Annotated in this window: 50 protein-coding genes (1 of these 50 cut by a window edge); 29 read left to right on the forward strand and 21 right to left on the reverse strand. The window is 43.2% G+C overall.

Annotation, left to right across the window (positions count from 1 at the left end; translation table 11 throughout):
- The 8 genes from ACINWC323_RS11585 to ACINWC323_RS11550 form a co-directional block, all read right to left on the reverse strand.
- A protein-coding gene (locus ACINWC323_RS11585) for a hypothetical protein (protein ID WP_009511157.1) crosses the window boundary here: on the reverse strand, positions 1-264 show its beginning. Its footprint begins 1,584 nt before the window's first position; 264 of the gene's 1,848 nt are visible here — the first part of the coding sequence; its start codon is at positions 262-264; the stop codon falls past the left edge of the window.
- The gene (locus ACINWC323_RS11580; RefSeq protein WP_005231784.1) at positions 265-1,515 is read right to left on the reverse strand and encodes a glycosyltransferase family 2 protein; all 1,251 of its coding nucleotides are present in this window, start codon (positions 1,513-1,515) and stop codon (positions 265-267) included.
- A complete protein-coding gene (locus tag ACINWC323_RS11575) occupies positions 1,502-2,407 on the reverse strand; it encodes a hypothetical protein (RefSeq protein ID WP_009510844.1) in 906 nt (301 codons plus the stop codon). Before ACINWC323_RS11575 ends, ACINWC323_RS11580 begins: the two co-directional genes overlap by 14 nt.
- Entirely contained in the window at positions 2,407-3,156 is a 750-nt protein-coding gene (locus ACINWC323_RS11570) for a hypothetical protein (RefSeq protein WP_005231782.1), read from the reverse strand. Before ACINWC323_RS11570 ends, ACINWC323_RS11575 begins: the two co-directional genes overlap by 1 nt.
- A gap of 179 nt (positions 3,157-3,335) precedes the next feature.
- The gene (gene phrB / locus ACINWC323_RS11565; protein WP_009510984.1) at positions 3,336-4,778 is read right to left on the reverse strand and encodes a deoxyribodipyrimidine photo-lyase; all 1,443 of its coding nucleotides are present in this window, start codon (positions 4,776-4,778) and stop codon (positions 3,336-3,338) included.
- Positions 4,779-4,897: 119 nt separating this feature from the next.
- Entirely contained in the window at positions 4,898-5,380 is a 483-nt protein-coding gene (locus ACINWC323_RS11560) for an FKBP-type peptidyl-prolyl cis-trans isomerase (RefSeq protein ID WP_004770302.1), read from the reverse strand.
- Positions 5,381-5,505: 125 nt separating this feature from the next.
- Positions 5,506-6,792, reverse strand: coding sequence for an NAD(P)/FAD-dependent oxidoreductase (locus ACINWC323_RS11555; RefSeq protein WP_009511282.1), 1,287 nt, complete (start codon positions 6,790-6,792; stop codon positions 5,506-5,508).
- Positions 6,793-6,885: 93 nt separating this feature from the next.
- Positions 6,886-8,205, reverse strand: coding sequence for a D-alanyl-D-alanine carboxypeptidase PBP6B (locus ACINWC323_RS11550; RefSeq protein WP_032881343.1), 1,320 nt, complete (start codon positions 8,203-8,205; stop codon positions 6,886-6,888).
- A gap of 437 nt (positions 8,206-8,642) precedes the next feature.
- On the opposite strand from ACINWC323_RS11550, the gene ACINWC323_RS11545 reads away from it, so the two are divergent.
- The gene (locus ACINWC323_RS11545; protein WP_009511286.1) at positions 8,643-10,346 is read left to right on the forward strand and encodes a M61 family metallopeptidase; all 1,704 of its coding nucleotides are present in this window, start codon (positions 8,643-8,645) and stop codon (positions 10,344-10,346) included.
- Positions 10,347-10,382: 36 nt separating this feature from the next.
- Here ACINWC323_RS11545 and uraH read toward each other — a convergent pair whose 3' ends face one another.
- Both uraH and ACINWC323_RS11535 read right to left on the reverse strand, forming a co-directional pair.
- Positions 10,383-10,784 (reverse strand): hydroxyisourate hydrolase, encoded by a 402-nt coding sequence (gene uraH / locus ACINWC323_RS11540; RefSeq protein ID WP_009511163.1) that lies wholly within the window; start codon positions 10,782-10,784, stop codon positions 10,383-10,385.
- A gap of 116 nt (positions 10,785-10,900) precedes the next feature.
- The gene (locus ACINWC323_RS11535) at positions 10,901-11,593 is read right to left on the reverse strand and encodes an outer membrane protein (protein WP_009510687.1); all 693 of its coding nucleotides are present in this window, start codon (positions 11,591-11,593) and stop codon (positions 10,901-10,903) included.
- A gap of 150 nt (positions 11,594-11,743) precedes the next feature.
- On the opposite strand from ACINWC323_RS11535, the gene ACINWC323_RS11530 reads away from it, so the two are divergent.
- The 4 genes from ACINWC323_RS11530 (at position 11,744) to ACINWC323_RS11515 (ending at position 17,252) form a co-directional block, all read left to right on the forward strand.
- Entirely contained in the window at positions 11,744-12,430 is a 687-nt protein-coding gene (locus ACINWC323_RS11530; protein WP_005288198.1) for a heavy metal response regulator transcription factor, read from the forward strand.
- Complete coding sequence (locus ACINWC323_RS11525; protein ID WP_032881379.1) at positions 12,423-13,790, forward strand: heavy metal sensor histidine kinase; 1,368 nt, start codon at positions 12,423-12,425, stop codon at positions 13,788-13,790. Before ACINWC323_RS11530 ends, ACINWC323_RS11525 begins: the two co-directional genes overlap by 8 nt.
- Before the next feature lie 327 nt (positions 13,791-14,117).
- Complete coding sequence (locus ACINWC323_RS11520; RefSeq protein WP_009511343.1) at positions 14,118-16,349, forward strand: NADP-dependent isocitrate dehydrogenase; 2,232 nt, start codon at positions 14,118-14,120, stop codon at positions 16,347-16,349.
- A 162-nt stretch (positions 16,350-16,511) separates the two neighbouring features.
- Positions 16,512-17,252 (forward strand): PilN family protein, encoded by a 741-nt coding sequence (locus ACINWC323_RS11515; RefSeq protein ID WP_009511304.1) that lies wholly within the window; start codon positions 16,512-16,514, stop codon positions 17,250-17,252.
- Between the two features lie 54 nt (positions 17,253-17,306).
- On the opposite strand, the gene ACINWC323_RS11510 is transcribed toward ACINWC323_RS11515, so the two are convergent.
- Positions 17,307-18,110 (reverse strand): pseudouridine synthase, encoded by an 804-nt coding sequence (locus tag ACINWC323_RS11510; RefSeq protein WP_009511275.1) that lies wholly within the window; start codon positions 18,108-18,110, stop codon positions 17,307-17,309.
- 193 nt (positions 18,111-18,303) lie between these two features.
- On the opposite strand from ACINWC323_RS11510, the gene icd reads away from it, so the two are divergent.
- Together icd and ACINWC323_RS11500 are read left to right on the forward strand one after the other, a co-directional pair.
- Positions 18,304-19,560 (forward strand): NADP-dependent isocitrate dehydrogenase, encoded by a 1,257-nt coding sequence (gene icd / locus ACINWC323_RS11505; RefSeq protein WP_009510897.1) that lies wholly within the window; start codon positions 18,304-18,306, stop codon positions 19,558-19,560.
- 140 nt (positions 19,561-19,700) lie between these two features.
- On the forward strand, positions 19,701-20,321 hold the full coding sequence (locus ACINWC323_RS11500; RefSeq protein WP_009510817.1) for a pentapeptide repeat-containing protein: 621 nt from the start codon (positions 19,701-19,703) through the stop codon (positions 20,319-20,321).
- A gap of 167 nt (positions 20,322-20,488) precedes the next feature.
- Here ACINWC323_RS11500 and ACINWC323_RS11495 read toward each other — a convergent pair whose 3' ends face one another.
- Positions 20,489-21,100: a DJ-1/PfpI family protein gene (locus ACINWC323_RS11495; RefSeq protein WP_009511318.1), complete on the reverse strand. Its 612-nt coding sequence runs from the start codon at positions 21,098-21,100 to the stop codon at positions 20,489-20,491.
- Positions 21,101-21,373: 273 nt separating this feature from the next.
- Here ACINWC323_RS11495 and ACINWC323_RS11490 point away from each other — a divergent pair, with 273 nt between their 5' ends.
- Both ACINWC323_RS11490 and ACINWC323_RS11485 read left to right on the forward strand, forming a co-directional pair.
- Positions 21,374-22,192, forward strand: a complete 819-nt coding sequence (locus ACINWC323_RS11490; protein WP_009511388.1) for a PhzF family phenazine biosynthesis protein — start codon at positions 21,374-21,376, stop codon at positions 22,190-22,192.
- Between the two features lie 144 nt (positions 22,193-22,336).
- Positions 22,337-25,105, forward strand: a complete 2,769-nt coding sequence (locus ACINWC323_RS11485) for a M16 family metallopeptidase (RefSeq protein ID WP_005231766.1) — start codon at positions 22,337-22,339, stop codon at positions 25,103-25,105.
- A 52-nt stretch (positions 25,106-25,157) separates the two neighbouring features.
- Here the strand turns inward: ACINWC323_RS11485 and ACINWC323_RS11480 are convergent, their stop codons facing one another.
- Positions 25,158-25,541 carry a DUF3144 domain-containing protein gene (locus ACINWC323_RS11480; RefSeq protein ID WP_004770279.1) on the reverse strand — a complete coding sequence of 128 codons (384 nt, stop codon included), beginning with the start codon at positions 25,539-25,541 and terminating at the stop codon, positions 25,158-25,160.
- Positions 25,542-25,647: 106 nt separating this feature from the next.
- Here ACINWC323_RS11480 and ACINWC323_RS11475 point away from each other — a divergent pair, with 106 nt between their 5' ends.
- Positions 25,648-26,280, forward strand: coding sequence for a hypothetical protein (locus tag ACINWC323_RS11475; RefSeq protein ID WP_009511219.1), 633 nt, complete (start codon positions 25,648-25,650; stop codon positions 26,278-26,280).
- Between the two features lie 254 nt (positions 26,281-26,534).
- Here the strand turns inward: ACINWC323_RS11475 and ACINWC323_RS11470 are convergent, their stop codons facing one another.
- The gene (locus tag ACINWC323_RS11470) at positions 26,535-27,983 is read right to left on the reverse strand and encodes a CYTH and CHAD domain-containing protein (RefSeq protein ID WP_009510889.1); all 1,449 of its coding nucleotides are present in this window, start codon (positions 27,981-27,983) and stop codon (positions 26,535-26,537) included.
- Positions 27,984-28,160: 177 nt separating this feature from the next.
- On the opposite strand from ACINWC323_RS11470, the gene ACINWC323_RS11465 reads away from it, so the two are divergent.
- The 6 genes from ACINWC323_RS11465 (at position 28,161) to rapA (ending at position 35,214) form a co-directional block, all read left to right on the forward strand.
- A complete protein-coding gene (locus tag ACINWC323_RS11465) occupies positions 28,161-28,532 on the forward strand; it encodes an Mpo1-like protein (protein WP_005231759.1) in 372 nt (123 codons plus the stop codon).
- 154 nt (positions 28,533-28,686) lie between these two features.
- Entirely contained in the window at positions 28,687-29,298 is a 612-nt protein-coding gene (gene thiE / locus ACINWC323_RS11460; protein ID WP_009511191.1) for a thiamine phosphate synthase, read from the forward strand.
- 82 nt (positions 29,299-29,380) lie between these two features.
- Positions 29,381-30,679 (forward strand): glutamate-1-semialdehyde 2,1-aminomutase, encoded by a 1,299-nt coding sequence (gene hemL / locus ACINWC323_RS11455; protein WP_009511035.1) that lies wholly within the window; start codon positions 29,381-29,383, stop codon positions 30,677-30,679.
- 349 nt (positions 30,680-31,028) lie between these two features.
- Positions 31,029-31,445: a GlcG/HbpS family heme-binding protein gene (locus ACINWC323_RS11450; protein ID WP_005231756.1), complete on the forward strand. Its 417-nt coding sequence runs from the start codon at positions 31,029-31,031 to the stop codon at positions 31,443-31,445.
- Between the two features lie 142 nt (positions 31,446-31,587).
- On the forward strand, positions 31,588-32,232 hold the full coding sequence (locus tag ACINWC323_RS11445; protein ID WP_009511412.1) for an RluA family pseudouridine synthase: 645 nt from the start codon (positions 31,588-31,590) through the stop codon (positions 32,230-32,232).
- A 144-nt stretch (positions 32,233-32,376) separates the two neighbouring features.
- The gene (gene rapA / locus ACINWC323_RS11440) at positions 32,377-35,214 is read left to right on the forward strand and encodes an RNA polymerase-associated protein RapA (RefSeq protein ID WP_009510900.1); all 2,838 of its coding nucleotides are present in this window, start codon (positions 32,377-32,379) and stop codon (positions 35,212-35,214) included.
- Between the two features lie 57 nt (positions 35,215-35,271).
- Here rapA and dps read toward each other — a convergent pair whose 3' ends face one another.
- The 3 genes from dps to fabR all read right to left on the reverse strand — a co-directional run bounded on the left by dps (position 35,272) and on the right by fabR (position 37,782).
- A complete protein-coding gene (dps, locus tag ACINWC323_RS11435) occupies positions 35,272-35,769 on the reverse strand; it encodes a DNA starvation/stationary phase protection protein Dps (RefSeq protein ID WP_005231753.1) in 498 nt (165 codons plus the stop codon).
- Between the two features lie 215 nt (positions 35,770-35,984).
- Positions 35,985-37,001 carry an AI-2E family transporter gene (locus tag ACINWC323_RS11430; protein ID WP_005231752.1) on the reverse strand — a complete coding sequence of 339 codons (1,017 nt, stop codon included), beginning with the start codon at positions 36,999-37,001 and terminating at the stop codon, positions 35,985-35,987.
- Positions 37,002-37,086: 85 nt separating this feature from the next.
- Positions 37,087-37,782, reverse strand: coding sequence for an HTH-type transcriptional repressor FabR (fabR, locus tag ACINWC323_RS11425; RefSeq protein ID WP_005231751.1), 696 nt, complete (start codon positions 37,780-37,782; stop codon positions 37,087-37,089).
- Between the two features lie 140 nt (positions 37,783-37,922).
- On the opposite strand from fabR, the gene ACINWC323_RS11420 reads away from it, so the two are divergent.
- Positions 37,923-38,990 (forward strand): ferredoxin reductase, encoded by a 1,068-nt coding sequence (locus ACINWC323_RS11420; RefSeq protein ID WP_032881346.1) that lies wholly within the window; start codon positions 37,923-37,925, stop codon positions 38,988-38,990.
- Between the two features lie 14 nt (positions 38,991-39,004).
- The gene (locus tag ACINWC323_RS11415; protein WP_009510936.1) at positions 39,005-40,099 is read left to right on the forward strand and encodes a fatty acid desaturase family protein; all 1,095 of its coding nucleotides are present in this window, start codon (positions 39,005-39,007) and stop codon (positions 40,097-40,099) included.
- A 55-nt stretch (positions 40,100-40,154) separates the two neighbouring features.
- Here the strand turns inward: ACINWC323_RS11415 and ACINWC323_RS11410 are convergent, their stop codons facing one another.
- Positions 40,155-40,622 (reverse strand): hotdog fold domain-containing protein, encoded by a 468-nt coding sequence (locus ACINWC323_RS11410; RefSeq protein ID WP_009511001.1) that lies wholly within the window; start codon positions 40,620-40,622, stop codon positions 40,155-40,157.
- Between the two features lie 111 nt (positions 40,623-40,733).
- On the opposite strand from ACINWC323_RS11410, the gene ACINWC323_RS11405 reads away from it, so the two are divergent.
- Together ACINWC323_RS11405 and ACINWC323_RS11400 are read left to right on the forward strand one after the other, a co-directional pair.
- A complete protein-coding gene (locus ACINWC323_RS11405) occupies positions 40,734-41,366 on the forward strand; it encodes a TetR/AcrR family transcriptional regulator (protein ID WP_009511079.1) in 633 nt (210 codons plus the stop codon).
- A gap of 34 nt (positions 41,367-41,400) precedes the next feature.
- On the forward strand, positions 41,401-41,862 hold the full coding sequence (locus ACINWC323_RS11400) for a GFA family protein (RefSeq protein ID WP_009511288.1): 462 nt from the start codon (positions 41,401-41,403) through the stop codon (positions 41,860-41,862).
- A gap of 48 nt (positions 41,863-41,910) precedes the next feature.
- On the opposite strand, the gene ACINWC323_RS11395 is transcribed toward ACINWC323_RS11400, so the two are convergent.
- A complete protein-coding gene (locus tag ACINWC323_RS11395; RefSeq protein ID WP_009510793.1) occupies positions 41,911-42,612 on the reverse strand; it encodes an SIMPL domain-containing protein in 702 nt (233 codons plus the stop codon).
- A 466-nt stretch (positions 42,613-43,078) separates the two neighbouring features.
- On the opposite strand from ACINWC323_RS11395, the gene ACINWC323_RS11390 reads away from it, so the two are divergent.
- The 3 genes from ACINWC323_RS11390 to ACINWC323_RS11380 all read left to right on the forward strand — a co-directional run bounded on the left by ACINWC323_RS11390 (position 43,079) and on the right by ACINWC323_RS11380 (position 47,703).
- Entirely contained in the window at positions 43,079-44,449 is a 1,371-nt protein-coding gene (locus ACINWC323_RS11390) for a diaminobutyrate--2-oxoglutarate transaminase (protein ID WP_005231743.1), read from the forward strand.
- A gap of 3 nt (positions 44,450-44,452) precedes the next feature.
- Positions 44,453-45,985: a pyridoxal phosphate-dependent decarboxylase family protein gene (locus ACINWC323_RS11385; RefSeq protein ID WP_009511031.1), complete on the forward strand. Its 1,533-nt coding sequence runs from the start codon at positions 44,453-44,455 to the stop codon at positions 45,983-45,985.
- 287 nt (positions 45,986-46,272) lie between these two features.
- Positions 46,273-47,703 carry an aldehyde dehydrogenase family protein gene (locus ACINWC323_RS11380; protein WP_009510859.1) on the forward strand — a complete coding sequence of 477 codons (1,431 nt, stop codon included), beginning with the start codon at positions 46,273-46,275 and terminating at the stop codon, positions 47,701-47,703.
- A gap of 61 nt (positions 47,704-47,764) precedes the next feature.
- On the opposite strand, the gene ACINWC323_RS11375 is transcribed toward ACINWC323_RS11380, so the two are convergent.
- The gene (locus tag ACINWC323_RS11375) at positions 47,765-48,250 is read right to left on the reverse strand and encodes an Lrp/AsnC family transcriptional regulator (protein ID WP_009511442.1); all 486 of its coding nucleotides are present in this window, start codon (positions 48,248-48,250) and stop codon (positions 47,765-47,767) included.
- A gap of 135 nt (positions 48,251-48,385) precedes the next feature.
- Between ACINWC323_RS11375 and ACINWC323_RS11370 the strand changes: the two genes are divergently transcribed.
- Both ACINWC323_RS11370 and ACINWC323_RS11365 read left to right on the forward strand, forming a co-directional pair.
- On the forward strand, positions 48,386-50,107 hold the full coding sequence (locus ACINWC323_RS11370) for an alpha-keto acid decarboxylase family protein (protein WP_009511244.1): 1,722 nt from the start codon (positions 48,386-48,388) through the stop codon (positions 50,105-50,107).
- A gap of 138 nt (positions 50,108-50,245) precedes the next feature.
- A complete protein-coding gene (locus tag ACINWC323_RS11365) occupies positions 50,246-51,628 on the forward strand; it encodes an amino acid permease (RefSeq protein ID WP_005231736.1) in 1,383 nt (460 codons plus the stop codon).
- Between the two features lie 286 nt (positions 51,629-51,914).
- Here the strand turns inward: ACINWC323_RS11365 and ACINWC323_RS11360 are convergent, their stop codons facing one another.
- Positions 51,915-52,364: an SRPBCC family protein gene (locus ACINWC323_RS11360; protein WP_009510701.1), complete on the reverse strand. Its 450-nt coding sequence runs from the start codon at positions 52,362-52,364 to the stop codon at positions 51,915-51,917.
- A gap of 343 nt (positions 52,365-52,707) precedes the next feature.
- On the opposite strand from ACINWC323_RS11360, the gene ACINWC323_RS11355 reads away from it, so the two are divergent.
- From ACINWC323_RS11355 to pstB, 4 genes are all read left to right on the forward strand, one after another.
- Positions 52,708-53,739, forward strand: coding sequence for a substrate-binding domain-containing protein (locus ACINWC323_RS11355; RefSeq protein ID WP_009511265.1), 1,032 nt, complete (start codon positions 52,708-52,710; stop codon positions 53,737-53,739).
- Between the two features lie 99 nt (positions 53,740-53,838).
- Positions 53,839-55,218: a phosphate ABC transporter permease subunit PstC gene (gene pstC, locus ACINWC323_RS11350; RefSeq protein ID WP_009511463.1), complete on the forward strand. Its 1,380-nt coding sequence runs from the start codon at positions 53,839-53,841 to the stop codon at positions 55,216-55,218.
- The gene (gene pstA, locus ACINWC323_RS11345) at positions 55,215-56,612 is read left to right on the forward strand and encodes a phosphate ABC transporter permease PstA (RefSeq protein ID WP_009511397.1); all 1,398 of its coding nucleotides are present in this window, start codon (positions 55,215-55,217) and stop codon (positions 56,610-56,612) included. The genes pstC and pstA overlap by 4 nt, the downstream gene beginning before the upstream one ends.
- A gap of 14 nt (positions 56,613-56,626) precedes the next feature.
- Positions 56,627-57,541: a phosphate ABC transporter ATP-binding protein PstB gene (pstB, locus tag ACINWC323_RS11340; protein ID WP_005231731.1), complete on the forward strand. Its 915-nt coding sequence runs from the start codon at positions 56,627-56,629 to the stop codon at positions 57,539-57,541.
- Positions 57,542-57,671: the final 130 nt, after the last annotated feature.

Here is a 57,671-nt window from a genome sequence, read left to right on the forward strand (position 1 = left end):
GTTATAAATCAGCTTGTCATCATATTTCACCAGCAAAGTGGTGAAATGTTCGGTCGAATATTCACTACTAAACTGAATGTTCTGCCACTCCGAGCCTTTGCCCACATAAAAGAAATGCGGTTCAATGGTGTACTTGTTGGAGGTATTGATATTATCAAACGTCCAGGTGTTTATCGTGTCGGCGAAGCTTAACCCCGGCAAGGAGATCGCGGCACTTGCGACCAGTATTTTAAAAATTTGTTGATGTAATGGCTTCTTTTTCATTTATTTTTTCTCCTTGCTGCGCTCAGTTTTGTACCATTGTAGTGAGTTTCCCTGTATCTTATTTTTCAGCATGTCATAGGCCGCTTTGAACACGATAAACAGAAACACCTGTGAATAGGTGATATACGATAAAACCGAGAAGAAATAGAGTTGAGGTTGAGCTCTTTCCAGAGATAGGGTAAACCACATTTGTGCGACATACAGACAGAACGATAAGCCCCAAAGCAGGGTAAACGGGCCGGGAACGGTAATCCCGGCAATACCCAGTAAACCGAGGGTTAAAGTAATGTGACTCCAGATCAGGGCGGGCACAAACAGGACATAACACATAATATTGTTAAAAATTTCGATTCCGATCGGGAACGGTTTTCTTAGCGCAATCGGTAAATATTTGCTGGTGACATAGAAGTTTCCTTGGGTCCAACGCGAGCGTTGCTTGACAAAGACACTTAAGGATGGCGGATCTTGCTGCCAGCCGACGGCGTAGGGTACCCATTTAATCCGACGTTGACCCAAAAAAATCCGGAAACTCATTTCGGTATCATCGACCAGAGATTTTTCATCAAATCCACCCAGGGTTTCCAGCGCATCCCGCCAGATCACATAATTGGTTCCCATCAGGGTAGAAAGTTCGAAACGTTGCCAGCGTCCTCCCTGAAAAATCCATTGAAAGAAGATAAATTCAATGGCAATGAATCGGGTCAGGATACTGTCACGCCAGTTACGGGTACGTACTTTACCGTTGACGGCAACCAGTTTTTTATCTGCCAATAAGGTCTGTGCCAATAAACGTACACAGTCCGGCTCAGGGGTACTATCTGCATCATAGACCACGATTAATTCACCTTTGGCATGCGGCAGGCCATTATTCAAGGTGCGGGATTTGCCTTTACCGCCCATGCCTTTGGGGACATTGACGATTTTAATGCAGGGATAAATCGCTGCCATACGCTCGGCAATTTCTAAAGTATTGTCTTTAGAACCGTCATTGATCAGTAAGACTTCATAGGCATGCGCTGGATAATCCTGTTGTGCAATTGCATGTAAGGTATCTTCAATGACCACGCCTTCGTTATAGGCGGGAATTAATACGCTTAATACTGGCCAATGCTCCGGCACAGGCATGTTTTCCAGTTCTTTGGCAGCATTTTTAGAATATTTCCAGGCCTGATAACTGAGCCATGCCCAGAAGGCCTGAGGAATCCAGATGCCCAGAAAACCAAATAGAAAAAGAATATCAATTGCGGGCATTGATTCTTCTCCTGCGAATGATGGAAATGATCAGGATCAGCAGTAGTCCTCCGCCAAGCAGTAAGGAAATCCAGGAAATAGAGCTACCAAAGGTGCTGAGCAGGCTTGGATAATGCGCGGAATAGATATAATCCAGCGGAATCACGACCGTACTCAAGGCAATCAGTAAATAACCAAAAATATTGGTTTCTACACCGTCGATGGTACTGGTGTATTGAATATTGTTAATGTCCCAGGAGATGCCCAGATGCGGATATTCAATATTATCTACCGGCATGTCGGTTGGAGGATTGATCACCACCTGATAACCGGAAGCTTGTGAAGGATCCTTGATCACCTGATAAAAATAATGTTGATTCTGCTGAATTTTACGTGCAGGAATTCGAAGTTCATTGGGGCTATCGGATTGAATCAGATAACTGCCCGCGGGTTGCGAAATCAGGTTTTCATCCCAGCCTGTTTCAATCAGGGCAGCGAGAGGCCGCAGTCCAAGGGCCGTTGAAAAGGTGGCTTTGGCGGCAAAATACTTGGAATGTTGCATCTGATAGAAGGCGACCGGAATCGCGCCCTCATTAACAGCCTTTTTGATTTTATAATATTTAACAGCGCTAAAATATTCATTGGGCAGGATGATGCCCGGTTTGATCCCTTTCTCCATCAGTTGTTTAAAACTTTCCGATTCCACCTGATCGGAGGTAAACACTGGCCACCAGGTCGAGGGTTGCGGGAAAAAACCTGCGATCGTTCTGGGAAGTTGGGTCTGAGGGTTGAGCTGATTTTGTGCAGGCTGGATCGAGCAGTGATAATACTGCTGATAAAACTGTTGCAAGGTGGTATCTGGATAATTTGCGGTGGTCACCAGCAAACCACAAATATTAAGCAATACGGACATTAAGGCACCTCTTGATCTTGAGGGCGCAGATATTCAGTGTGTTGTTCAATTTTAAGCTTCAATACCGACATGTCTTGAAGTTGCTGGATAAATACAGGATAGACCTGATTTTCCTCAATCACCGGTTCATGAATGACAATACTTTTGATCTGGCTCAGCTCTTCATTGATAAAATGATAGATAACGCTGTCTCTCTCGGTAGAAAGAATCGCCATGATCTTGTTCTGCGTTTCTTTCCAGATATCTTCACCCAGCATTTCCCGGATCAGCACCGTGTTATTGATCTGAGTGGTAATAACCTTGTAATGATCCTTCTGCGTAAGTTTAAGCAACTTCTTTAACTCGCCCTGAAAATGTTTCAAGGCCGTCAGTGGCAAGATATCGTGTTGATAATTACGATCATAACTTTGAATGGCTCGGAAGGTCTTGAGCGCATTCTGAATGTTGTGACGAATGGCACTTAAAAAAATCGGGGTAATCGGCAGCACAAACAGCAACAGCAGTTGACGTTCCACATAGGTTTGATTGGCCAGGTCAAGCAGGAAATAAACAGCGACGCCAATAAAGGTAATTAATCCCAGAATGATGGCCAGACCGACATTTACAAAGGCACCGGCGATCAACAGGATAAGCAGGAAAACCCAACTGCCACGATAACTTGCCGGTAACCACTCATACGCGACGATGCCCATAAAAACATGGGCTGAGATAATCCACAAGACGAGTGCTGAAGCCGGATTTTTCTGCATAATATTTTTAGTTTTAATAAATGTATTTTGTGATCAAGGTATCATTATTTTACGGCTATGACGATAAATTTTCTGTTAGGGATTGTGTAAAATAATTTTATAAACAGTAACATACAATATAGTCTATTCAAAGGAACGAAGAAAAGCTTTGTATTTCAAATAAAATTTATTTTATGTAACTAGGATAAATGCGCTTTGAATACCTCGATGGCACGGGCACGGCTGAGCTTTAAATCAACGATGGGATGGGGATAATCCAGCGCCAAAGAGTGCTTTTTTGCATAGGGTTCATGGATGGTTTTTTTATCAAGTTGGGCCAGCTCGGGCAGCCATTTCCGAATATACTCACCCTCAGGATCAAACTTCTGTGATTGGCTCACCGGGTTAAAGATACGGAAATAAGGGACGGAATCTGTACCGGTTGAAGCACACCATTGCCAACCACCGTTGTTGGCTGCCAGATCGCCATCCACCAGATGCTGCATAAACCATTGCTCACCTTTACGCCAGTCAATCAGCAGGTTTTTGCTCAGAAACATGGCACAAATCATCCGTACCCGATTATGCATCCAGCCAGTTGCCAACATTTGACGCATACCCGCATCAACGATCGGAATGCCAGTCTGACCTTGCTGCCATTGTTGTAAAGCGACGGGATCATCGCGCCATGGGATATTCTGCGTTGATTGCTTAAAGGGTAAATGCCGTGAGACACGCGGAAAATCAAACAGGATATGCTGATAAAATTCCCGCCATAACAGTTCATCCAGCCAGCTTTGCTGGGCATCGGATTGAATATCAAAATGGCCTTGCTGTGCTCTGAACAGGGCTTGCAGACACTGGCGTATCGAAATGATGCCGATATTTAAATAAGCCGAAAGCTGACTGGTACCCGCGCGTGCAGGGAAATCGCGTGCAATTTTGTAGTCACTGAGCTGTTCCTCAATAAACTGGTCGAGTTGTTGCAAGGCATAGGCTTCGCCGACCTGCCATTCGTGATCATGGGGGTGCTGGATGTGTTTTTGATATTCGAGTTGTAGTGACTTGATATCGGTTGATGAGATCAGCTTTAAATCGGTTATCGCTTGTTGAGGAGCTGGTATTGGATAACATTGTGGTAGAGCAGGCTGTAAACGCTGATAACAGGTCTTTTTAAACGCACCAAATACTTGATAAGGCAGATTGGACTGGTTACGAATCGAGCCAACAGGAAACAGGGTACGATCATGAAAAAGTGTCAGTTCCTTGTCTTGCTGATTTAAAAGTTTCTGTACAGCCTGATCGCGTTTTAATTCATTTACACCCAATTCAATATTGGCATATACATGTTGAATCGGCAGTTGCTGTATGAGCGTTGCGAAATACTCAGGTATATCTTTCCAGAGCGAAATGCTGTGAACCAGTAGGGGTATATTCAGACTTGCAAGTTGGTGTTTTAAGCTTTGCAGTTGTCGAAGATAAAAGTCAATTTTAATCGGGGCATCATCGTGTAATTGCCACTGTTCAGGCGATAAAATCACAAGTGCGATGGTAGGGCCAGCCTGAGTCGCATGCCAGAGCGCAGCATGATCCTGAATTCTCAAGTCCTGACGAAACCAGAGCAGTTGATAAGCATTCGACATAATTCTGTTTATTTTAAAGAAATTGACATGACCATAAGCGATTTTTTGATTTTATAAAAGTAGGGCCAATAAAAAAGCAAAGCCGAAGCTTTGCTTTTTTCATCTAATTCAAAAATGAATTAGTGGTGGTGACCACCTGCACCGTGAACGTGACCGTGATCTAATTCTTCTTGAGAAGCATCACGGATTTCAACGATTTCTACTTCGAAAGTAAGGTCTTGACCAGCAAGCGGGAAGTTTGCATCAACGATGATGTTGTCGCCTTCAATCGCTTTAACAGTTACGATTTGAACGCCGTCATCAGTTTGTGCTTGGAATTGCATACCAGGCTGGATGTTGTCCACGCCTTGGAACATTTGCGCCGGAACTTCTTGAACAAGTTCAGGGTTATATTCGCCATAACCTTCAGCAGCTGGAACGTTTACAGTGAATTTTTCGCCTACAGTTTTACCTGTAAGTGCATTTTCTAAACCAGGAATGATGTTGCCCGCGCCGTGCAAATATGCAAGTGGTTCACCTTGAGATTGATCAAGTGTTTCACCCTCAGCGTTTGTTAAAGTGTAGTGGAATGAAACCACGTGGTTATTTGCAATAGCAGTCATGTTTTAAATCCATGTCATCAATAGTTTTAACTGTATATCATAAAGTGAAAAACAGCTTTTGTTGACTATTTTCCACTTTTTGAAACGATTTAGTTAAATATTGAGACGAAATATCAAATTTCAACTCAATACAGTTTAATTTTTGGACGGACACGACGCGTCAGGAAATCTTTCATGGTCAACATGCCCGCTTGGGTATAACCATGAATATTGGCCTGATGCATCCGATAAAGTGAAACATACATGGTTTTGGCAATGAAACCTTGTACGCTGACATCACCTAACAATTCTCCTACCGCCTGATTACGACTCAGTGAAACCAGTGAACCTTTGTCATTAAAGGTAAACATCGGTTGTGGAGAACCCGATAAACGTGCGGCCATTGCATCGACGAGAAAGGTTGCTTGCTGACTCGCTACCTGTGCACGCGGGCCTAACGGCGGCTGGCGGGCATCTAACTGACAGTTGGCACAATCGCCAAACGCAAATACATTCGGATCAGAATAAGTTTGCAGGGTGGCGTACACCATCAGGCGATTGATCTTGTCCCGTTTAAAATCAGTCAAAGACTCGAGAACTTTCGGCGCTTTGACACCTGCGGCCCACACCGTAATATCGGAGTGAATGACATTACCATTACTGAAGTAGACTTGGGTTTCTTCGACTTTCTGGACTTTATGCTGAGTCAGAATTTCAATCCCCATTTTCTTGAGCTGCTTGGCACTATGCGCTGCCGTTTTTTCATTCAGGGCAGGCAAGATACGGTCAGAGGCTTCAATGAGGGTAATTTTGACTTGCTTCGGATTAATTTTCTTTAATCCATAGCGATAGAAGTTCTTGGTGGTTTCAATCAGTTCTGCTGCCAGTTCCACCCCCGTTGCGCCCGCACCGACGATGCCAATATTCAAGGCCCGTTCATTTGACTGATTTTGTGCCTCGATATAGAGGTGAAATAAATCCTGCTGGAAAATATCGGCTTGTTGACGGCTATCCAGAAAATGACAGTGTTCACGTACACCTTCGGTACCAAAGTCATTGGACACAGAACCGACTGCCAAGACGAGCGTGTCGTAGCTGAGGGTTTGAATCTGCGGCGTATGTTCTTTAGAAAGCTGCGGGGGAGAAAGGGTAATTTGTTTTTGATCTTTATTTACATCAACAAGTGTGCCGAGCACGAACTCAAAATGATGTTTTTCTGCATGGGCAAAATAATTGGTTTGTTCTTCGTGAGGGTTTAGCGAGCCGGCTGCAATTTCGTGGAGGAGCGGTTTCCATATGTGTGTGAGATTTTGATCGACTAGGGTAATTCTGGCTTTCTCTCGTCTGCCAAAACGTTCACCTAGCTGTGTCGCAAGTTCCAAACCACCTGCGCCACCGCCCACAATCACGATATGATGTAAGGTTTTGCTCATGATTAACCTAATTATTTTTGTGAAAGGATGGCTGGATTATGCCATCCTTTTTTCAATAATGTATGTTTAATCTTGATAAAAAAAGTTGGTTTTTTACCCTTGATTTAAAGGATAAAGTTTGGCAGTTTTGCTATCGCTGGTCGAAAAGAATGAAAACAGGTTAGAGAACCAGAGCATAATTTTCTGAAAAATATTGGCTTCTTCAATCTGCACATCATTTTCAATCTGTAAGCTGCGAATCAACTGGTTATTCTGGTAAATCGAAACCGTCGCCAGATTCATGGCCTGTGTCAAAGGTGCAGTCAAATGCTGTTCATTCAATTCAATATTGATACGGGTATTGGTGGTTTGTAACGGTTCAACCGTCGTCACTTGCTGATTGGCATCGGTTAGATGAATGCGTTGGGTGAGTAGATCAAAAGTATTTAAGTCGATGGGTGTTGCCTGACCGTATAACGATGTGGTGACGATGGTCGGTTGCTGCGTTTCGACCTTAAACATTTTTAAGCTCGATTTAATCACAGGCAATTCCGCAATCAGTTTTTGTTTTGGAATCACTTCCTCATCACGGGTATAGGTATAGGCCAAGTTCATTAACTTATGTGCTACTTCCGCGCGTTTGACTGCACTTGGCGTTCCCAGTACCACCACAATCAGACGACGTTTATCAACATGCGGATTAAATGTTGGACGTTCTGCTGTCAGGGCAAGGTTATAACCTGCGGCCTTGGTATAACCTGTTTTAAGACCATCTGAGGTAGGGTCCATTTTCAGGGCAAGGTTAGTGGCATGGTGGAAACGTTGATTGTAGCTAAAGCTCGGCATTTTAGAATAATACAGATATTCAGGCGTTTCTTTCACAATGGCTTTGGCTAACAGGCTGAGATCAGCCGCTGTTGAATAATGATCGGTCATGGTGATCCCGGCAGGATTGCTGAAATGGGTATCCTTCATGCCCAATGCCTGGGCTTCCTGATTCATCCGCGCGACGAATTGTGGCACGCTGCCAGAAATTTTTTCAGCAAGCGTTACCGCAGCATCATTGGCAGACATCACGATCAGACCTGCTAAAAGCTGATCAACAGAAATCTGTTCACCTGCTTTTAAATACATTTGTGATTCATCCCACATCACCGTACTGACCACAGGTGTTGCAGTCAGAACATCTTCTTTACGTAATTTACCAGCCTCAATATCTTTTAACGCGATATAAGCCACCATCATTTTGGTGAGTGAAGCTGGGGCGCGTTGTACATGACTGTTGTGTTCAGCAATGATTTGTCCAGACTGGGCATCGATGATGGACCATGCTTCAGCTTCAACTGTTTCAGGTGCAATGTTAAGCAAGTTTGCATGGGCGAGATTTGCACAGATGAGACTGAACAACGTAAAGAGAGAGAGGAGAAATTTCACGTGCATACCTTGTATTGCCGATCCGGTGGCCTAAATGTGAGAGGAGAATGCTATGACTTTTTTGTTGAAGAATCTAGGGGCTATTGACATTTTATATATGAATTGCGTTGTAGGCTAAAAATTCATCAGACGAGGCATGAAACGCAGGGAATGGCTTTTCCCTTACCAAGTTTCATAACGAAGTATGAGGGATTTTTAGCTACAACCCTTTGGGACAGGGACATTTTTTGTCGCTACTGCGTTATGCCTTGTTCATTTAGAACGACTAAATTTCTCAAGGCATGCCTTGTATCACCTAAAAAACGCCCGCTGTCGCAACCATAGATAAAGTGACAATAGCCCCCTAAACTTTTGCTGACAATTACGACATCTGCGCATGACTTTGTAAAAAAATGCTAAGCTGTGTGAAACCGTTCCTATTTTCATGATTAGAAATTATGTTGCACTATCAAATTGAGTTCGACGATTATCGCCAACACCTGATTCATGTCACCCTACGTTTTCTTGCCAATCCTAATCAGGAGTTGTGGTTACCGACCTGGATCCCTGGCAGCTATCTGATTCGGGAGTTTTCCAAGCATATTGAGTCGGTGAAAGCCTCTGATGAAGCCGGGCGTTTACTGAATATTAAAAAAACCGAGAAAAATCGCTGGCGTTTATTCAATACCGATCATGAACTGATTACGGTTGAATATGATGTCTATGCTTATGATCTATCTGTACGTGGTGCCTATGTCGATCAGAGCCGTTTGTACGTTAACCCTGCCTGTGTCTGTTTGGGCCTGCAAGATCAGGAACAGGCAGCTTGTGAAGTTGAGGTTTTCCTACCGGATGAATTAAAACATTTCCAGCTTGCAACGGGGTTACCAAGCAAGAGTCTGGTCAAAGGGCGTTTTACCTTAAAAGCAGACAATTATGATCAATTGATTGATAGTCCATTTGAACTGGCAGAGCAGAGCCGTTTCAGCTTTGAAGCAAACGGGATTCCACATGAGTTTGTGATTTCGGGGAAACACACCACCAATATGGGCCGTTTAGAGGCGGATATTCAAAAGATCTGTCAAACTGAAATCAACATGTTCGGTTCAGCGCCCTTCCAGAACTATACTTTTATGACCATGGCAACCGGCAATAGTTATGGTGGTCTGGAACATTGTAATAGCACCAGTTTAATTACACCGCGCGACGATTTACCAAAAGCAGATGAGGCCGAAGAACCTTCTAAGGATTATCAACGTTTCTTGGGTTTATGTAGCCATGAGTATTTCCATTCATGGTTAGTTAAATTTATTCGCCCGGAAAATTTTGCCCATTATGATCTACATAAAGAGGGCTATACCAGCTTATTGTGGATATTTGAGGGCTTTACCTCTTATTATGATGACCTGATTTTATTGCGTAGCGGTGTGATTTCGCAGCAGTCTTATCTGGAGCTGTTAAAAGCACAGCTGGATCGTTATTTGCAGAATCCGGGCCGCTTGATTCAATCGGTTTCAGATTCAAGTTTTGATGCGTGGATCAAGTTCTATCGTCAGGATGAAAACTCTAATAATGCAGGCACCAGCTACTATAACAAAGGCAGTTTAGTGGCACTTTGTCTAGACTTGGGCTTACGTTTGCGTGGTTCAAATCTGGATGCCTTAATGCGCCGTTTATACGAAAATACCCAACAGGGTATTCAGGTCAATGAACGCACCATTTTTGAATTATGTCATGAGTTGACAGGCGATAACTGGATTGAGCAAATCAATCACTTGATCAATACCACCGATGAATTACCACTCGATCAGTTGTTCCCCGAGTTTGGAATGAGTTACACGCTTAAACATGACAAGGCTCTGGCTTTTGGCTTGAAAGCGGTAGATAAAGCGGAAGGCGTGGTGATACAGCAAGTGCGTCGTGATAGCGCAGCCGCTCAAGCAGGTTTGTCTGCCAATGATGTAATCCTTGCCATTGATGGCGTTAAGGCTTCCGAGAAGCTTTTAGCCAAGTATGCCAAACAACAAGGCACATTTACGGTCCATGCCTTCCGTCGTGATGAGCTTTTGCAAGTTGAATTGCAAGCGGGTGAAAGTGAATTGACCACGGTTGAATTAAAAGTTGAAGACCAGCAAAAAGTTGATCGCTGGTTGAAGGGCTAAGACTCGTTAAAAAGGACGCGACTAGCGTCCTTTTTATTAGCTGCCCCGATAAGTCGAATACCCGTAGGGGCTGAGCAGTAATGGAATGTGATAGTGCGGTAAACTGCCGTCAACTTCAAAAATAACCGGAATTTCAGGAAAAAAACTGCTTTGCTGTTGTGCTTTATACCAGTCACCTGTTTTAAACGTCACTTTATAAACACCTGACTTTAACTGTTGCTGTGCAGGATAAAGCGCAGTAATTCGTCCATTCTGATCAGTTTTGGCCTGATTGATTTCGATCCACTGGTTTTTTTGTTGGGCTTTGAGCACAACGGTGACATCAGCAGCAGGTAGACCATTCTGCTGGTTGAGTACATGCACACTCAAAGGGTTTGTCGCTGCGTACAAGCTGCATGAAGCCGAGAGCGCGGCGATGGCGAATAGATTTTTATACATCGCAATATTCCACCTTGATTAATCAATGTTTTGGTATGTATTGCCGTCAGTTGTTGTGAGGGCAATACATAGGGGACGAGTGCAAAAAAGGCACTGCTGATCAGTGCCTTCAAAATTTAGAATGCGTATCTGGCACCGAGATAGAACTCACTTGAATAAAGATGGGCTTTCATCTGTTCATCTTGCAAGTTACGTGCATTGGTGAAGTTATTCAGACCGCTATCAGCTTTGCCCAAGTCGACATAACGGTAGCCCAAGTCCAGCTTAAGGTTGTCAATTGCTTGATAACTTGCACCCGCACCTATGCTATACACCAGTTGGGTTTCGGTATTGGAAAGATATTGGCGAGAGGCATTACCTTGCCAGCCTGAAGATTCGGTACGGGCAACCCCTAATCCCAGATTGCCGTATACAGCAATATTCTGCATCACTTCAAAATCTCGATAAGCATTCAGCATCAGGCGCTGCGTCTCGACTCTATGATGGTTGAGACTGCTTGGAAAGTGAGTTGAACCGCTGGTAAATTCTGCATCATTTTTAAAGGTATATTCTCCTTCGGTACGCCAGCCGTTGCCAAAGTCATAACCGAACCCCAGTGATGCATTGGTTAAATCTTTTTGATCGTCACCTGCGACAAATTTGCCAATCCCGGGGCGTAAGCTGGTTTCCATATTGTCGGCTTTGAGTTGGGCTGCTGCGACTTTTGCAGAGAGATAATAGCCAGAAAGCGCTGTATCTTGCGCATAGCTGAATGATGCGGTCATCAATAATACAGAACCCAAAGTGAAGCGTATAAATTGCTTGTCCATATACAATTTTCCAAATTTCATGAAGACGTGTTTGGTGATAAAAATCTTTATTTCCTCAGTACATGCTAGGAAAAAATGCATGGGACCATGATGACAATTGGATTACCGATTTGTAATCTTTGCGCTGAATAAAAAAGGTTAAGATGTGGGATGCATATTTTAATTGTTGAAGATGAATCCAAGATTGCGCAGTTTCTGGCAAAAGGATTAAATGAATCAGGCTATACCAGTGCGATTGCAAAAGATGGCATGGCCGCTTTGTCACGCTTGCAAGAAGAAGCATTTGATTTATTAATTCTGGATGTGATGTTGCCGAAACTGGATGGCTGGCAAGTGTTGCAGACGCTCCGTACATTTTCAAAGATCCCTGTACTCATGCTCACGGCGAAAGATCAGGTCATGGATCGGGTCAAAGGTCTGGAACTGGGGGCGGATGACTATCTGGTTAAGCCGTTTTCATATATCGAATTATTGGCACGCATCAAAAGTTTATTACGTCGTGTTCCCAAGGTTGAACAAGAGATTTATAGCATTGCCAATCTTAGCTTGAACCGTTTAAGTCGGGAAGTGCATCGTGCAGAGAGCAAAATCGATTTAACCGCCAAAGAGTTTGTGCTGTTGCAATTATTGCTACAACATCGCGGTGAAGTGCTCACACGAACACAAATTGCCTCTATGGTCTGGAATATCAACTTTGATACTGACACCAATGTGGTCGATGTGGCGATACGTCGTCTACGCGCAAAGATTGATGACCATTTTTCTCCCAAGCTGATTTATACGGTGAGAGGAATGGGCTATAAAATCGATTTAAAAGAAGACCATGACGATGAATAGATTGTCTTTGGCTTCGCGTCTGAGAATCGCGTTTAGTCTGATTTCATGCGTGGTTTTTATCAGTATTGGCACATTGTCTTATCAAAGTTTTCGTGAAATGGTGTATATCCAGCAGGACAAAGCGCTTGCGGCACGGATTAAACGCATGGAAGTGTTTTTGACAGATGCCTATACCGTGCAGATTTTGGGGAAATATCCCAAGCTGTATGAAAATATGGTTGGACATGAGGATAGTATCTTTATCGTTAAAGAGGCGGGTAAGGACCTGATCCGAATCAATCCGTTAAACATCAACATCCCTCACTTAAACTATTCCGCTAAAATCCAGTTTACGAACAATAATCCTGAACAGCCCACCACACGGCTTGCATTTCAATCGGTACAACATGGCGATCAGCATTATCAACTGATTGCAGGCCAACAGTGGTATGCTGTCAATCAAACCCTGAAGCAATATTTCTGGAAAATTGCCTTTTATAGTGGGCTGGGCATTTTATTATCAAGTTTATTAGGTTTTATGGTCGGGCATTACCTATTCCGTTCGATGCGGGAGTTGATTGCAGCAACCAGTAAAATCAACGTGCAAAAACTCAATCACCGTATTCAGGTCGAGACCAGCAATACCGAAGTACAACAACTCAGCCATGCCATGAATGAGATGCTGGATAAAATCCAGCAGGATTATCAAAAACTGGCCCAGTTTTCGGAAGATATAGCACATGAATTGCGAACGCCACTCAATAACTTGATGGGGCAAACCCAGATTTTGCTGTCGCAACCGCGTCAGAAAGAGGAACTGGAAAATCTGCTGTATTCGCATCTGGAAGAATACGAAAGACTGACCAAAATGATCGAGAGCATGCTATTTATTGCCCGTTCCGAATATGGAGAACAGGGGCTTGAGAAAAGTCTGGTGAATATTCCTGAGTTGATTCGAGATGTGACCGAGTATTTTGATTATCTGGTCGAAGAGCGTCGGATGAACTTGATGCTTCAGCTTCCTGATGAAATGAATTTAATGCTGAATGAAGCCTTCATGCAGCGTGCGATTGCCAATTTAATCAGTAACGCGGTGATTTATGGTGCAGAACAGGGACGTATTACTCTGACGATACAAAGGGAACAGATGGATTGTGTGATTGGTATTGTGACGCATGGCATCTGGATTGATGAAAAACATTTGCCTTATCTCTTTGACCGTTTTTATCAAGTTGATGAGAGTCGACATAACAGAGCGCAAACCGGCGGGCTAGGGCTGGCCATCGTCAGATCAATTATGCAGTTACATGGTGGTTGTGCTGAAGTTGAAAATCAGCCTGAAGGCGTCACATTTAGGTTGCGATTACCACTAAAGCCTTAACCTAATTTTCATGAAATTCTGACAAAATAGGGCACATTTATTTATCAACACCTATTTGTTTGCTAAATGATCATTTTGCTGGACATTTTCCCCAAGAGAAAGCTTTTGTAGTTGAAAAGGCAACATTTGGCCCAAAATATATGAACTTGCAGTATCTATTATATATAATTGTAGTATTTTTTAGCGAAATGTCGTTATCACGGGATAGGGCGTTGACTAGTATGCTATGAACGCTGATACTCTCAAGTTTGTTTTAAGCAAATCGGTTCTAGGAGCTGGGCCACAAGCGCAGTTTTCCATAACTCAATCCAACACAAGGGGCTATATATGGCTGGTGGAAAGTCAAAAATCATTTATACACTGACTGATGAGGCGCCGTTATTGGCGACCTATTCATTGCTACCGATCATTGAGACCTTTACCAAGCCTGCTGGCATCGAGATTGTGAAAAGTGATATCTCAGTTGCAGCACGTGTACTTGCAGAATTTTCAGATTACCTTAAAGATGAACAGAAGGTAAACAATAACCTTGCAGAGTTAGGTCGTCTTACGCAAGATCCAGATACCAACATCATTAAACTTCCAAACATCAGTGCTTCTGTGGCTCAGTTGACCGCATGTATCAAAGAGCTCCAGTCGAAGGGCTATGCGATTCCTGACTATCCAGAAAATCCAGCAACTGAAGAAGAGAAAGAACTTAAGGCGCGTTATGGCAAATGCCTGGGCTCGGCAGTTAACCCAGTATTGCGTGAAGGTAACTCTGACCGCCGTGCACCTGCTGCTGTGAAAAACTACGCGAAAAAACATCCGCACTCAATGAGCGAGTGGAAACAATGGTCACAAACTCACGTTTCTCACATGGATGAAGGCGACTTCTACCACGGTGAAAAATCAATGACTTTAGACCGTGCGCGTAATGTGAAAATGGAGCTCATCACCAAGTCTGGTGAAACGATTGTGCTGAAGCCAAAAGTTGCACTTCAGGATGGTGAAATCATCGATTCAATGTTCATGAGCAAGAAAGCGCTTTGCGATTTCTATGAGAAAGAACTTGAAGATTGTCGTGAAGCGGGCATCCTGTTCTCGTTACACGTCAAAGCAACCATGATGAAAGTATCACACCCGATCGTATTCGGTCACTGTGTGAAAATTTACTACAAAGATGCGTTTGAAAAACACGGCAAATTATTTGACGAGTTAGGCATCAACGTAAATAACGGTATGGCGGGTCTTTACGAGAAAATCGAAACTTTACCGACTTCACTGCGTGAAGAAATTATTGAAGATTTACATGCTTGCCAAGAACACCGTCCTGCACTTGCGATGGTTGATTCTGCGAAAGGCATTACCAACTTCCACTCACCAAATGACGTGATTGTAGATGCTTCTATGCCTGCAATGATCCGTGGTGGCGGTAAAATGTGGGGTGCTGACGGCAAACCTTACGACTGTAAAGCAGTTATGCCTGAATCAACTTTCGCGCGTATCTATCAGGAAATGATCAATTTCTGTAAGTGGAATGGTAACTTCGACCCACGTACCATGGGTACTGTGCCAAACGTCGGTTTGATGGCGCAGAAAGCGGAAGAATACGGTTCACACGACAAGACTTTCGAAATTTCTGAAGCAGGTGTTGCCAACATTACGGATTTAGACACGGGTGAAGTGTTGATGAGCCAGAATGTGGAAGAAGGCGACATCTGGCGTATGTGTCAGGTGAAAGACGCACCGATTCGTGACTGGGTGAAACTTGCCGTAACACGTGCACGTAACTCTGGCATGCCAGCAATCTTCTGGTTAGACCCGTACCGTCCACACGAAAATGAATTGATCAAGAAAGTTGAAAAATACTTGAAAGATCATGACACCACAGGTCTTGATATCCAGATCATGTCACAAGTACGTGCAATGCGTTATACGCTTGAGCGTGTAGCGCGTGGTTTAGATACCATTTCTGTAACCGGTAACATCTTACGTGACTACCTGACTGACTTGTTCCCGATCATGGAATTGGGTACTTCTGCGAAAATGTTGTCAATCGTGCCGTTAATGGCAGGTGGCGGCATGTATGAAACAGGTGCGGGTGGTTCAGCGCCGAAACATGTTCAGCAGTTGGTCGAAGAAAACCACTTACGTTGGGATTCTCTTGGTGAGTTCCTTGCGTTAGCTGTTTCTTTAGAAGAGCTTGGTCTTAAAGAAGACAATAACCGCGCGAAATTGCTTGCGAAGACACTTGATCAGGCAACGGGTAAACTTCTTGATAATGACAAGTCTCCATCACGTCGTACCGGTGAGCTGGATAACCGCGGTAGTCACTACTACTTGGCATTGTACTGGGCTCAAGCATTGGCTGCTCAAGACGAAGATGCTGAGTTAAAAGCGAAGTTTGCTCCGCTTGCGAAAGCACTTGCTGACAATGAAGAGAAGATTGTTGCTGAGCTTGCTCAAGTACAAGGTCAATCTGCTGATATCGGTGGTTACTATGCCATTGATCCTGCAAAAGTAAACGCAGTCATGCGTCCAAGCGCAACATTGAATGCAGCACTTGAAACAGCTTAAGTTTAAATATTACTGACAGTTTTGTTGGTGGTATAAAAAGGCCGATGCGAAAGCATCGGCTTTTTTATTTTTTAGATAAGACATTTTTGAAATTTGACTGGTGTTTGATAATCAAGTTAAATTTATTTAAAACATAAAATTAGAATCAATTTTTGAGAATATATGAATAAGAGAAGTTTAACTATAGGAGTTATTGTTACAGCAATTTGGATTGCAATTATTGTATTTATTTACCTTTTTACTGGTTTAGAACATCCGAAATCGTTGAATGAGTTGGGAGATTTCTTAGCTGGTGTTTTTGCACCTATTGCTTTCTTTTGGCTAATTTTAGGATATATGCAACAGGGCAAACAGTTAGAACAAAATACTAAAGCCTTAGAGCAACAAGAAATAGCTTTACAGCTTCAAATTGATGAAATGAGAGAAGGGATAAAGCAACAAGTTGAATTAGTTCAGCTCCAAAGGCAACAACTTGATGAACAGCATAAAATGCTTGAACCTAGATTTATTATTTCTCAATCTAAAGTAGATCCTCCTGTTTATGGTAGTAGTAAAGATTCAAATGTAGATGTTAATCATAATATTGTATTTGTTGTAGTGAATTACACTCTAGAAAACCTAGGAGGAGATGCTTTTAATTTGAGATTAGTTCATCCAAAAAGCAAACAGATCTTTAAAAAATTTAGTAGTTTAAAAGCATCTACATCAGAAGAAATTAGATTAGAGCTCACACAATTTCAAATAGATCAATTAAATCAAAAAAAAGAGCTAGAAGATTCCTTAGATTTCTTTTATGAATGTACAAATGGCCGTTTAGTCAAATACGAATTACTTATTCGTATATATCAAACAAATTATCCATTCTATGGGGTCAACCTCTTTTTATGGAGTGTTGACTCATAAGTGGAAAGAGGCTAAAACAAAGCCCACGATAGTGGGCTTTAAAACATCTAAATTCTAACGACCATTACGGCTACGACCACGCGGTGCTTTGGTATTTGGACGTGTCGTACCATTGGTCTTACGACGTGGCTTTTCACTTTCATCCATTTGCCAGATACGCTTGGTGCCTGATTTTTTCTTGTCGCCGTCTTTTTTATCACCTTCTTTTTTCTTCTGGTGCATTGGCTTGCCGCCCGTACCACCTGGTTTTTTCACATAAGAACGAGAGCGATAAGGTTTATCTTCAGGCAAGTCTTTAAAATCAGGATAAAGTAACGGTTCAATTTCCGTTTGTTCACCGGGTTGTAAGCCTAGGCGAATCAGATCGATTGCACCGATTTTGGTCCGGATCAAACGTAGCGTCGGGAAACCCACCGCAGCAGTCATACGACGCACCTGACGGTTACGGCCTTCACAAATTTGCAGTTCAATCCAGCTGGTCGGAATATTGGCGCGGTAACGTACAGGAGGATCACGATCCCATAACCATTCTGGTTGATCCACTTTAAGCGCTTTTGCCGGTAAAGTCATACCATCAGCAAGTTCGACGCCTTTACGAAGTTGCTCTAAAGCTTCTTCAGTCACATCGCCATCGACTTGCGCAAGATAGGTTTTAAATTTCTTATTGGCCGGATTGGTAATGTATTGATTCAGACCGCCGTGATCGGTCAGAAACATCAGTCCTTCTGAATCAAGGTCAAGTCGGCCCGCAAGACGTAAATCAGGATCATGGATAAAGTGGGAAAGGGTGAGATGAGCGGAATCCTCACGGAACTGTGACAAAACGTCAAAAGGTTTATTTAATACGACTATTTTCATATCTGTATACTGCTTTGGCTATGGGCGGCATCATAACAATAAAGGTTTTTATTTAATGGGAAAATGTTGTTATTTCCCGTATAAATCTCAAAAAAACCTGTTTTGAACTAAACTGTTTCATGTAATAAAAAACGAAAGCTTGCCACAGAAGGCATCGACATAATCGCTAAATACATGAGGGAGAACCTGCAAAATGGGTTATCAGAAGATCGTGGTTCCTGCAGACGGAGACAAAATCACAGTAAATGCAGACCTGTCACTGAATGTTCCAAATCGTCCGATCATTCCTTTTATTGAAGGTGATGGTATTGGTGTGGATATTACACCAGCAATGAAAGCAGTAGTAGATGCCGCCGTGCTAAAAGCTTATGGTGGCAAACGTTCGATCGAATGGATGGAAGTCTACTGCGGTGAGAAAGCAGACAAAATTTACGGCAGCTACATGCCAGAAGAAACTTTTGATGCTTTACGCGAGTTTATTATATCAATAAAAGGCCCGTTAACCACACCTGTAGGCGGTGGAATTCGTTCTTTAAATGTCGCATTACGTCAGGAACTGGATTTATATGTCTGTGTACGGCCCGTTCGCTGGTTTGAAGGTGTACCTTCGCCAGTCAAGCATCCCGAACTGACCGATATGGTAATTTTTCGTGAAAACTCGGAAGATATCTATGCAGGCATTGAATGGCCAGCAGATTCTCCAGAAGCGAAAAAAGTAATTAAATTCCTGCAAGAAGAAATGGGCGTCACTAAAATCCGTTTTCCTAAGGAATGTGGTATCGGGATCAAACCTGTATCGAAAGAAGGTTCCCAGCGTCTGGTGCGTAAAGCGATACAATTCGCAATTGATAATGATAAACCGTCTGTGACCTTGGTCCACAAAGGCAATATCATGAAATACACCGAAGGTGCGTTTAAAGAGTGGGGCTATGAACTGGCGATGGAGCGTTTTGGTGGACAGCTGCTGGATGGGGGGCCTTGGGTAAAAATCAAGAATCCCAAAAATGGTAAAGACATTATTATTAAAGATGTGATTGCCGATGCTTTCTTACAGCAAATTTTAATGCGTCCTGCAGATTATTCGGTGATTGCGACCCTAAACTTGAATGGTGACTATATTTCTGATGCACTTGCCGCCGAAGTCGGTGGTATTGGCATTGCACCGGGTGCCAATATTGGCGGTGCGATTGCCATGTATGAGGCGACGCATGGTACAGCACCTAAATATGCAGGACAGGATAAAGTCAATCCGGGTTCGATTATTCTGTCTGCGGAAATGATGCTGCGAGATATGGGCTGGACAGAGGCTGCGGATTTAATTATTACTGGTATTTCAGGCGCGATTTCAGCTAAAACCGTGACGTATGATTTTGAACGTTTGATGTCAAATGCAACCTTGCTGCGTTGTTCGGAATTTGCACAAGCGATTATCGAACATATGCAAGATTGATGATTTATTTTCACTAAAAGGGCGGATTTTTCTGCTCTTTTTTTTTATTTAGTAATAGATAAGGTTGTCATGAAAAAAGCATGTACAAAACTAAAGACATGGCATATTTTGGACAATTCTAAAATAAAAACTTGAACATCATGGCTGAAAGAAAATATGGTGAAGCTGCACCCAAAACAACAGACAGCATTGCCAGTTTAGATTGGTATGAGCAAGTGCTCAGGAATCAGAAATATGAGCGTACTTTATTTGTCGATTTAGACATGTCTGAGGCGCACAGTACAGGTGCAGTATTTAATGAATGTACTTTTCGCCATGCCCGATTTAATGGTTCATTCCATCAAAACAGCGCTTTTATCAACTGTACCTTTGTTTGCAGTAATTTTTTTGATAGTCAATTTACTGACTGTAAGTTTGTGGGCAGCATGTTTAGTGATTGCCAGTTTCATCATATGCGGGTGGAAGATAGTGACTGGGCTTTTGTTGGATTGTCAGGTGCTGATTTAGAGAAAGCCTCTTTTCTTCGAACGCGGTTAAGAGAAGCCGATTTGACAGGAGCGCGTTGTCGTGGGAGTTCACTTCGGGAGAGTGACTTATCGGGTGCATGGCTGCACAGTGCAGATTTGACTGAATGTGATTTAAGAGGCAGTGATTTGAGTGCATTAGACCCGAAAGAGACTCAAATAAAAGCAGCCATTATTAACCTTGATCAAACTCTAATGATTGCAGAGAACTTGGGTTTTGATGTTCGCATCGACTGAGCGGGATGGCGCCACTCATTTTTGAAGAATGAATACAACATGAATCCTTAAAAAGATTAGTGCACATAAATGCCATCCACGCCGGGTCAATCGTGATTCGCCATAAAGCAGATCTGGAAAGACGCCAGTATCACTGATCAATGATTCGGTCTCATCAGCTAGCGCGATTATTCAGCTTTCACTTTACAGAAGGGATCAAGGTCTGGATTGCTGTTCCAGAGGTATTCGGCTTCTTCGGCACAAAGTTGGGCCATATTTTCACCTTGCGTGTCCTGAATAAAAGCAAGGGTCATATCCATACCCGCACTGACGCCAGAAGAGGTATAAAACTTTCTATCAGTCACCCAGCGTGCCTGAGTTTGCCATAACACCTGATTGTTGAGGCTTCGTACAATTTCTAAGGCCATTTTATTCGATGTCGCTTTAATACCATTCAAAACACCAGTTGCTGCCAGTAACGAACTCCCTGTACAAACCGTCAGAACATATCTGCTTTGATCTGCCAATGCTTTGATCTGATCGAGAAACTCCTGATTTTTCATGAGTTCAAAAGTGATGATTCCGCCTGGTATCAGCAAAATGCTTTGTGCATGTGTCTGTATTTCAGTAAATGGTTGGGTTTGAATACAGACTCCATGTTTGTTGGAAACCAGTCCGCCATTCAGGCTATAAAACTGCACTTGATAATGTTGTTGCAGTAAACCAAATAATTCGACCGGTCCCATAATATCGAGGGTTTCAAATTCTTCAAATACAATGGCATTGACAGGAATACGCATGACTTTTCTCACAAGTTTTATCTATCTCATACCTTAGAGAGCTTCAAATTTTTGATTGTGAATATTGTGTATGGCTTATTTTGAATTATGCTAAATCATTGGACTTTTGATCTGATTTGTTAGCAAGCCGCACATACTTTTGGCTTAATTTTTAATCATTTAAGCAGCTAAAACAAGAAAAGCTGTGGTGTATCGTAAATTTAGGAAAATCTGTATCTATCAATTCGTTTGTAGATGGTCAAAATAGTGGAAAAATAGAGCGAGTGCTATGCCATGAAAATGTATCAAGTGGATGCTTTTACCCAGGAATTATTCAAAGGAAATCCAGCAGCAGTCATCGTGCTTGATGAGTGGTTAGATCAGCAGATGATGCAGAATATTGCAATGGAAAATAACCTGTCAGAAACTGCTTTTGTTCGAGCACTTGATAACAGCAATTATGAGATTCGCTGGTTTTCTCCATTGGAAGAGGTGGCATTTTGTGGCCATGCCACGTTGGCCAGTGCTTTTGTACTGTTTAAGGATTTTACGCAAGCCACAACGATTCAGTTTCATGTCCGTGATTTGGGGATTTTTATCGTTAGTCAGGATGCGGATGGTAAAATCAAGATGAACTTCCCGATCCGTCGGGCGGCGCTTGTATCTGACTATCCTTCAGAACTGCGTGAAGGGCTAACCAAGCCGTTTAAAGCGGTGTATCGCAATCCTCAAGCTTATATTATTGAGTATGAAACGGTACAGGATGTATTGGATGAGCAACCTGATTTGGAAGTATTAAAACGCTTGGGTAAAATCCGGACAGCAATTACTGCTTCTCAGCCTGACGTGGCAATTACCGCTCGAGGCGAAGGCAAGTTTGATTGTGTTTCTCGTTACTTTGCCCCTGCGATCGGTATTGATGAAGATCCTGTCACAGGTTCGATCCATACCGCGATTGTGCCGTTATGGGCAGAGAAGCTTAACCAGACAAAACTGGTGGCGTTTCAGGCATCAGCACGCGGTGGCGTTTTAGACTGCGTGATTGAATCTAATGAGCGTATCGAAATTTCAGGTTATGCCAAATTGTATATGCAAGCTGAACTGGCAATCTGATTTTTAGCTTAAATTGTGCAAAAACAAAGATAAAAGCTGTTTAAATAAACAGCTTTTTTCAAAACATAACTATTAAAAATGCGAATCATTCTCTACCATAGCTTGTCTGTATGATTTAAATCACCATAAATAATTGGATAAATTATGTTAATGCGCTTTAAGCAGCTTACTCTCTCTCTATGTTTGATCGGGTTGAGTGCGACGTCTTGGTCTCAGACAGTGCTCGTAAAAAGTGAAAAAAATATCGAAGAATATAAATTAGATAATGGTTTCAGGGTTATTCTGGCGCCAAACGATAAAGAAAATAAAGTCTATGTCAATACGGTTTACCTGACGGGTTCACTGAATGATCCAAAAGGTAAGGGTGGCCTGGCACATCTATTAGAACACCTGGCTTTTAAAGGTACTCAAAATGTGAAAGGTGAAGAGTTCCAGCGCCGTCTGGATCAATATACCTTGATGACCAATGCCAGCACCGATTATTACGCGACCAAATACTTAAATATCGTTCGCCCTGAAAAAAATGCATTGAATGAAATCCTGTATCTCGAATCCGAGCGTATGGATAAATTGGTGTTGCAGGAAAAATTTGTACCCTCTGAAATTGAAATCGTAAAACGTGAACGCGAAATCCGTATGGATCAGCCCTTTGCAGTTCTAATGGATCAGGTCTGGAAAGCTGCCTATGGCAATCAATATTTAGGTCGTTTGCCGATTGGTGACTTACCTGAGCTCAAGTCGATTCAGCTCAATGAATTGAATCAGTTCTACAGAACCTGGTATGCACCGAATAATGCGGTCATGGTTATTTCGGGTAAGTTTGATAAAACCGAAGTACTGAATAAGATTGATCAGTATTTCAGTCCAATCCCTGCACGCGCGGTACCTGCTCAGGTGAAAGTGCCTGTGCTTGACGCCAGCAAGATTGAACAACGTCAATTCACCGTGAAAAAGGGCAGTGATCTGGCCAAATTCCATATTTATATGAATGGAAAAAATACCGAATTACAACCGATTCTGGCACTGGCACCTTCTCTCTATACCATGCAGCCGAGCGGGCCTTTATATAAAAATATGGTTGAGACCGGGATCAGTACTGCAGTGCAATCTGCAACCTGGTTAGATCAGGACTTTAACGTGGTGTTTATGGGCGCAGTTTATGCACCAAGCCATGATGCGAAAAAAGTCGATGATGCATTGAAAACTGGCGTGGAAAACAGTCAGCCATTCACTGAAGCCGAGTTACAGCGGATCAAGAATATTACCCAGAATACCGCGGATACGATTGCCAATGATGCAGTAGCTTTAGGTTCACGTCTTAGTGACTACGCCGTATCTTCTCAGGGACAATGGGACCAGTACTTCAAAGACTTAAAGACCGTTCAGGCCTTAAAGCTAAAAGATACCAATGCAACGCTGAAAGCGTTTTTAACCGCTTCACATCGTATCTCAGGGGATATTTTGCCAACCCCTGAGGACCAGAAGAAAGCGATGACGTTGAAGGCGGAAGAGAAACCAAAAACCTTGGATCAAAGTGATGAGCAGCCTGAGCCGTTAAAAGATCCAAATGTTTACAAGCAGGAAGTGACCCAGTTTATGTCACAGTCTGCGCAGCAATTGCAGAAAAACGAACAGAAAATCCAGCGTGGTGAGTTGAAGAATGGTATTCGTTATGCCTTGTTCCCGACTGCAACCCGCGATGATAAAACCTATGCCACTATTAGTCTGGATTTTGGAGATGAAAAAGCATTATTTGGTAAAGGTGTCACACTGGATCTAACCAGTTATCTGATGTTGCGTGGTTCTGATAAGCATAGCCTGCAAGAAATTACTGATAAAGCGATTGCTGCCAGCGGTGGTGCATCTGTAAGCTCGAATGGCAATGGTTTTACCATTGTAGTGCAGGCGAAAAAAGATAAATTTGAAGACTTCTTCAATTTTATTGTCGATGTGCTGAAGCAGCCAAAATTCTCACAAACAGAATTTGATCTTGCCAAAAATCAAAGTTTATCGGTACTGGATCGTCCTTATACCGAACCTGCGGTTGTGGCTTCGATGACCTTGTCTAAAATTCTGGAAATCTATCAACCTGGCGATTTGCGCTATCATTTTGAGCCTGATTTTGCGAAGAAACAGATCAGTGAGGTGACTCAACCGCAAGTGAAACAATTCTATGATCAATTCTTTGTGACCGATCATGCACAGATTGCGGTGACGGGTGATTTTGATGCCAAGAAAATGCAAAAGACCTTACAAAAGGCATTTGGTTCTTGGAAAGCAAAACAGCCGTATACCAAAGTGACAGGCCAATATACCGTCTATAAAGCGCAGAAAGTGCATGCTTTATCGGAACAGCGTGAATTCGGTAGCTACCAAAGCGTGTTAGCGTTGCCAGTCGGTTCATATCATCCAGATGCACCCGCGTTAATTATCTTGAGCCATATTTTGGGTAACTCGCAGCTTTCATCGCGTCTCGCGCAAGAGTTACGTGAGAAAAATGCCTTGGTCTATGGTTTTGGCAGTGGTCTAGACCTGGATCCAGATATCAATGATGGTACTTTAAGTATTACCGCGAACTATACTTCTGGGCGCTCGGCGCAAGTATCACAATCGGTGCATAAAGTCTTGAATGAGCTGTTAAGCAAAGGCGTGACCGAGCAGGAAGTTGAAGCAGCCAAAGCAGACATCATGAAAAAACGTGTCACAGCTTTGGAAGATGAGCGTAACATTCATGGCATGTTGACAGGTCAGTTAGAGCGCAACAAAACCTTGCTGGATCGTGCTGAACGTGATCAGGAACTTGCTAAATTAAGCAAAGATGATGTGAATGCGGCCATTAAAAAATATATCAAGCTGGATCAGTTTGTCGAAGTAATGGCGGATCAGTATGGTCAGCCTCAAAACTTGAAATAAGCAATCAAAAAGAAAGCCACCGGTCAGGTGGCTTTCTTTTTTGTATCAATCATTAATGATCATGTTTGTGGGCATGAAAATCTTCATTTTTGCGGAAACGTAAGTAGTTTTCGAACTGTTCACAATATTCGTCAAAATTATCTTCCAGCATCATCTGGAACTGTTGCAGCAGATAAGACATCACTTGTTCTTTCGCTTCACGCATTTCTTCGCCATCTTTAAAGTTATTGGCTGCCACCCAGGTGTTGAAACGGGCAGTAGCGAATAACATGGCTGCGCTGACCTGACCACGTAATTCTTCGGGTTTGGCTTGCTGGCCCTTTGGCGGACGGCAAAAATCATTGGCGAGTTTGATAAATTCATCGGCACGCTCAAAAAATACGGCATTTAAAGCTTCTTCTTCCGTCACATCGGTAGCGTTAATTTTTTGAGACATGAGATTTTCCAGCGACAAGTTAAGACACATTATTATAGACAAAGCCTTGTCGAAACTAAACCTTTGCCTTAACCTAAAAATAGCCTAAGCAATTAGAAGAATGACTATGCAAGATGCAATCGCGATTCAAAGCTTAAAAACGGATATTGCCTTACTGCGCCAGCATATCTATCCACCTCAATTTTTAGAACATGTTGAAGGCCTGCCGATTTATTATGGTTTAAAGGATGAGGTCGATGAATATTACCGACAATGGCAGCCTTTGATCGAGAGGGCGCAGCAGCTATGCCAGCCTTTTATGGAAGATGAGGTGCTGGATGCCATTCATTTACCCAGCCATTTAAACCTGCCGCTGTTTTTCTTTCATGTCGATCGGATCAGGATTAATAAAACCCGCGCCAAAGAATCGAAAACTTTTCGCGGTGTTGCGGCCTTATTGGAAAAATGTGGGCAGTTTGAGACCGATCAGATTTTTGCCATGCAAGAATGGTTAGGGAGTGATGACACTGCTGCTTTGGTGGCGCATCGTGAGTTTATTGATTTACGGACTTATGTGTTTCAGCATGGACAGAGTGACTATACCCGCACCCGTTTTTATATGAATGGCGTGATTTTGAGTGTGGAGCCGCATTTTAAATTGGTCGATGCGCGGGATAAGCCACGTAAGCAGCGTAATGATAGCTATAGTGATCCGATTGCAAATAATGGAACGTGGAAGATTTTTGGGAAGTATCGGTAAATGATTTAAGTGAGTATCTTACTCAGGAATATGAGCGTCGGGAGCGTCATCTACAACCTGCGTGGTATTAAAAAAGTGAATGATTTTGGTGAGTTGATAAAATGAGATGTGTGAAAGCAGAGAACAGGTTTTGTAGATGACATATGGTTTTGCCTACTTTTCCCGAAAGAAAAGTAGGTCACCGAAGGTATATCCTGAAATTGAATGAGAACTCGGCATGACTCCGCTATGAAGTTAACTTGGGAAATAAAACTTTATTTCCAAAAAATATCTTTAGTCGATAAAGCCTGTAGTTTCTTTGCCGCTTTCTTTGCAACATGTGGTTGCTGCGCCTTAACCCAACCTAAAGCAAATAAAAATTGTGAATGCTTCGCAGCCTGTTGTTCAAAGATTTGCTCCGCAACAAACAGATCATTATAAAAGCCTAAATATTCCTGAATCGGCTGTAACTTACTCAAAAATTGCTGAACCTGTTTTTCTGGGTAAATTCCTGCAATAAAGTCGATGCAATAACGCAATTGTTTAACGCGCTTACGGGTACGATGTTGTTGTTCCACCGCTAAGCTTGAAAATTGAGCTGCATCTTTCAGTATCTTTTGATACAGCTTGGTTAAGCTTTTGGCAGCTTGTTTAGAAAGTTTGGATTTTGATTGTTGATCACTATAGCTAAAGCTGAATAAGGATAAAAACAGCTGGGTTGTTTTGCTGTCACTTAATAATCCAGCAATATTGGCGTCGACATTTTCAGGGAAAGGGAATTCAAAATCGCAGACTTGTTTGACTAAGGGTATGACGGAGTCTTGAATGGCATCATTATCACGTGATTGTCCCAAGGCTCTAAAAATATCTGCTAATTGGCTTTCCCACATCGGGTCAATCTGTGCCGACCAGTTGGAAAAATGTTTTAAAGCCGAGCGCAGGCGACGTAAGCCGACACGAGCTTGGTGAATATGATCCGCTTCCGCGACGCCATCCGCAATCGCTGCTGCATTGGGCAGGATATGATTAAGGGTATTTTCAATAATCTGTTTAATAGCCTGTTCAGCGCTGACATCTTTATCCAGGTTCAGTGATTTTGCTTTGGTGGCAGCAGAGACGACTTTGCCTTGGGCCAGTAAATTTCCACGTTCAGCTTTACTGCGTACATCCAGCCAGAGCTGGTATTGATCGACCCAGGTTTTGGCAAACTGAATCAGCTCTTGAGCTGAACCTTGTTTTAACTCAAATTCGACTTCACAAATTCGGGCATGATCAGTTGGGGTACGGATTTCGCCATCATCCAGACAGACTTCAATGTGTGAACCTTCAAACTCGAATACATGAAAAGTACGTTGTACATTGGTCTGGAACTGTAATTCTAGCTCGGCTGGTGCTTCGCCTAAAACCTCACGCAGTACGGTTTGAACGGTTTGATTATATTTATAGAGGGACAGATCAAGCTCAGGTTCTTGAGCACATTTGCCTAAATAAATATCTTCTTCGATACGTTGTAAATGATTTTTACTGGCGGCTTTAAAGGTTTGTACCCAATGTTCGCCTTCTTGACGTAGACGGATTGCCACATAATTTTTAGCAAGCAAACGCTCAGCGGTATCATAGTATTTTGCCTGTAACTGAATTTTTTGTGCTTTTTGTTTGCTTAAGACCTGTAAAACACTTTTTTTCTTAGATTCAGGAAGTTGAAATTTTAGCTCTATTTCCATGATGTTATGACTCCTGACCAGTGAGAATGATAAATATATAAATGAGTATAAACTGTTGATCTGAAAAATTATTGTAAAGTTGTTTTAAGGATTGAAAGCAGGGCACACAATGACTTTATTTTGTACAAAAAATGCATTAACGTGTGTAAAGTCTTGCAGGATTAGGATGATCTAGAAATGAATGCACCAGCCAATATCACCCAGCCAGTGGAATTTTCATTACCAATTAAAAACTATGATGAATTTTATCGCTTTTATTTAACTGAACATCGCAATATTGCCAGCCGCCGTTTGCATGCGGCAGGTAGCTCGATTGGTTTGTATTTCTTTAGCAAAGCCATTCGTAAGCGTCAGGCCAAATATGCCTTATATGGTTTGGTTTCGGGTTATGCCTGTGCCTGGGTCGGGCATTTCTTTTTTGAACATAATAAGCCTGCCAGCTTTAAGCAGCCACTGTATAGTTTTATTTCGGATTGGCGGATGCTGTCGGATATTGCACGTGGCCGTTTGAGTCTGATTGATCGTCAGTTTGATAAAATTGAGTCTTGAAATTGGTTGGGTATTTGAAAAGCTGCTTTGGCGGCTTTTTTTATTTATTCTGTTTTATAACGATTAATGATGTAAATACACTCCCTCTCTTTAAATTTTAGATAAGAAAATATACCCTGAAGCTAATGTAATTATAGTGAATAGTGAAACGTTCATGCGCGGTCTTTACCTCATTACCAACGATGATCCAATCCAGCTCTTACTTGAAAAACTAGATATCGCATTAGCCACCAGGAAGGTTGCGATTTTGCAATATCGCCGTAAGAAGGTAGCACAGGCAGAGCAGTCAAGCGAAGTCGAGCAGATCAAAGCACTCTGTGAACAACATCAGGTGCCTTTCGTCATTAATGATGATCTGGCACTGGCTGAACAATTTGGTTTGGGTGTCCATCTTGGACAGTCCGATGGGGAAATAAGCGATGCTGCTGCACGTTTGCCAAAAGGTGTGATTATTGGTCGTACCTGCTTAAACTCTCTGGAATTGGCTGAAAAAGCGATTGCCGATGGGGCGACTTATGTGGCGTTTGGTGCGGTCTATGCTACTTCAACCAAACCCGAAGCCGGTAATGTCGGTATCGAAGTGATCAAACAGGCGAAACAAAAGTTTGCTGTACCGATTTGTGCAATTGGTGGTCTGACTGTGGAAAATTCTCAAGTGGTGATTGAGGCTGGGGCGAGCCTTTGTGCGGTAATTAGTGATATATTAGGACGATCAACAGCCGAAATTCCTGCTCGTGTCACTGCATGGGCAACGTTATTTGACTAATTATAGGCATCCGCTGTGCGGAGCTTTCATTGTTTCTCGGAACGACAGCGTTCCTCGTCCTTGATTCCAGGTTGAGCCTTTTATGAGTTTATCTCCAAAGCAAGAACAGCTATTTAAACAAGCAAATAAACATATTCCAGGTGGGGTTAACTCACCTGTACGTGCATTTAACGGTGTTGGCGGTACGCCAGTCTTTATCGAAAAGGCAAAAGGGGCGTATTTGTGGGATGTTGATGGCAAACGCTACGTAGACTATGTCGGTTCATGGGGCCCAATGATCCTAGGCCATGCGCATCCGGATATTATTCAGGCAGTACAAACTGCGGCAGAAGATGGTTTAAGTTTTGGTGCGCCAACCGTGCACGAAACGACGCTGGCAGACACGATTTGCGACATTATGCCTTCAATCGAATTAGTGCGTATGACCAGTTCAGGTACAGAAGCGACCATGACCGCGATTCGTCTGGCACGTGGTTATACCGGCCGCGATAAGATTGTAAAATTTGAAGGCTGCTACCACGGTCATTCAGACTCATTATTGGTGAAAGCAGGTTCAGGCTTATTGACGTTTGGTGAAGGTGAGCCAACGTCAAAAGGGGTACCTGCTGATTTTGCCAAACATACCTTAACCTTACCGTATAACAATATCGAAGCCTTAAAAGAATGCTTTAGCAAATTTGGTCATGAGATTGCGGGTGTGATCATTGAGCCGGTTGCAGGCAATATGAATCTGGTAACGCCAATCGATGGTTTCTTGCAAGCGATCCGTGATGTTTGTGATGAATACAAATCAGTGTTTATCATTGATGAAGTGATGACTGGTTTCCGGGTCGCTTTAGGTGGCGCACAATCGGTGTATAAGGTTAAGCCTGACTTGACCACGTTGGGTAAAATTATTGGTGCTGGTTTACCGGTTGGTGCTTTTGGTGGTAAACGTGAAATCATGGAATGCATCGCACCTTTAGGTGGTGTTTATCAGGCTGGTACATTGTCAGGCAATCCATTGGCCATGCGTGCCGGTATCGCGATGTTCAAGCATTTACGTGAACCGGGTTTCTATGACAAGCTTGCTGCGCAGCTCGCCAAATTACTAGCTGGTTTACAGACCGCTGCAGATGAAGCAGGCATTCCATTTAAGACCCAGCAAGTGGGTGGCATGTTTGGTTTGTATTTTACCGATCAGGATGACATCACCAGCTTTGATTCAATGTTGGCCTGTGATGTGGAAGCATTCAAGAAATTCTTCCATGGCATGTTAAAGCGTGGCGTCTATCTTGCACCATCCGCATTTGAAGCAGGCTTTATTTCGTCGATGCATTCAGATCAGGATATTGCCGATACCATTCAGGCCGCAAAAGAAACTTTTGCTGAAATGAAGTAATGTTGTGATGTCTAAAAAAGCCCGATTTTTTCGGGCTTTTTTAATGGATATATCTTTAATTTGAAATGAATAAAAAACTTAAGGTATTAAAAAAATAAGAGGGGGCCTTAACGCAACCGTACTGATTTGCGACCTGTTTATAGGATAAACCTTTGCGATCAACAAAAAAGATAAATAATCTTTATTGTACCGCCAGTCAAAATAATGCTTGAATAATAAACTATATTTGCGTTGGTCTGCGACTGCTGCAAAGCATTTACGTTTTGATTGGTGCAGGTGATAGAGAGCGCTTCTATATATTTTATTTTGAATAAGCTTTTGATAACAAACTCATGGGAATGGAGTAACAATGAAAACTAAACATTATTTAACTGCGGCGGATGTGGAAATTCTGGTTGATGCAGCAGCACAATATGCGACAGCACATAATTTTAATGTCAGCATTGCTGTTGTCGATGACGGTGGCACCTTGTTAATGATGAAGCGCATGGATGGCGCATCGGTATTATCGACACAGATTTGCCAGGAAAAAGCACATTCTGCCGCGGTCAGCCGCAGAGCAACCAAGGCATCCGAAGATATGATCCGTGATGGCAAAATCGGCTTTTTAACCATCAATGCTGCGAAAGGCATGCTGGAAGGTGGTGAGCCGATTGTCTATCAAGGACAGGTGGTGGGAGCTGTGGGGGTTTCGGGGGTACAATCTTTCCAAGATGCAGAAATTGCCCAGCATGCGATTCAACAATTTCTAGAGCAACACACCTAAATCATCATTTAAATTCGAATCTGGATGAAAAATCGAGAGAAACACGAAAAAAATCAGTAAAAATACGTGTCATGCATTGTAATTCAGCGCCAAGCTTTTTATGATTGCCCGCTTGTTTTCATCCAGTCGTTGGAAGGCTACCTTGAGTGATTTTCTAAGTGAACATTTGATTCATCGTGATGAAGATTTTATGGTCATCCATAAACCGGCAGGCTTACTCACGGTACCTGGGAAAACGCCAGATTTACAAGATTGTTTAATCAATCGTCTACTAGAACTAGAACCCAAAACCTTACTGATTCATCGTCTAGATCGTGACACTTCAGGTATTCTGGTGTTTGGTTTATCCAAATTTGGACAGAGCACGATTTCACGTCAGTTTCAGGATCGTCAAACTTCAAAAATTTATCAAGCTTTGGTTGCTGGCCATTTAGAAGGTCAGGGCACCGTCGATATACCTGTGATTTATGACCCAAGCCGTCCGCCATTACATATTGTTGATGCCACGCATCACAAACCGGCATTAACGGAATGGCAAGCGATTGAACATTTAGAAATTCAAGGACAAGCTGTAACCCGGGTGAAACTGATTCCGATTACAGGGCGTTCACATCAGCTTCGTGTGCATATGCAATATTTAGGTCATCCGATTCTAGGCGATACCTTATATGCCACACCAGAACAGCAACAGCTTTATGCGCGTTTGTGCTTACATGCCACGCAATTAAGCTTCGCTCATCCTAAAACAGGCGCGCAACTGACCTTTGATTGTGCGGTACCGTTTTAGTCTAAAAACTTTTTTATGAAACACGATGTGATGCACGCTATTTAATGATGCTTTGTGTCAAAATACATCGTTGAAAACTACATAAAATGCCTTAACTTTTATTGGGGTCAGGGCATAAAATATGTGGGCTAACTTGAGATAAAGGTGGAAAAATTGCAGCAGTTTGCTATTGGTCAACGTTGGTTATCAGATACTGAAACTGAACTCGGTCTAGGGGTTCTGATTGATGTAGATGAACGTTCTATCAGCATTTTATTCCCTAAAAGTGATGAAACGCGTGTCTATGCACGTAACAATGCGCCTTTATCTCGCATCATCTTTAACGTGAATGATGAAGTCCAAGACCAGGAAGGTATCAAGTGGACGGTTGAGTCGATTGAAGATCGTCATGGTGTACTGCGTTATGATGTGGTTCGTAGCCTGGAAAATGGCGAACAAGAGCGCAAGTCACTGAACGAAACCCGTATCGGTGCACAAATCCAGCTGTCAAAACCGTTAGAGCGTTTGTTAGCTAGCCAAGTTGATTATAAAGAATGGTATGACCTGCGTATTGAAGCCATGTTATTGCAGGCGCAAATGCATACCAGCCCGTTACGTGGTTTTCTGGGTGCCCGTGTCGGTTTGATTCCACACCAGCTTTATATTGCCCATGAAGTCGGTAAACGTTTTGCGCCACGTGTTTTACTGGCGGATGAAGTCGGCTTGGGTAAAACCATTGAAGCAGGTTTAATCATTCACCAGCAACTGAAAACAGGCCGTTCAGAACGTATCCTGATCTTGGTGCCTGATTCACTGCAATATCAGTGGATGATTGAAATGCGTCGCCGTTTCAATTTGCAATTCTCTTTATTTGATTTGACCCGTACCGCATCGATCAAAGAACATGATCCTGATTTAAATCCGTTCCTGACTGAACAATGCATTATTGCCAGCGTTGACCTGATGGTTGACCATGATGACTTGCGTGAGCAAGCGATGGAAGCCGGTTTTGATCTATTGGTGGTCGATGAAGCGCATCACTTGATGTGGAGTGAGGAAGAGGGTGGCAATGATCGCTATGACCTGGTTGAAGAACTGGCTGAACAGACCGCAGGTGTGTTGTTGCTCACTGCAACCCCAGAGCAACTGGGTGTAGAAAGTCATTTTGCCCGTTTACGTTTGCTTGATCCGCAACGTTTTAGCAGCCTTGACCGTTTCCTGGATGAAGAAGAGCAATACCAGCAAACTGCGAAAATTGCAGAAGTATTGATGTCAGATGAAGCACTAACAGAAGAGCATCTTGCTGCACTTGAAGGCTTGTTGGGTCATCGGATTGATGATCAGCCTGAACAGCGTATGCGTGCGATTCATGAATTGTTGGACCGTCATGGCACAGGTCGTATCCTGTTCCGTAATACCCGCGAAGCGATTCAGGGCTTCCCGGGACGTGATTGCCAGCCAGCGCCTTTACCAGCGCCAGAAGACTGGTCAATGGACGGCAAAATGCGCGAACAGATGTGGCCAGAAGAAGGTCAACTGGATGGCGCATGGATGGAAAATGATCCGCGTGTGCCTTGGTTGATGGAAGTGCTACGTAAAGAATTAAAACACAAAAAAGTGTTATTGATTGCCCGTAGTGGTCCAGTGGTTGAAGCGCTGGAAAATGTTCTACGTTTACATGCTGGTATTCGTACCGCGATGTTCCATGAAGGTATGAGCCTGCTCGAACGTGACCAGGCGGCAGCCTACTTTGCCGAAGACAGTTATGGCGCTCAAATCTTATTATGTTCTGAGATTGGCTCGGAAGGTCGTAACTTCCAGTTCGCCAGTGACTTGATTTTATTTGACTTGCCAGCAAACCCAGACGTCCTTGAGCAGCGTATTGGTCGTCTGGATCGTATTGGTCAGGAAAACCGTATCCAGATTCATGTACCTTACCTCGTGGGCACAGCGCAAGAGCGTATGTTCCGCTGGTACAACGAAGCACTGAATATTTTCAGCAATATTTCTCCAACCGCGCAAACGTTACAAGAGAATTTTATTGTTGAGCTGAAAGATTGCTTACTCGCAGATCAAGGCCAGACCTTTGAAGACCTGCTTGAAGAAGTCAATGTACAGCGTCAGGCATTGGAAGCTGAATTACAGGCAGGTCGTGACCGTTTGCTTGAGTACAATTCCTGCCGTCCAGTGGTTGCGCAGGGTATCGTGCAAGCGCTTGAAGATTATGATGACAACACCACTTTACCCATGTTTGTGAAGCGTTTTATGTCATCGACCAATATTGATTTTGATGAGCAAAGCAACGGTACCGTGATCATCAAGCCGACCGATCAGATGCAGGTGCAAGGTCTGACCTTGGATGAAGAAGGCATGACGGCGACATTCTATCGTGATCAGGCACAAATCCGTGAAGATGCACAATACTTGACGCTGGAACATCCATTTATTGAAAGTGTGATGGAAATGATCCGCACCCAGTCATTTGGTAGTACCAATGTGGCTTTGTTGAAATCAAATGCATTGAAACAAGGCTCGGTATTGCTTGAAGTCTGGTTTAAGGTCGATGTGGTTGCACCGAAAGCCTTAAACTTGCCATCAAGTTTACCGAAACAATTGATTCGCGTATTACTCAGTGAAAATGGTCAGGATTTGTCTGCCAAGATTGATCCAAGCATTTTACGTCCGTATCTGCATCATTTGGATGGCAATAGCTGCCGTCAGGTCGTAAAAGCGCGCCGTGAAGTGATTGAAACCCGTTATGCGCAAGCTTTAGAGATTGCCAAGGGTTCATTGCCAGAATTGATGCAGCAAGCCAAAGAGCATTACAGTGGTAAATGGCAATACGAGATTGATCGTTTGAGCTACCTCAAGCAATTCAATCCAAGTATTCGTGAAGATGAAATCGAGCGCTTGCAGAAATTCCAGAAAGAAGGCTTGGGCCTGTTAGATGGTCTTTCTGTAACCCCTGAAGCGATTCAGGTGCTGGTGGTGGTTAAACCATAATCGAGCGTTAAATAAAAAAGAGGACCGTGGGTCCTCTTTTTTTATCAGCTGTTTTAATTATTTTTGTTCAATATTGGCTTCCAGGAACCATAGATATTGATCCAGATCCTCTAAGGCAGCATGGATAATATCTTCTGAAATCGGGTCCTGAATTTCATCAATGGTATCACGCAAATGATTAGCAACCACGCCATAGCGATCTGCCAGTTCTTTTAAGTGATCCTGCACCGCATGGATAGCAACCGGATAAGGCTTCAGGTGTGAACTTTCACCCACAGACTGCGTGGTTCCCAGCGCTGTGCCACCAATCTGTACTGCACGCTCAGCCACATTGTCCAGATGGGTAATTAACGACGTACGGAACGTATCTAACATTTCATGCACTGCAATAAAGTTACTGCCTCGCATGTTCCAGTGGGCCTGTTTGGTCAGTAACGACAGATCGATCAGATTGGCAAGAATTTGGTTTAAAATTTTTACGGTCGATTCTTTGATCGCATCATCTAAATTATTACGTGTATATACTTTTAAAGCTTTAGTTGCTGAAGAACTCATAGTTACCTCATTTAATTATATATGTGATGAAATAGAACGAATAAAACCGTTACTTCATCTCTAGCTTACGCCTTGAACCGGCTTCTAAGTGTTTTCGTTTTCTAGCCTTTTGTAAGTTTACTTATCGGTACTTTTCTTTTTATAACAACCGTTTTAATTCAGATTAAAGAGTACTTCAGTCTGTTAAGCCCAGTATTTTGAATGTATAAAAATGCTTAGATCAGCCCGGCATCCTTAGATTCCAGTTTGATATAGGCATAGAAAATAGGCGCAACAATCAGCCCACTCAATCCAAAAATCGCTTCAAAAATCAGCATCGCCAAGAGCACTTCCCAGGCACTGGCATTGATTTTAGTGCCAATAATTTTGGCATTAATAAAATATTCAAGCTTGTGAATAATCACCAGATAGGCCAGGGCAATCGCTGCCACAGACAGGGAAATGGTCAAGCCGGCCATGATGATCAGGGTGTTGGAGATCAGGTTGCCAATAATTGGAAGCAGACCAAAAATAAAGGTCAGAATGGTCAGGGTTTTGGCAAAAGGTAAGTGGATATTAAATATCGGCAGCACAATAAACACAAAGATCATGAATAACACGGTGTTAATCAGTGAAATCTTGACCTGAGCAAAAACAACATTTTTAAAAGAAACGGAAAGCTTCTGGATGCGATGCAGAATGGCCGCCTTAAACGCAGGTTGTGGGGCATGCTGTTTAAAATTCTGGATCGATACCAGAATACCCACAATCAGGCCAATCACCATGGTGGCCAGATTGTGCAGAATATCGGTGCCTGTATTTTTGACAATCGAGATATTGTTCTTGATAAAGGACAAGATCTGATTCTTGATATCAGCCACACTATGGGGCAGATAGCCCGGCAAATAATGGCTCATCTCAGCCTGAAACTTGATCAGGGTCTGGTCGATTTTGATATTGAAAGAATTGAGTCCTGTGCCTTTAAGATCATAAATCACAAAACTGATCAGGCTGGTGATAAAGAAACCGATCAGTACGGTTGCCAATATCCCCAGAATAATACTGATAAAGATACGTGCACGTTGGCCATCAATATGCTTTTCAACAATCGAACTCAAACTGTTAATAATTTCAAAGACCAGAAATCCGGCAAAGAAACTCGGCAGTAAATGCAGGGGAATGACCATCATTAAAAATAAAAACATCAGGATAAAACTGGCGATGATGCTTTGACGGTCATTCAGTAGATTCATGATCTATAGGCCTGATTAGAATGTGGGGTGATGCAAAGGACAAAATTTAATTTTGCCGAGGTCCATCGTAGGGTGATACAAACAATTAATCAATTTCCATTTCATTTAGATGACGGGCGCCTTCTAAAATCATACGGATCATTACCATGGTCTGTTCCGCAACTTCCGTACGTTGCTCCACAGGCAGATCAATGACTTTCGCCCCCATGTTGAACACCAGTTGGGTAATGGCCTTGGCAGCCAGATCCGCATGACTGATTTTACTGTTATTCAGGCGTTCCAAACGAATCAGGTCTTCTTGCAGCTCTTGCTGGAAGAAATTGAGCTGACGGTCAACCGCTGCTTTGTACGAGGTTGAACCGGTATAACCCTCGCGTAATAACAGACTCAGGTTGCCTTCATCGGTATTCAGTTGCTGAATAAACACTTCAACCGAACTACGGATAATGCTTTGCTGCTTGGAAGCCTGTAAACGTGCTTCACGGATAATACGACGAAGGACCAGACCGGATTGATCAATCAGGGCAATGGCCAGTTCATCAATATCCTTGAAATGACGATAGAAACTGTTTGGTGCAATGCCAGCTTCACGTGCAATTTCACGCAAACTGAGTGAAGCGATACTTTTTTGTGGGCCGATCAGGCTCAGTGTGGCCTGAAACAACTCTTCTTTGGTAATCGTTGCTTTCCTACCCACCGAACGTACAGGAGATTTCATGGGAATGACATCTTGTTCGTTTACGGTGTCATGGCCGAGCGGTAAAAAAGAAGAATGAACCATTATTTTCAATATATAAGTAAGCTACTCGGGATTATAGCGATTGTCGGTGTACTTGTGAAATGTAAATTCTTATACGAGTGTATATACAAATATATATACATATGTATAATAATTAGCAAACCACCAGAGTAAAACTGCTCATGCAAGCAATTGAAAAGAGAAATTCTCTATTTAATTCGTTGGCTCAAAGTGTAATGAACAGCCATGATGCCAATTTTTGGTTACAGAAAATCAATCCATTGTGGTCAATCAATCAGCCACTTGCCAAAATCGTAAAAAAACAAAATGTGGCAAAAGATACGGTCAGTCTTATTTTGCAATGCAACCGCCATGTCATACGCGGTGTGGCAGGGCAGCATCATCCGGTAACCGTTGAGATTGCAGGACGTCATTACGAGCGGACCTATAGTTTGATGCAGGTTGATGCCGATCACCTGTGTTTAACCGTGAAAAAAGTTGAACAGGGCTTAGTGAGTTCATGGCTGGTTGAACACAGTCAGACCGGTGATATGCTACGTTTGGGACAACCGTATGGTGACATGCAACAGCACATTGCAACCTCACACTTGCTATTGTTGGCGGCAGGTAGTGGCATCACCCCGATGCTGAGTCTGATTGAAGCCTTGTGCCAGTCTAAACAGTTAAATCACCATACGGTTCAATTGCTATATTGGGTCAAAACGCAGGCTGACGCAGCCTATGTTGAATATCTTCAAGAAGTATCAGAAAACTTCCCTAATTTTAGTTATCAGATTTTTTATACCCAAGAACAGGATCAGCGTTTAAATCAAAGTCATGTGGATCAGTGCACGGTTTTAAGCGACACCACAGTTTATGCATGTGGACCTTCGGGTTTTGCTGCATCAGCGGAAAGCCTGTTTAAAGATGCCGCAGCGCTACAAACAGAAGCCTTTAGTTTAAGTCAATTTGCTGAGGATGCAACTGAGACCGGTTTTATTAATGTGACCTTGACGCAATCCAATAAGACGATTGTGATTCCGAAAGGCCAGTCGATTCTTGCAAGTTTAGAGCATCAAGGTATTAAACCGAATCACGGTTGCCGGATGGGAATCTGTAATAAATGTGCCTGCAACAAGGCGCAAGGTGCGACCAAAAACCTATTAAATGGTGCTGCCAATAATGAACCTGCTCAGTTGCTAAAAATTTGTGTCAATTCAGCCCAGTCTGATCTTGTGATTGATCTATAAGAGAGAAATTGATTATGAACATGCCTGTTAAAATTGAATTTTTCAAAAATCCTAAAAACCGTGATCTGACTGCTGCCGAGTTAGATGCGTTTGCCTGTGAACTGGATCAAATTAAACAAGACGTACTGGATGATATTGGTGAAAAAGATGCGAAATACATTCGCCGTGTCTATTCCACCATTCGTTATAGCAGTTTGGCTGGGCGTGCCTGTTTATTTCTGGGCTGGTTTCCGCCAGCATGGTTGTTGGGCACGGGCTTACTCGGTTTCGCCAAGATCATGGAAAATATGGAATTGGGCCATAACGTGATGCACGGTCAATATGACTGGATGAATGATCCAAAATTCAACGGTCAAACCTATGAGTGGGATACGGTGGGTACCTCTGACAACTGGCGCCAGACCCATAACTATAAGCACCATACCTATACCAACATTAAAGGAATGGATGATGATGTTGGCTATGGCGTCTTCCGCTTATTCCCGGAACAGCGCTGGTCTAAATTCACCTTGATTCAGCCGATCTACATCATCCCATTTAGCCTGTTATTCCAGTGGGGTGTTGCGATCCAGAATCTGGAGTTGGGCAAGGTCGTGTATAAGCGTAAAAGCATCGCGCAATTCAAGCGTGAATGGCAACCTGCACAGAAGAAAATCCTGAAGCAAATGTTTAAGGACTACGTGTTCTTTCCACTGATTGCCGGTCCAGCCGCGATTCCTGTATTTACCGGCAATCTGGTGGCCAACGGGATTCGAAATGTCTGGACCTTCAGTATCATTTTCTGTGGTCACTTTACCAAAGATGTGGAAGTATTCCCGAAAGCGGTATTACAGAATGAAAGTCGCGGGCATTGGTATATGCGCCAGATCCGCGGTTCATCGAATCTGACCGGTTCAGAAGCCTTTCATATTTTAACCGGGCATTTGAGCCATCAGATTGAACATCATTTATTCCCGGATATTCCGGCACGCCGTTACCGTCAGGTTGCCCCGAAAGTACAGGCAGTCTGTGAGAAATATGGACTGAATTACAACAATGCCAGCTTTGTAAAACAGTTTGGTGAAGTGGTGGGGCGTATTTTTAAATATGCACTGCCATTTAAAAAGTAAGCGATAAACCCTTAACAAAAGCCCTGAAGCTATGTGCCTCAGGGCTTTTTTTATTTTATTTCTTCTTTTTGGAAACCCACATGGTGATGGTGGCGTGAAATACCTTGTCCTTGTGCTGATCAAACACATCGACATTCACCAGATATTCACCCGCCTGATCCCAATCGTAGTGGTCATCAACCGGGGTAGCAATTGCAACCAGATCGGTTTCAGCTTTTTTTAAATATTCAACCGTCATTCCTTTGGGAATCCAGCGATGTGTCGCAGGAACTGTCACCTCGGTCATGGTACCGCCCGCCAGTTCTGCCATATTACACATCGCAATCGCGTGCACCGTACCAATATGGTTCAGTACGGAACGTTTTTTCCTGATACTGATTTTACAAGAATTGGGTTTCAGTTCTTCAAATAGCGGAGAAATACTACTGAAATAAGGGGCTTTGAGGCATAACATGCGGGTAAAGGTCCATTTCCCGGCCGGTAAGGCTGAGACTTTATGCCAGAGTTCTAAGGTTGAAGCCATGTTCAGACGTCCTGTAACGGAATTAAATTCTTTTACAGAATATAATTCTGTTTACAAGTTGTGGTCAAGTCATACACAATAGTTCCGACCATTGGTAAATTTGATAGAACTATGCAGGCCGCTCAGCAATTATTGGAACGCTTATATCCGCAACGGAAGTCCTTATTAAAACGGCAAATCTTACTGGATGCCTTGTGCTGTTTTCTTGACTATGGTCTGGAAACCACCAGCATTGAAATGATCCGTGAAAAATCCGAAAGTAGTGTCGGCGCGATTTACCATCATTTTAAAAACAAGGAGGGGATTGTCGCGGCACTGGTATTTGCGGCTCTGGAAGATCAGGCACAATTGCGTGAGCGGTACCTGCAGGAAGCGCTTTCTTTACAGCAATGCTTGTACGCCCTGATTTACAGTTATACCGACTGGGTCTCTGATCAGCCTGAATTTGCCAGATTTCTGTTACTGGCTCACTTTAATGTAATGCAGGGGGAATACCGACCGCAGCTAGATGAGAAAAATAAACTGCGGAATCAGCAAATAGCCAGCCAGATCGGGCGTTATACCGAGGCAAAGCTGTTGAAAGCCGTACCCGCAGAACTGATGATGTCTCTGGTTATTGGAGCGGCAGAAAGTTATAGCCGAGCCTGGTTATCTGGAAAAGTCAGTACAACGCCGAGCCTTTATCGGGAAACGTTGGCCCAAGCTGCGTGGGATTCATTACAGAATCTGGCTCAAAATAAATAAAAAGGCCGATCAGCGATTTTCAGGATAACAACACATGCGTGTAGTCAATGACAAACAGTACTTTAGCGGCAGGTGCTTATGTGGCGCGGTGCAATTTGAATTGCATCTCAACCGGATTAAAATGATCTATCGTTGTTATTGCAGTCTATGTCGCAAGCAGAGTGGGGCAGTCTCCAATGCCTCTACCGTTGTGCCGACTGGTGCATTCCGGTGGCAGCAGGGCGAGAAATTGATTCAGACCTATGTCAAGGAGACGGGCTTTACCAGTTGCTTTTGCAGACAGTGTGGTTCTCCTGTCCCGAATGCCTTAGGCAGTAAGCCAGAGATTATGTGGATTCCTTTGGGCTTGCTTCAGGAACAGTTCACCCCTGAACTTGAGTTAAACTTTTGTGTAAATTCCAAAGTGAGTTGGGCGGAAGCACATGAGGTGCTTCGGGCATTTGATGAGCTACCCGATTTGAATGAATTGGAAAATTATTTTGATATGAATCGATAAAGGCAGAAGCTATTGCAGTTCTGCCTTTATTGAAGGTTATAAAGTAAGTTATTTAAACTGGATCGAACCATTGGCACTGACCGTGATTTTTGATTCGCCAGCGGCCATGTCCTGCGCGGGAGCTGCTTCTGCCATCGCAAATTTTGCCATACCGCCACGTGCCATCGGTTGCGGGAAATAATTACTGGTATTGAGATTCAAGCTCACAAGATTATATTGACCCTTATTCCATGCTTGGGTAATGGCTTGGGCACGTTGCTGGAAGTTTTTCGATGCTTCAATCATCAGCTCGTTTTCAACTTTTTTACGCTGTTCATCTGACACGGTAAAGTTGATCGACTGGGTCTGGAAGCTTTGCTGTAATTCACTGATCAACTGGCTTGCGGCCTTGAAGTCTTTACTTTCAAGCTGGATCTCGGCGCGGGCACGCCATTCTTTCAGTTTATTGCTGTCATTGTCATAAACAGGATAGGTACTTTGTGTACCGGTTTCGACCTTGACCTGATTGTATTTACGTGCAATTGCTTGCGCCTGATTCATCAGCTGATTGATCTGGTTAGAGAGTTCAGCCGGTTGTTTGTTGCTTTTTTCAATATACAGGATGGCACGCATCTCATCATTTGCGACTTGGCGTGAGGCATCCGCTTGGATATTCACAATATTATAGTTCAAGTTTTCTGTCTCATGGGCAAACAGTTTTGGGCTGAGGGCCGCCCCGATCATCAATGTAGCAAGTGCTAAAGTACGCATAAAATTGTCCTTAGAATTTGATATCGAAAATTTATTTTTTACAGATTTGATATTAAAAAGAACTGATGGTGAACTTCGGCATATTTTGTGGTGACTTTGTAAGGGATTAGCAGTGTTTTGCAACAGGAAAAATAAATGAAAAACTTTAAAAATTAGATAATTAGATAGATTGATTTGACCATTTATCTAAAAATGCAATCAGGATTTAAAAAAGCTTACTTTCTTTCGCTTGTCACATAGTATGATCATAATTCATCATAGTTGTTGGAATGATACATTTTTTCAATAAGATTAGATCAATGTCAGGCATAAAAAGTGTTTATTTTCTTGCAAAATTAGGTATCATCTCGCTCCTAGTTGAAAGATATAAAATTTGTGTCTCACTAGATTCTAAAAAGCACCGAGTCAAACGACCGCAAGTCACCAGACTTATTTCTTTCACCCATATCAGAGATGGTAATTCGATATGAGCGTTACTTCCGTAAATCCTGCCGCTAATGCAACCAACGAATATTATCTGACTCGCCAAAGTCAGATGGAATCAAATGTTCGTAGTTATCCACGTAAATTACCGTTAGCGATAGCGAAAGCACAAGGCTGCTGGGTTACTGATGTTGAAGGTACACAGTACCTTGATTGTTTAGCTGGGGCAGGAACATTGGCTTTGGGCCATAATCATCCTGCGGTGATTCAAAGTATTCAAGACACATTGGCAAGTGGTTTGCCATTGCATACTTTAGACTTAACGACTCCTTTAAAAGATGCGTTTACTGAAGCGCTGCTGGCATATTTGCCAGGCGGTAAAGAAGAGTATTGCTTACAATTCTGTGGCCCAACAGGCGCAGATGGTACAGAAGCAGCAATTAAGCTTGCAAAAACTTATACGGGTCGTAGCTCTGTGATTAGTTTCTCAGGTGGCTACCATGGTATGACCCACGGCGCGCTAGCAATGACAGGTAACCTGAACGCAAAAAATGCGGTCAATGGTTTAATGCCTGGCGTGCAGTTTATGCCATATCCACATGAATATCGTTGCCCACTGGGTTTAGGTGGTGAAGCGGGTGTTGATGCTTTGACATACTACTTTGAAAATTTCATTGAAGATGTTGAAAGCGGTGTAACCAAACCTGCAGCTGTCATTCTTGAAGCGATTCAGGGTGAAGGCGGTGTGGTGACTGCGCCAGTTAAATGGTTGAAAAAAATTCGTGAAGTGACTGAAAAGCACAACATCGTTTTAATTTTGGACGAAGTTCAAGCTGGTTTTGCACGTTCAGGTAAAATGTTTGCCTTTGAACATGCAGGAATCGAGCCTGATGTTGTGGTGATGTCGAAAGCGGTGGGTGGTAGCTTGCCATTGGCTGTGTTAGGTATTAAACGTAAGTTTGATGCATGGCAGCCAGGTACACACTCAGGTACATTCCGTGGCAACCAACTTGCGATGGGTACAGGTCTGGCATCACTGCAAGTGATCAAAGAACAAAATCTGGCTCAAAATGCGCAAGAGCGTGGTGACTTCTTACAAGCTGAGTTGAAAAAACTTGCCCAAGAATTCCCTTGTATCGGTAACGTGCGTGGCCGTGGCCTGATGATCGGTATCGAGATCATTGATGAGCGTAAACCTGCTGACCGTATCGGTTCTCATCCTGCGGATGCTCAGTTGGCAGCAGCGATTCAAGCCGCATGTTTCAACAATAAATTATTGCTTGAGAAAGGTGGTCGTAACGGTACAGTCATTCGTTTGCTTTGTCCGTTAATTATCAACCAAGACGAATGTGTTGAAGTGATTGCTCGCTTCAAGAAAGCGATTGCTGAAGCATTAAAAGCAGTACGAGGCTAATTCATGGTTGATTTTGCAGAACATCGTAAGGCGTTACTCTGCAATGATGCTCAATCTATTGCTGACTATCAGTCAGCAATGGGCGAGGCGGTAAATGCCGTTTCAGCATGGTTGCAAAATGACAAAATGTACACAGGTGGCAGCATCAAGGATTTGCGCGCAGCAATCTCTTTTGCGCCTTCAAAACAAGGTTTGGGTGTACAGCAGTCATTACAACGTATGGTTGAGCTTTTCCTCAATAAAAGCTTGAAAGTCCATCATCCACATTCACTGGCACATTTACACTGCCCAACCATGGTGATGAGCCAGATTGCGGAAGTATTGATCAATGCAACCAACCAGTCGATGGACTCATGGGACCAAAGCCCAGCGGGTTCTTTGATGGAAGTGCAGTTGATTGACTGGCTTCGTCAAAAAGTCGGTTATGGTGCAGGTCAGGCGGGTGTGTTCACTTCGGGTGGTACGCAATCTAACCTGATGGGTGTATTGCTGGCACGTGACTGGTGTATCTCGAAAAACTGGAAAGACGAAAATGGCAAGCCATGGTCAGTTCAGCGTGATGGGATCCCTGCAGATGCAATGAAAAACGTCAAAGTCATCTGTTCTGAAAATGCGCATTTCTCTGTGCAAAAGAACATGGCAATGATGGGCATGGGCTTCCAGTCGGTTGTGACTGTACCTGTGAATGAAAATGCCCAAATGGATGTCGATGCACTGGAAAAAACCATGGCGCATCTTCAGTCTGAAGGCAAAATCGTTGCATGTGTGGTTGCGACTGCGGGTACCACAGATGCTGGTGCGATTGATCCACTCAAGAAAATCCGTGAAATTACCACGAAATATGGTTCATGGATGCATATTGATGCAGCTTGGGGTGGTGCACTGATTCTTTCAAATGACCATCGTGCAATGCTGGATGGTATTGAATTATCAGACTCAATCACGCTTGATTTCCATAAGCACTATTTCCAAAGCATTAGCTGTGGCGCTTTCTTGTTGAAAGACGAAGCCAACTATCGCTTTATGCATTATGAAGCAGAATATTTAAACTCTGCTTATGATGAAGAACATGGTGTACCTAACCTGGTATCTAAATCATTGCAAACGACCCGTCGTTTTGATGCATTGAAATTATGGATGACCGTTGAAGCATTAGGCGAAGAGCTTTATGGTTCGATGATTGATCATGGTGTGAAATTAACACGTGAAGTTGCAGATTATATTAAAGCAACAGCAGGTCTGGAATTGCTGGTTGAACCGCAATTCGCATCAGTTCTGTTCCGTGTGGTACCAGATGCTTATCCTGCTGAATTCATCGATAGCTTGAACCAGAACGTTGCAGATGAACTGTTTGCACGTGGCGAAGCGAATATTGGTGTGACTAAAGTTGGCAATGTTCAATCATTGAAAATGACCACTTTAAGTCCGGTTGCAACACTTGAAAACGTTCAGAACTTGCTTGCACTGGTGCTTGCAGAAGCTGATCGTATTAAGGATGCAATTGCTGCGGGCACTTATGTTCCGGCCATCGATTAATCGATCGTTCCATAAAAAAGGCACCTCGGGTGCCTTTTTTATTGTCCAAAAATTTCTTTATTAAGTTCTTGTGTTGGTTTTGCAACGTTTATGCACAAAATATGCATCTTGAATCCAAATCAGAAATAATTATGCATGAAGTGTGGATGGCAAATTCCATATTGTATTGATAGACCCTCAGTGTCTGTGATGCATTAATGTCATTCAGGATCGCGTTTACTTGACTTATATTCCAATCATAGACGCGGACAATAAAGCGGAAAAGACAGTTAAGATCAGGAAAAGAAATGCAACAAGTGAATATGCAAAACGAATTTAAACTTATTATTGACGGTCAATCTTGTTTAGGCGAACAAGGTGAACTTGAGATTATTAATCCTGCGACAGGTTCAGTGGCAGCACGTTGTGCCAAAGCTTCTGTTGCTCAGGTGAATCAAGCCATTGCTGCAGCAAAGCAGGCCTTTAAAAGCTGGCAGCGTTGTCCGCATGAAGAACGTAAAAATATACTTAACAAAATTGCCGATGGTATCGAAAAGCATGCTGAAACTTTGGCTGAGTTGGTGGTATTGGAACAGGGCAAGCCATTGGCATTGGCGCAAATGGAAGTGCAGGGTGCGATTGGCTGGACCCGTTATACGGCAAGTCTGGACTTACCGGTTGATGTCCTGGAAGATAGCGAGCAGAAACGTATTGAGCGTCATTATCAACCCTTGGGTGTAGTGGCTTCAATTACGCCGTGGAACTGGCCGCTGATGATTGCCGTCTGGCATATCATGCCTGCCTTGCGTGCAGGTAATGTGGTGATTAATAAGCCTTCTGAATTTACGCCTTTAGCCACTTTAAAGCTGTGTGAAATCATTCAGCAAGAAGTGCCAGCAGGGGTCATCTCGATCGTGGTTGGGGATGGCGAAATTGGTGAAGCACTCTCCACGCATCCGGACGTACAAAAGGTGGTATTTACCGGTTCAACCAGAACAGGTCAACACATTATGTCCGGTGCGGTAAAGACCTTAAAACATTTAACACTAGAGCTTGGCGGTAATGATGCCGGGATTGTGTTACCTGATTCGGATCTGGATCAGATTGCACAACGGATTTTCAACGTTGCATTTTTAAATGCTGGACAAACCTGTGCTGCTTTAAAACGTCTGTATGTGCATGAAAGTCAATATGATGCTTTAGCACAAAAACTTGCGGATATCGCCAATGCACAGATTGTAGGAGATGGCATGGCATCCGAGACCACTTTCGGGCCCGTGCAGAACCAGATGCAATACCAGAAGGTTAAAGCCTTGATTGCTGATGCCATTGCCCAGGGAGCCAACGCTCTATCGGGTGATCAGAGCTTACCTGAGCAGGGTTATTTTATTGCCCCGACGATTTTAACTGATCTGGATGAAACATGCCGAGTGGTACAGGAAGAACAGTTTGGCCCGGTGTTGCCGATTCTGAAATATACCAGCATTGATGATGCCATCGCGCGTGCCAATGCTTGTGAGTTCGGCTTGGGTGGCTCGATCTGGTCAACTGATCTGAAAGCGGCACAATTCTATGCAGCACAACTTGAATGCGGTACTGTCTGGATCAATACCCATGCGGAAATTGTGCCGCATGCGCCTTTTGGTGGCTGGAAAATGTCGGGTGTTGGTGCTGAATTTGGTATGGAAGGATTACTGGAAAATAGCATCGGGCAAACGCTGCATATCAATAAAGTCTAATTATTCAGAAGATGAAGGCGGATTCAATATCCGCCTTTTTTGAGCCTCACTGTTCCTCGGCTTAGCTCGCGGGGTGGTAACTCGGGCTTTTGCCTTTGCTCATGAAATGATTCTGTTCCTTGATCTTTTTTAATACAATGTAAGATTTGATATGGCCAATAAAATGATAAGACAGTAGCCGCTCAGTCACAAACTGCGACAGTTGTTCCAGATTTTCCGCCACTACTTTTAAAATAAAATCGGCATCGCCACTAATTGAAAAGGCATCCTGAATATTGTCTTCTGCTTCAATTAACTCCTGAAAGGCTTGCTGCGACTTGGCTTCATGGATACGCAGGTTAATGTGAATCATCGCGGTGACTTCCAGACCTAAAGCCTGTTGGTGGATGCGTGCTGCATAACCCAGAATCACACCTTTCTGCTCCAGTAATTGGCGTCTTCTTGAGCATTGAGATGCGGATAAACCGATTAAATCGCCAACTTCCTGATTGGTGAGCCGTCCATTCTTTTGTAATGCCTGAATGATTTGCCAGTCGAACTTATCCATTGCATAAAATCCTTTTATGATACACAAATATTGTATTTTTATTAAAATCCGTTTCCATTATGCACGAAATCTAAAACACAGATGAAATATTATTTTTCTATGGAATAAAAAATTGACTTGAAAGGAGGTAGCGCAATGTTCATAGAAATCGGTGACTTTTTAAATCTTCGTCTAAAACAAATGGGTATCCTGCATCTCTTTGGTGTACCTGGTGATTTTAACCTGTCTTATCTCGAACAAGTAGAAGCAGACTCACAACTCGAATTTATCGGCAATTGTAATGAATTAAATGCAGCCTATGCCGCAGACGGCTATGCACGGATCAACGGTTTTGCGGCCTTGACGACGACTTATGGTGTGGGTGACTTAAGTGCGATTAATGGCATTGCCGGTGCTTACGCAGAAAATGTACCTGTGGTGCATATCTCGGGTATTCCACCGTTGCATGTGGTTCAGAAGGGCACCTTGGTGCATCACACACTGGTGGATGGCAATTATGACAATATCATGAACTGTATGAAAGAGTTCACCGTGGCACAAACCCGTTTGACGCCTGCCAATGCTGCATTTGAAATTGACCGTGTGTTACGCCAGTGTTTTCTGGATCGTCGTCCAGTGCATATCCAGCTCCCTTCAGATATTACCCATGTCAAAATTGAAGTGACAGACCGTCCATTGGATTTATCCTATCCAGCGGTTGAGCCAGAGCTGCTACACAGTGCTGTGGCGAAACTATGTGAAGTGATCGGTGCTGCTCAACATCCAGCCTTGTTAATTGATAACGAAGCATCCGTATTTGGGGTAACTTCATTGCTGAATGATTTATCGCAAAAATGTTCGATTCCTTTTGCCAGCATGCTCACGGCAAAAAATATTATGGATGAAGGTTCACCCCGTTATGTGGGAACCTATGTGGGGGGCGCGAGTCAGCCGCATGTCCGCAACACCATTGAACAATCCGACTGCCTGATTGGAATCGGCGTCCGTTTTTCCGATGTCGGTACGGGTGTGTTTACCCATCAGATCGCCACTGAACATTATATTGAAATCAAACCCTATGCCTTGACGATTTTTGGTCAGGATTATCCGGGAATTGAGATTGGACAGCTTCTGGTTGAACTGAATAAGAAAGTTGCACCACGGAAACTCTCCAAGCCGATGCTGGAAAAACAACCCTCACCAGCAATTGATGTCCCTGAACAGCAAAAGCTGAGTCAGGATATTCTCTGGAATGCAGTGGCTAATTTTCTTAAAGAGGATGATGTCATTATTGGCGAGGTAGGGACTTCCAATTCTGCACTGGCAGGTTTAAAACTCCCGGCAACGGCGAAATATATTGCCCAGCCACTGTGGGGTTCGATCGGTTATACCTTGCCAGCCTTACTGGGCAGTTTGCTGGCGGCTCCAGAACGTCGTCAAATCCTGTTTATTGGTGATGGTTCATTCCAGTTAACGGTACAGGAACTCTCCACCATTATCCGTCATGACCTTAAGCCGATTATCTTCCTGTTGAATAATGGCGGCTATACCATCGAGCGTTTGATCATGGGAGAAAATGCCGCTTATAACGATATTCAAAACTGGCACTATACCCAGATTCCTGGGGTATTTAATGGCAAACATCAATATAAGAGCTGTGTGGTTGAAACCGCAGGTCAACTTAAACAGACCCTGGACAGTATCGAGCAATTTGATGGTCTGACTTTTATCGAATTAAAACTTCCTGCAATGGATGCACCGCTGAGCCTGAAAAAATTTGCTTCGGTGATTGCGCGCTTTGACTATGGTGATCGCGGCTATGAAATCCTCAAGCAGCGTGCTCAGACCACGCCCTGTCAAAAAGTGATTTCTTTCTAGATCAGCGATCAGGCAGGAACAATCTTCAAATTTATAAATTGATAAGAAAGCGAACCAGATTCGAAGCCGGACTTTTGGCTTCGAGTTTAACGCTGCATAAAGGTGTACAGGATGTGACACACACATTGGAGATAAGTGATGGATGTAGACAATAAACATGATTTAAAACAGGGTTTATCCAATCGGCATATACAGCTGATTGCATTAGGCGGTGCGGTCGGCACAGGCCTGTTTCTGGGTATCTCCCAAACCATTAAACTGGCAGGACCTTCGGTTCTGCTGGGTTACGCACTGGCTGGCGTGATTGCCTTTTTAATTATGCGTCATCTCGGTGAGATGGTGGTCGAGGAACCAGTCAGTGGTTCCTTTAGTTATTTTGCCAATAAATACTGGGGCCCGATGGCGGGCTTTATGTCGGGCTGGAATTACTGGGTACTGTATGTGCTGGTGAGTATGGCGGAACTGAGTGCAATCGGTACCTTTATACAGTTCTGGTGGCCTGAACTGCCCACATGGATCACGGCCTTATTCTTTTTTATCCTGATTAACGGCATCAACCTGGTGAATGTCCGCTTCTTTGGCGAATCCGAGTTTTTATTTTCCTGCATCAAGATCATTGCCATCCTGAGCATGATCGGTTTTGGATTCTATCTACTGGTCTCTGGCAGTGCAGGCCCACAAGCAAGTGTGGCCAATTTGTGGCAATACGGCGGATTTTTCCCGAATGGCATGCATGGCTTTATCATGTCGATGGCCGTGATCATGTTTGCTTTCGGTGGTCTTGAGCTGATCGGGATTACTGCGGCCGAGACCAAAAATCCAGATAAAACCATTCCTAAGGCGATAAACCAGATCGTCTACCGGATCCTGATTTTTTATATCGGTGCGATTGGGGTATTGCTGTGTTTATTTCCATGGAACCAACTGGCGGAAGGAGGTAGTCCCTTTGTACTGATCTTCCAGTCCTTAGATAGTCATGGGGTCGCCAATGTGCTGAATTTTGTGGTACTGATTGCAGCAATTTCAGTCTATAACAGCTGTATTTATTGTAATAGCCGTATGCTGCATGGTCTGGCAATGCAGGGCAATGCGCCTAAAATCCTGCAAAAGGTCAATCGCCGTGGTATTCCAATGGCAGCAGCCATTGTGTCTGCTTCCGTGACGGCACTTTGTGTGGTGGTGAATTACCTGATGCCAGGCAAAGCCTTCCAGTTTCTCATGATGCTGGTGGTGGCGGCGTTGGTGGTGAACTGGTTAATGATTTCCTGGACCCATCTTAAATTTAGAAAAGCCATGCAGCAGCAACAGCACATCACCAAGTTCAAAAGTATCTTAACGCCATGGAGTAATTACCTGACCATTGGTTTCATCTTTGCGATTTTACTGATCATGAGCCTCACCCCGGATATGCGGCTTGCCGTGATGCTGGTGCCAATCTGGCTAGCGCTACTGGCATTGGTCTATGTGCTGAAGTATAAGAAGAAAGAAGTGTTGTCGACACAAGCTCAGCCAAATATTTAAAACTGAGTCGATTTAAGCGTCGAGAAAAGGAGTTCAAATATGAACTCCTTTTTGTTTGCAGTTGGGTAGATCATCAGGCCATCAATTCAAAAGTCAGATTTTTTCCAAAGACGCGATTTTTCTGAATCGGACGTTTGTGCGCTGATGAACTGTGCGATTGTTGAGCAGAATGTAAGGACGGTGATCGGCCATAGATGAGTCATGTTCTATCTCCAATAGCTAGGCATAGACTTGAAAACGGCTGATGGAAAATAGCGGCGCGCTATTGTCAGCGCTAGCAACACCATCAAAATGGCGGAAACTTATCCTGTACCAGATGGAGTTGTAGTCCATGTTCTAAATAGGCTTTTAAACCATCTAATACAGTGGTGAAACCACCGGTACTATCAATAATAAAAGCAATCAGTTCTTCGCCTTCTAAAGGAATATTGTAGTTGTGGATAGTGAGATAGGTCTGTGATTCATTGAGTGCTTCAAATTTAAAGTCCACGGTCGTGCTAGGTTCACCCCATTGAATCTGGATCAGTTCATTTGCAATGATGTTTGTCACTGTGACTTTTGTAGATACTTGGTATTTTTCCCAAGTCCAGCTTACGGTATGGCCTTGTTCGAGTTTTCCCGTGGAAGCGCTAAACCAGAATTTTGAGGTGATTTCCGGATCAATAAAGGCTTCAAACACGTTGGAGACCGGCTGACCAATCATCATTTGTGTTGTAATTGTGACAGGATTTGGCATTGCAGCTGACCTTTTTAGACTGAATTGTCATAAAACATATATAAACTGGCGTTTTCACCCAACAGGTTTTTTGTTAATTAAATTTTTTTAGTTGTCTATAAAATTTAATTAAATTAAGTGGTTATGTTTTTATTCTGTATGATTTATGACAAATCTGAAAGCTAAGCTAAGATTTTATCAGCGATCATTTTCTAAAAAATTAAGGGGGAATATGACCATCACAAAAGCGTCATAAAGTTGTCACTTAATTGTCATATTATCTGCTCAAAATGCAGTTAACCAAAGTACAACACTTAACTTGAAAAGAGTTGTAAATCAAATTGCATAAATGAGAGAAAACAGAATGCGCTTAAATCCACGTCACATCGCAATTGCATTAGCTGTATCTGGGGCAACTGTAGCAACGACTGCAAATGCAGCTCGTGATACGATTCAAATTGCTGGTTCATCTACTGTATTACCGTTTGCAAGTATTGTTGCTGAAGAGTTTGGCAACACCTTCCCTCAATTTAAAGCACCTGTTGTTGGCTCAGGCGGTACAGGTGGTGGTTTGAAACAATTCTGTCAAGGTGTTGGCGATAACACGATTGACATCGCAAATGCTTCTCGTCAAATTAAAGATTCAGAATTAGCTGCATGTAAAAAATCTGGCGTAAACCAAGTCCAAGAAATCAAAGTGGGTTATGACGGCATCGTATTTGCATCAAATGTTAAAAAAGCGGCGTATAAATTAAAGCCAGTACATGTATTCACTGCATTATCTGCACAACTTCCTTCAAACGGTAAACTGGTTCCAAACCCATATACAACCTGGAACCAAATCGATAAATCATTACCAAATGAGCCGATTACTTTGGTGATTCCTGCATCTAACCACGGTACCCGTGAAGTGTTCCAGGAAAAAATGGTAGATGCAGGTTGTGAAGCATTTGATTACTACAAAGCTTTAAGCAAAGATGATCAAAAGAAAGCATGTTCAACTTTCCGTAAAGATGGCCGTGTGATTGAAATTGCGGGTGACTATACTGAAACATTAGCGCGCCTGAAAACCTCTCCAAATGCAGTGGGTGTATTTGGCCTAGGTTTCTATGATTCAAACCGTGATAAATTACGTGTCGCGACTGTAAACGGCGTGACTCCATCTGAGAAAACGGTATTAGATGGCAGCTACCTGGTTTCACGTCCATTGTTCTTCTACGTGAAAGGCGAGCACTTGAAATCAATCAAAGGCTTACCACAATTCACAGAATTCTTCCTAAACAAGAAAATTTCTGGTAAAGGTTCTAAGTTAGAAAAAGCGGGCTTGATTCCTTTAAGCGATAAAGAGCGCGCAAAAATCCTGGCTGATTTTAAAGCGGGTAAATCAGTTAAGTAATATTGTGAAAAGGGAGGCTGGTGAGACTTAGGATCATCAGCCTTTTTGTCTAGCGAAGTTTTTTCAAATCATGAAAATTGAGAAAACAGTGGAGATTACATGAATCTGCTACTTATCGGTGTGTTGTTAGCCCTTGTGGCAATTGCATATCAAATCGGGCTAAGTAAAAGCCGTAACCTAGCAGGTAAGGGAAATAACTCAGCAGCACTACATTCACGTCCAGGATATTATGGCGCGTTGGTTGCTTTGTGGTGTGGTATTCCTGCTTTTTTAATTTTGATTATTTGGAACTTGGTTGAACCCAGCGTTTTACAGCATATCATTTTCAATAATATTCCAGCCTCTGTCAGTGCCAATCTGGACGCTGCAGGACGTGATGTCCTGAGTAGTCGCGTACAGGCAATTGCATCGGGTTTCGGAGTCACAGACCAGCCAGCAGCATATGAAGTTGCTGCAGCACAACAACTGGCAAAATTCCAGACCATTGGTTCTTTCGCAAAACTTGCGGTCGTGATCTGTGCCGGTTTAGCCGGATTAGTCTGGGCCAAACGTCATGTCAGCCAGCAATTCCGCGCTCGTAACCAGGTTGAAAAAGCCATCAATGTGGGGTTGATTCTGTGTTCTGGCGTTGCGATTTTAACCACGATTGGTATCGTCTTATCGATGTTGAGAGAGGCGTTACACTTCTTCCAGTTTGTCAGTCCAGTGGATTTCTTTTTTGGTACTGAATGGAACCCGGGGTTTAGCACTTCAGGAAATGCAGAGGGGAGCTACGGGATCTTGCCGTTAATCTGGGGAACCCTGATGGTCAGTGGTATCGCCTTGTTGGTTGCGGTGCCAATTGGTTTGCTGATTGCGATTTATCTGGCTGAATATGCTTCTCCACGATTACGTTCTTGGGCAAAGCCAACTATTGAAGTATTAGCGGGTATTCCGACCATTGTTTATGGTGTATTTGCCCTGATGATCATTGGTCCATTTTTCAAGCTGGTCGGTGAGAGTATCGGCGTTGATATCAATGCAACCAGTGCGTTAACTGCTGGTTTCGTAATGGGCATCATGATTATCCCATTCGTTTCATCGTTATCTGATGACATCATTACTCAGGTGCCACGTTCATTACGTGATGGTTCTTTAGGCTTAGGGGCAACCAAGTCGGAAACCATTCGTCAGGTTGTGCTACCGGCTGCCTTACCGGGGATTACCGGTGCATTCTTGTTGGCAGTATCGCGTGCGGTGGGTGAAACCATGATTGTGGTGCTTGCAGCAGGGAATAGCCCATTACTGCATGCCAACCCATTAGAAGCTGTTTCAACCATCACCGTGACGATTGTGAAGCAATTAACTGGTGATACCGATTTCGCCAGCCCGCAAGCATTGGTGGCCTTTGCCCTTGGTTTAACTTTGTTTGTGATCACTTTGGGTTTAAACATTATTGCACTGTACATCGTGCGTAAATATCGTGAGCAATACGAATGAGTTCATCAAATACCTCATCTCCTCTGGATCAGAACGTATTTGATCCACAAGTGGCTGCTGAACAACGTGAACAGCGCAAAAGAAGAATTCAAAGCTCTTTGGCAAAGCGCCATCGTAAAGAAAAGACATTCCGTTTCGCAGGTTTCTCTGCGGTGGTGATCGGTCTGGCTTTTGTTGCCTTGCTGTTTGGCAGTATTCTGGCCAAAGGTTTGCCTTCTTTCTGGCAAAGTAGCCTGACCGTTCCAGTTTATTTTGATCCAGCCATTATCAATGTGGGTGCCAAGCCAAAAGCAACGGCAGGAGAAACACCGGCACATTTTGAAGAGCGTATGGTCGCTTGGCAAACTGAAATGGGCATGGTGGATTGGGATGCGCTAATCGTGAATGGCATCGTGTCTAAAGATAAGGCACTTGAAAGCCAGCGTGATTATTTGAGCAGCTTGTATACCAGTTCTGAAGCTTACCGCTTACGCGATATGGTCATGAACAACCCGGCGTTGATTGGTAGCAAGCAAGAGATCAAATTCCTGGCAGATGCCAATATTGATGTGTGGTTAACGGGGAATATTGATCGCTCATTACCAGATGACCAGCAACAGCTTGAACCTGAAGTACGTCAGCTTGCAGATAAGCTAAAAGCAGAAGGCATTATTGACAGTACCTTTAATACTAACCTGTTTGTTAGCCCAGACTCACGTAGTTCGCCAGCGACCAGTGGCTTGGCGGGTGCTTTCATGGGTTCATTGTTCATGATGCTGATTGTAATCATCATCTCGATTCCAATTGGTGTGGCAAGTGCGATCTATCTTGAAGAGTTTGCACCCAAGAACATGATGACCGATATTATTGAAGTCAACATCAATAACTTGGCAGCGGTTCCTTCGATCGTATTCGGTTTACTGGGCGCTGCAATCTTTATCGGCTGGATGCAACTGCCATTATCCGCACCACTTGTCGGTGGTCTGGTGTTGAGTCTGATGACTTTGCCGACCGTGATTATTACCACGCGTGCATCATTAAAAGCGGTTCCACCTTCGATTCGACAGGCTGCTTTAGGTTTGGGCGCATCCAAAGTGCAAACCGTTTTCCATCATGTCTTGCCATTGGCTTTGCCAGGCATCATGACCGGTTCAATCATTGGTGTGGCACATGCACTGGGCGAAACTGCGCCATTGCTGTTGATCGGGATGAGTGCTTTCGTTGCTAGTGTACCGACTACACCTCTTGATCAAGCCACTGCATTGCCTGTTCAGGTTTATTTATGGCAAGGTAATGAATTACGTAACTTCTTTGAAGGACGTACCGCGGCAGCAATTATCGTGTTGCTTGCCTTAATGATTAGTTTAAATAGCCTTGCAATCTGGCTCCGTAAGAAATTTGAAGTGCGTTGGTAATTGAGGAGAGTACAATGAATACGATTGATATTATGAACGCCGTAGAAAAGGATAAATCAGTGAATCCACAGCAAACAGAATTTACTTCAGCGGAAGGGCAAGTTCAGCAATCGAACACTGCATTTGTTTCTCAGTTTGAAACGGCTGCTTCAAATAAAAAGCCAAAAGCAAGTGACGTAAAAATCAGTACCAAAGATGTTCATGTTTATTATGGTGAATCTGAGGCCATCAAGGGGATTGACCTGGATGTTTACCAAAATGAAGTGATTGCATTCATTGGTCCGTCAGGATGTGGTAAATCGACTTTCCTGCGTACCCTAAACCGTATGAATGACACCATTGATAGCTGTCGGGTAACCGGTAAGGTAACGCTTGATAATCAGGATATCTATGATCCAAACTTGGACGTGGTATTACTTCGTGCACAAGTCGGGATGGTGTTCCAGAAGCCGAACCCATTTCCAAAATCAATTTTTGACAATGTAGCGTATGGCCCGAAATTGCATGGCCTGGCACGAGACAAATATGATCTGGAAGAAATCGTAGAAAATAGCTTGCGTAAAGCAGGTCTATGGGATGAAGTTAAAGATCGTTTAAGTCAGCCGGGTACTGGTTTATCGGGTGGTCAGCAGCAACGTTTATGTATTGCTCGTACCATTGCGGTGAGTCCGGAAGTGATTTTGATGGATGAACCCTGTTCAGCACTTGATCCAATTGCAACGGCAAAGATTGAAGAGCTGATTTCGGAATTGTCAGAACAATATACAATTGCAATCGTCACCCACTCGATGCAACAGGCGGCGCGCGTATCGGATCGTACGGCATACTTCCATTTGGGTGACCTGATTGAAGTCAACTCAACCGAGAAAGTATTTACTCAACCTGACCATCAGTTGACAGAAGCCTATATTACCGGTCGTTTTGGTTAAGCAAAGCCAGATCAATCAAAGAGCCTATGGGCTCTTTTTTTTATTATATAAATGAAAATGAATCTATTTTGCAAATTCACTATTGAATTTTTATTCAGCAGGCCACATCTTAGATGGATAAAGCCGAACT

The sequence above is a fragment of the Acinetobacter sp. WC-323 genome, assembly GCF_000314615.1.
Taxonomy (GTDB): domain Bacteria; phylum Pseudomonadota; class Gammaproteobacteria; order Pseudomonadales; family Moraxellaceae; genus Acinetobacter; species Acinetobacter courvalinii.

Coding starts and splice junctions, on each gene's coding strand:
- ACINWC323_RS11580 (WP_005231784.1), bottom strand. CDS start 1,515: ATGCCCGCAATTGATATTCTTTTTCTATTTGGTTTTCTGGGCATCTGG.
- ACINWC323_RS11575 (WP_009510844.1), bottom strand. CDS start 2,407: ATGTCCGTATTGCTTAATATTTGTGGTTTGCTGGTGACCACCGCAAAT.
- ACINWC323_RS11570 (WP_005231782.1), bottom strand. CDS start 3,156: ATGCAGAAAAATCCGGCTTCAGCACTCGTCTTGTGGATTATCTCAGCC.
- phrB (WP_009510984.1), bottom strand. CDS start 4,778: ATGTCGAATGCTTATCAACTGCTCTGGTTTCGTCAGGACTTGAGAATT.
- ACINWC323_RS11560 (WP_004770302.1), bottom strand. CDS start 5,380: ATGACTGCTATTGCAAATAACCACGTGGTTTCATTCCACTACACTTTA.
- ACINWC323_RS11555 (WP_009511282.1), bottom strand. CDS start 6,792: ATGAGCAAAACCTTACATCATATCGTGATTGTGGGCGGTGGCGCAGGT.
- ACINWC323_RS11545 (WP_009511286.1), top strand. CDS start 8,643: ATGTTGCACTATCAAATTGAGTTCGACGATTATCGCCAACACCTGATT.
- uraH (WP_009511163.1), bottom strand. CDS start 10,784: ATGTATAAAAATCTATTCGCCATCGCCGCGCTCTCGGCTTCATGCAGC.
- ACINWC323_RS11535 (WP_009510687.1), bottom strand. CDS start 11,593: ATGGACAAGCAATTTATACGCTTCACTTTGGGTTCTGTATTATTGATG.
- ACINWC323_RS11530 (WP_005288198.1), top strand. CDS start 11,744: ATGCATATTTTAATTGTTGAAGATGAATCCAAGATTGCGCAGTTTCTG.
- ACINWC323_RS11525 (WP_032881379.1), top strand. CDS start 12,423: ATGAATAGATTGTCTTTGGCTTCGCGTCTGAGAATCGCGTTTAGTCTG.
- ACINWC323_RS11520 (WP_009511343.1), top strand. CDS start 14,118: ATGGCTGGTGGAAAGTCAAAAATCATTTATACACTGACTGATGAGGCG.
- ACINWC323_RS11515 (WP_009511304.1), top strand. CDS start 16,512: ATGAATAAGAGAAGTTTAACTATAGGAGTTATTGTTACAGCAATTTGG.
- ACINWC323_RS11510 (WP_009511275.1), bottom strand. CDS start 18,110: ATGAAAATAGTCGTATTAAATAAACCTTTTGACGTTTTGTCACAGTTC.
- icd (WP_009510897.1), top strand. CDS start 18,304: ATGGGTTATCAGAAGATCGTGGTTCCTGCAGACGGAGACAAAATCACA.
- ACINWC323_RS11500 (WP_009510817.1), top strand. CDS start 19,701: ATGGCTGAAAGAAAATATGGTGAAGCTGCACCCAAAACAACAGACAGC.
- ACINWC323_RS11495 (WP_009511318.1), bottom strand. CDS start 21,100: ATGCGTATTCCTGTCAATGCCATTGTATTTGAAGAATTTGAAACCCTC.
- ACINWC323_RS11490 (WP_009511388.1), top strand. CDS start 21,374: ATGAAAATGTATCAAGTGGATGCTTTTACCCAGGAATTATTCAAAGGA.
- ACINWC323_RS11485 (WP_005231766.1), top strand. CDS start 22,337: ATGTTAATGCGCTTTAAGCAGCTTACTCTCTCTCTATGTTTGATCGGG.
- ACINWC323_RS11480 (WP_004770279.1), bottom strand. CDS start 25,541: ATGTCTCAAAAAATTAACGCTACCGATGTGACGGAAGAAGAAGCTTTA.
- ACINWC323_RS11475 (WP_009511219.1), top strand. CDS start 25,648: ATGCAAGATGCAATCGCGATTCAAAGCTTAAAAACGGATATTGCCTTA.
- ACINWC323_RS11470 (WP_009510889.1), bottom strand. CDS start 27,983: ATGGAAATAGAGCTAAAATTTCAACTTCCTGAATCTAAGAAAAAAAGT.
- ACINWC323_RS11465 (WP_005231759.1), top strand. CDS start 28,161: ATGAATGCACCAGCCAATATCACCCAGCCAGTGGAATTTTCATTACCA.
- thiE (WP_009511191.1), top strand. CDS start 28,687: ATGCGCGGTCTTTACCTCATTACCAACGATGATCCAATCCAGCTCTTA.
- hemL (WP_009511035.1), top strand. CDS start 29,381: ATGAGTTTATCTCCAAAGCAAGAACAGCTATTTAAACAAGCAAATAAA.
- ACINWC323_RS11450 (WP_005231756.1), top strand. CDS start 31,029: ATGAAAACTAAACATTATTTAACTGCGGCGGATGTGGAAATTCTGGTT.
- dps (WP_005231753.1), bottom strand. CDS start 35,769: ATGAGTTCTTCAGCAACTAAAGCTTTAAAAGTATATACACGTAATAAT.
- ACINWC323_RS11430 (WP_005231752.1), bottom strand. CDS start 37,001: ATGAATCTACTGAATGACCGTCAAAGCATCATCGCCAGTTTTATCCTG.
- fabR (WP_005231751.1), bottom strand. CDS start 37,782: ATGGTTCATTCTTCTTTTTTACCGCTCGGCCATGACACCGTAAACGAA.
- ACINWC323_RS11420 (WP_032881346.1), top strand. CDS start 37,923: ATGCAAGCAATTGAAAAGAGAAATTCTCTATTTAATTCGTTGGCTCAA.
- ACINWC323_RS11415 (WP_009510936.1), top strand. CDS start 39,005: ATGAACATGCCTGTTAAAATTGAATTTTTCAAAAATCCTAAAAACCGT.
- ACINWC323_RS11410 (WP_009511001.1), bottom strand. CDS start 40,622: ATGGCTTCAACCTTAGAACTCTGGCATAAAGTCTCAGCCTTACCGGCC.
- ACINWC323_RS11405 (WP_009511079.1), top strand. CDS start 40,734: ATGCAGGCCGCTCAGCAATTATTGGAACGCTTATATCCGCAACGGAAG.
- ACINWC323_RS11400 (WP_009511288.1), top strand. CDS start 41,401: ATGCGTGTAGTCAATGACAAACAGTACTTTAGCGGCAGGTGCTTATGT.
- ACINWC323_RS11395 (WP_009510793.1), bottom strand. CDS start 42,612: ATGCGTACTTTAGCACTTGCTACATTGATGATCGGGGCGGCCCTCAGC.
- ACINWC323_RS11390 (WP_005231743.1), top strand. CDS start 43,079: ATGAGCGTTACTTCCGTAAATCCTGCCGCTAATGCAACCAACGAATAT.
- ACINWC323_RS11385 (WP_009511031.1), top strand. CDS start 44,453: ATGGTTGATTTTGCAGAACATCGTAAGGCGTTACTCTGCAATGATGCT.
- ACINWC323_RS11380 (WP_009510859.1), top strand. CDS start 46,273: ATGCAACAAGTGAATATGCAAAACGAATTTAAACTTATTATTGACGGT.
- ACINWC323_RS11375 (WP_009511442.1), bottom strand. CDS start 48,250: ATGGATAAGTTCGACTGGCAAATCATTCAGGCATTACAAAAGAATGGA.
- ACINWC323_RS11370 (WP_009511244.1), top strand. CDS start 48,386: ATGTTCATAGAAATCGGTGACTTTTTAAATCTTCGTCTAAAACAAATG.
- ACINWC323_RS11365 (WP_005231736.1), top strand. CDS start 50,246: ATGGATGTAGACAATAAACATGATTTAAAACAGGGTTTATCCAATCGG.
- ACINWC323_RS11360 (WP_009510701.1), bottom strand. CDS start 52,364: ATGCCAAATCCTGTCACAATTACAACACAAATGATGATTGGTCAGCCG.
- ACINWC323_RS11355 (WP_009511265.1), top strand. CDS start 52,708: ATGCGCTTAAATCCACGTCACATCGCAATTGCATTAGCTGTATCTGGG.
- pstC (WP_009511463.1), top strand. CDS start 53,839: ATGAATCTGCTACTTATCGGTGTGTTGTTAGCCCTTGTGGCAATTGCA.
- pstA (WP_009511397.1), top strand. CDS start 55,215: ATGAGTTCATCAAATACCTCATCTCCTCTGGATCAGAACGTATTTGAT.
- pstB (WP_005231731.1), top strand. CDS start 56,627: ATGAATACGATTGATATTATGAACGCCGTAGAAAAGGATAAATCAGTG.